The organism is Enterococcus raffinosus (assembly GCF_019175485.1).
In the GTDB taxonomy this organism is placed as follows: Bacteria; Bacillota; Bacilli; order Lactobacillales; family Enterococcaceae; genus Enterococcus_A; species Enterococcus_A raffinosus.
In genome coordinates this window covers 1,557,742-1,615,412 of sequence record NZ_CP072888.1, presented here as the reverse complement: position 1 = coordinate 1,615,412, position 57,671 = coordinate 1,557,742, and the positions used below count along the sequence as shown (strand labels likewise).

Below are 57,671 nucleotides of genomic sequence, written 5' to 3'. Positions count from 1 at the left end.
AGAGCAAACAATGGAAAAAGTAGGGAGTAGTATTTTATTTTCTGCAAGTTTTTCTCCACTGGATTATTATCAAGAAGTTTTAGGTGGAGGAGAGGATAGTTTGAGTTATCGCTTGCCTAGCCCATTTCCAAATGAAAATCGATTAGTCTTAGTTGATGCCAGTATTCAGACCACTTATCAAAAGCGAACCCAAAGTATTCCGAAAATTGCAGCCTCAATTGAACGCTTAGTTAAAACGAAAACGGGAAACTATCTTGTTTTCTTTCCATCCTTTCAATATTTGGATCAAGTGGCAGATTATTTTCATGATGTATATCCTGAGTATGCGATTCAGATTCAAGGATCAAAATTGAACGAAACAGAACGTGAAGAGTTTTTAGCGGCTTTTATCGATCAGCCGAAAGAGTCATTGATCGGCTTTTGCGTACTTGGAGGAATCTTTTCCGAAGGGATTGATTTGGTGGGAGAGCGATTGATCGGAACAGTCGTGGTTGGTGTAGGGTTGCCGCAAATCAATCACGAACAAGAATTAATCAAAGAGTATTATGATGAGAAACGAAACCAGGGCTTCAGCTATGCTTATCAATTACCAGGAATGAACAAAGTGATCCAAGCTGCTGGACGAGTGATCCGTACGATGGAAGATCAAGGCATTATTTTGTTGTTAGATCAACGCTATACGAATCCTCATTATCAAACTCTTTTACCGATTAATTGGGAGGACCGAAAAATCGTCTATGGTTCAGACGAAGTGGAGCATAGATCTCGCTCATTCTGGGAGCATAGAGGGTAATTCTTTAAACATTAAAATATAAATATCGCAAATGAAATTTTTGGCAAATTCCCAAACTATAGATAAATAAAACAGAGATGAAGCGTGCCCAAAAAGTTGATTTCATTAACTTTTGGACGCCATTCCTTTTATACTTCTTTTAATGTAAATGAAAAGCCGACATTTATTGTCGGCTTTTTTCATCGATAATTAATAAATTGCACATCAATAGGTAAATCAATTTCCTTTACTAATGCAATAACTTGCTGTAAATCATCACGGCTTTTTCCTGTGACACGTAGACGATCTTCTTGAATTTGTGCTTTTACTTTTATTTTGCTATTTTTGATAGCTGTCGTGATTTTCTTTGCGCTGTCTCTATCAATCCCATTTACTAGCTCAGCTGCTTGACGAGCATTCCCACCTAACGCATGTTCAGAGGGAGAAAATTGAATGTTCTTCAGTGGAACCCCTCGTTTAATCAATTTGCTAAACAGGACATCCTTAACTTGTTCCACTTTATACTCATCTTCCGCCTTGATTACCAATTGGTTTCCTTCTAGCTTGATGTCAAAAAGACTTCCTTTAAAATCAAAACGATTTTTCAATTCTTTCAAGGCAATTTGAACTCCGTTTTTTACTTCCTCTTTGTTCAATTCTGAAACGATATCAAAGCTTGCATCTTTAGCCATGGACATCCTCCTTATTTCTTTTGAATGTCTCATATATGACTCAACAAAAGGCTAAACCTACCGTTGAATGGACATTCTGAATCTATTCTTCTAGTTTATCAAAAAATGCTAAGAAAGCCATGATTATTCTCCAATAAGTTGTTGAAAACGATTGATTAATTATGAGAGAACCTGTTACTCTATTATAGGTTTCAAATAAAGGAGGAATACTTCGGATGCAGAAGGTTATCAATTACACATCTAAGGATTTAGCTAAAAAAATTCTTATTATATTATTTACTGGTTTGACTGGCGCAGTCGGGTTAAACTATTTTTTGATTCCTGCAAATGTCTTTTCAGCTGGAATGACTGGGATTGCGCAAATCGTTGAACATGTGCTCTCAAATGCAGGACTATCACTTGATACTGGTATCTTGATTTTTCTTCTGAATGTTCCAGTATTCATCTTAGGCTTTATTAAATTAGGTAAATCAGCAATGATCTTAAGTTTTGCGAATGTAATTTCGATGTCCTTTTTCACTACACTTGTGCCTGTTGGACAGGTGACTGATAACGTATTGATGAATGCGATTACTGGTGGGGTTTTACTGGGTATTGGTGCCGGACTGTCATTGAAGTTTGGGTTTACTACCGGTGGGCTGGATATCGTTTCATTATTACTATCAAAAACGACCGGCCGAACGGTTGGCAACTATATGATGCTTCTAAACGGATTGATTGTTGTTGTAGCGGGGTTCTTTTTCACTTGGGAAAGCGCGCTATATACGATCATAACCATCTTCACTATGAGTACGGTAGTTGACTACGTACATACAAGTCATCAGAAAATGACGGCCTTTGTCAACACGAGTAAGAGCAAAGAAATGTGTGCTGCCTTAAGTCGTGAATTACTTCGTGGGTTAACAGTAATACCCGCACGAGGAGGCTTTAGTTCTAGCGAACGTGAGGTAATTATGATTGTTTTTACTCGTTATGAATTATATACACTTAAACAGGTTGTGGCGGATGTTGATCCTCATTCGTTCACTAACATCGTAGCAACAGATTCTGTCGTAGGAACATTCTTAACACAGGATGAACAGAACTTATTAAAAAAATCCAAAGCCAATAACGAATGATTGTTAACTGAGAATAAGCAGGTCTCGATTCTCATTTACAAAAGCTGATAGATAGAGTAAAATACTCTTGAAACTCGAAAGGGAGTGAAGCAGGTGGAAGAGAACACTCAAAAATGGACCGATGCAGAAGTAGCTGAGATTAAAGAAACAATTTTGACCGCTTTAGAGTCAGTCATTGACCCTGAGTTAGGAATCGATATCGTGAACCTTGGTTTAATCTATGAGGTCGATTTTGAACAAACGGGAAATACTGTGATTAAAATGACTTTGACGACAATGGGCTGCCCGTTAGCAGATATCTTAACTGAAAATATCCAATCAGCGTTAGCTGAGATTCCAGAAGTAACCAATGTAGAAGTGAAACTTGTTTGGTATCCCGCATGGACAACTGACAAGATGAGTCGGTATGCACGGATTGCTTTAGGTATTAGATAAGAACTTGCGTTAATGAACTTCTGTTAAGATGAACTTACAGTATACGCATTAAAATAAAAACGCCTTTATCAACTTTTTCAATAATGTTGATAAAGGCGTTTTTGCATTTTTTATAGCTTAAACGTTACGCAAAAAGATAATGTGCAATATTAAACGATATTAGAATAATTAAGCAAACTGATAAGAAGGGATTTCTATAGTTTCTAATAGATTTAAAGGATAGTAAGGTATTCGTTTTTATTTAAAAGGAATTTTACAGGCAAATTGCTTCCTAAATTATCCTTAATGAAGTATAGTTGATCAGTCAACAGTTGATTAGTCAATTAATGGAAGGAGTTTTAAATGAACCTAAGAGAAATTAGTAAGTTATTCTACCAGCTGAAACTTGCGAATCAAGAGACAACCAGTAAATTCGAAAAAGAAACTGGTTTTAGTATTACTCGTTATGAATTAATGATGTTTTTAAAAGAAAATGGTCAGTGTTCTCAAACGGTATTACAAAACGAGTTGAAAATAGATAGTGCTGCGGTCACTAGGCATTTAAAGATTTTAGAAGAGAAAAAATATGTCATTCGCGAAAGAAATAAAGACAATAATCGAGAAGTTTTTGTAAAGATTACCGATGAAGCATCAAAAGCATTGGAAACTTGTGAGCAAGATTATACTCATTCAAAAAAAAGAGTTATATTGCCCCTAGATGAAGGGGAAACTCAAACATTGCTTGAATTATTAAAAAAATTAGTGAATTGAAAGAGGAAGTAACGATGTCTAAAGAACTAGTAAATAATGATTTTTCTGAAATTACATTTGGGAGAAAATCCGTTCGTGTATACGACGAAACGGTTAAAATATCTCACGAAGAGATGCTAGAAATGATTCAAGAAGCAACTACAGCACCCTCTTCAGTGAACATGCAACCTTGGCGTTTTGTGGTAGTTGAAAGTGATGAGCAAAAAGAGAAATTGAAACCATTGATTCGTTTTAATACTAAACAAAATGATACCTCATCAGCCATGATACTGATTTTTGGGGATATGTTGTGTTACGAATTAGGTGAAGAAATTTATGATCAGGCTGTGGAAGAGGGTAAGATGCCTGTGGAAGTAAGAGATCAACAGTTATCGGCGATTATTCCTTATTATAAGAGCTTCACTAAAGAACAAATGAATGATGTAGTAAAAATTGATTCCAGTCTAGCTGCTATGCAGTTTATGCTAATTGCACGTTCACATGGGTATGAAACCAATCCAATCGGCGGCTTTGAAGCTGACCAGTTAGCTGAATCATTTGGGCTCAATAAAGACCGATATACACCAGTCATGATCTTGTCTATCGGTAAGGCGAAAGAAGCTGGATATACGTCTGTTCGATTGCCTGCTGAAAAAATTACAGAATTTAAATAAGTAATGAGGTTAAATAATGAAGATTATCCAAGCAACTTTCTACATTAATGATGATAAAAGAGCTGACTTTTTAGCGGATATTTTCCCTTTAATAACTTCTGCACGGTTAGAAGAAGGCTGCTTAAAATATGATCTATATGAGTCAGTTGAAAAGAAAAACCAATTTGTCATGATTGAGAATTGGCAAAATCAAGAAGCGGTTGAACAGCATAACCAAAATCCGCTATTAATAAAACTATTCGGTAACATGCCTGAGTACGCTGAAAAGAAAACAGAATTAACTGTAACAGAAAAGGAGGACTAACATTGTCCATCATTTCAAAAATATTTATTCTTTTCGTTGCATTAGAATTTTTCTATATTATGTATTTAGAAACCTTTGCTACCACGTCAAATACAACTAGCAGAGTTTTTAATCTGACAAAAGAAAAATTGAAGGAAGAATCCTTAAATACCTTATTTAAGAATCAAGGAATCTACAATGGACTACTTGGACTTGGTTTGCTATATGGCCTGCTTTTTTCTAATGCTCCGATTGAAATTAGTCGAATATTCCTAATCTATATCATATTTGTTGCTTTGTATGGTAGTTTAACAAGTGACAAAAAAATTATCTTAACACAAGGCGGATTAGCTATTATCGCTCTTGTAACAACATTCTTTTAATTATTTGTCAAAAGCATAGGTCTCTATTTCCTGTGCTTTTTGCTTGTTTAGGAAATCATTCTCCATAAGCACAGCACAGTTGAGACACTATATGATAAGTAAAATTTGTAATTATTACTCAATAATGTAAAGTTCATTCAATTTTGAAAGAGCTTTTTTGATATACTTGTTCTAAAGGAGTGGGTCGCATGGAAAACTATCAATTAGAAGATTACCTAGCAGCAAAGAAGTCCTTAGCTTCAACGTTGCACAAAATCGAACAAGCAATTATTTCACTAGAGGAAAAACAATCAGCTGGACGAAATATGAAGGCGCAAATTACTTTATCAAAAGAGCGCGTAAAGGCGCTAAGGCTGTCTCTTGCACTGATTGAAAGAGAAATTACAAGAATGACATAAAACAGAGGTAGAGCATACAAATGTTTTCTCTCTGTTTTTTTCTTTATCTAATAGGACAGCTTGTTGTCACATTACCATTGCTATAGTATGTTCGAAAGGAAGGAAATTTATGCAGATCGAACGGTTGGTAAGGATGATTTTTTACATTGTCAGCCACAAACAGGTGACTGCACGGGAGTTAGCTGATTATTTCGAGGTTTCGACACGAACAATTTATCGGGATATGAATACGTTGACGTTATCGGGAATCCCTGTTATTTCAAAAAAGGGAACGGGCGGAGGCATTTCACTGATGGACGGATATGCCCTAAATAAGTCCTTTTTAACTGTGGAAGAACAGGTTCAAGTGTATCAAGGGCTACAGATTCTTCAAGCATCAAATTATCCAAATGTCAAGGAGGCCCTGAACAAAATCGGAGCATTATTTGACCGGCCGTTATCAGAAGATTGGTTAGAGATTGATCTTAGTTATTGGGGGAGTAGCGACGATGAAAAAATCACGATTTCGGAATTACGACGTGCCATCACTATGAAGTATGTTTTGGCTTTTGAATATTTCAACTCTGAATTGCAACAATCTAAAAGAAGAGTTGAACCATTCCGATTGGTTTTTAAATCTCATGCGTGGTATGTGGTTGGATTTTGTCGTACGAATCAAGCAATTAGAGTTTTTCGCTTGTCTCGTATGAAAAGAATACGAGTTTTGACTGAAACCTTCGACCGAGTAATGCCCGAGACTTATTCATTAGATGAATCTGCCAATAATATGGCATTTACATTATTCAAGTTAAAATTTTCTCCCGAAATGGCGCATCGTCTATTTGATGAGTTTCACGAACATCAGGTTAAGCGGTGTGCAGATGGAAATTTTTTAGTGAACGTCCAGTACCCATTGAATGAATGGACATACCACCGTCTGCTTTCTTATGGCTCTCACATGGAAGTTCTAGACCGAAAGAAGCCCAGCAGGAATTGAAAAAACGTGCAATGAAAATCGCCGAAAAATATGATTAGGAGGAAGAAAATGGAAGAATGGTTATACGTCATGATGATTAAGAAGACGAAGGAATATCGTAAATTAAACAAAGCAGGGGTGGTTGCACATGTTGAGAACATCCGTAAATTAGATACCGAGGGGCATATTGAACTTGCGGGTGCATTTAAAGGGTTTCCTGGTATGGCAGGAATGTTTTTACTTAAAGCAAAAAGCTATGAAGAAGCTGAAGAAATTTGTAAGCAAGAGCCGCTAGTTCTTGCTGGCTATGCTACTTATGAGTTACATCGTTTGCACATTGCGAATAAAGAGAATAACTATTTGTTATAGAAAGGGAGTTAATAATATGAAAGAAGGTAGTATGTTGTTTGTTCGGATCGATTACAAAAACGGGGAAAAGGAGGTTAGCGAGCAGGTCGCCATGGAGTCGGCACAGTATTTGAAGGGATTATCAAAAGAGCGCTACTTAACAGCGGGAGTATTCGGGGATATGTCAACCGAGGAAATTGATGGAGCGATGGTGATTTTTGAAGCAGAAAGTCTAGCAGAAGCCAAATCAATCTCTGACGCTGATCCAGTATTCCAAGGCGATCTTTACCGCTACGAGTTAAAGCAATGGCATGTAGTGGTCACCCACGATAAGTAATAAAAAAGAAACGACATTCTCACAGTCGTTTCTTTTTTATTAGAATGATCGGAAAAGCGTCAGCATTTCTATGGTTCTTTTTTTGGTAGGTTCATTTAAGGTTTCTAATTCTTTGGTAACACGGTTTGAAGGGACACTTTTCAATAGAAGCAGCCGATAAATCAATCGCAAATCTTGACGACGAACTTTAGGAAAATGCTGCATTAATACCTGATTAAAATCTGCATTCATTTGATTAATCCCGATTAGTGGTTCTTTTTGGATAGTATAGTTTGTTAGGAAACGGTCCAAATCTTGCATCGCTGATTCGGATTTTTCAGGGACGAAGCCATTGGCCCAAGCCGCCGTAATTAAGACAAAGCTATCTATTTCAGATAGTCCTTTTTGAAAGGCGACCACTGTTGCGTCTAATACGCTTCCCTCTAGTTTTTCAAAAACTACCGGCTCATTTTGTTTGATTCGTAAGAAATAGTTAGTAAAGCCATCACCGCTTAACAAGTTCAGTTCAATAGCTTTAAACCAATTATAATGATAAGAATTCAAGTAAGAATAGTTTTTCTCTTGTGTTTTTCTTTGGATTTTTTTTAATTCATCATTGGATTTCATTTTTCTCCCGCTTTCTTTACTGTAAGTCATTGCTCATTATACTACTTTTGTCCAAGCCAATCTTTTTGTCTCCCTTTTTGATTAAGTTATACTGAGAACAGGTCATAATTTTGAAAGGATATTTTATGAATGAATTAATTAATACTTTTAGTGAAAGAAAAGACGATCTTTTATCGGCAATCTTTGAACATTTAGCAATTTCCTTGAGTGCTTTATTAATTGCCATAGTGATCGCCATTCCATTAGCAATACTATTGAGTCAACGAAAAAAATTAGCGGAAGTCGTTTTGCAGATAACTAGTATTTTACAGACGATTCCATCTCTCGCTCTGTTGGGGCTACTAATTCCTTTCGTGGGTATCGGGACGGTGCCGGCTTTAATCGCCCTAGTAGTTTACGCCTTGCTTCCCATTTTTCAAAATACTTATATTGGGCTCTCGGAAATTGACCCATCCATTGAAGAAGCAGCAGACGCCTTTGGAATGTCTCGGATGCGTAAATTGGTTCGCGTGGAGTTGCCAATGGCAATGCCTGTAATTATTTCCGGTGTACGCACAGCTCTTGTCTTGATTATTGGTACCGCGACATTAGCTGCGCTGATTGGTGCTGGAGGACTGGGAACTTTTATCCTACTAGGGATTGATCGAAATGATCCGAACCTAACCTTGATCGGTGCGATTAGTTCCGCTTTGCTTGCTATTATCTTCAGCACACTGATTCGCTTTTTACAAAATCGCAGCGGAAAAGTAACTCTGATTGCTTTAGGAGTAATCTGTTTGAGTATCGGGGGGATTTTCTTTGCTCAGAATAATCCTATTGGAACTGAAACAGTAACGATTGCGGGGAAACTAGGCTCAGAACCGGATATTTTGATTAACATGTACAAGGAAGTTATCAAAGATGAAGACTCTTCCATTAATGTGGAATTGAAACCAAACTTCGGGAAAACAAGTTTCTTATTCAGTGCCGTGAAAAGTGATCAAATTGACATTTATCCTGAATTTACTGGGACAGTTTTAGAGAGTCTAGTAGAGGTTCCTAAAAATACTCCAGATAATCTGACACCAGAGAAAACTTATACTGAAGCCAATAAATTATTAGATTCGCAATTTGATATGCGCTTGTTAAAACCAATGGATTATGAAAATACCTATGCTTTGGCAATGAAGAAAAGCGAAGCCGAGAAACGCGGGATCACAAAAATTTCTCAACTTCAGGCACAACAAGATCAATTAAAAGCTGGATTTACTTTAGAATTTATTGATCGTCAAGATGGTTATCGTGGAATTCAAGACAAATATGGAGTAAAGCTAAGCTCTGTCCAGAGCATGGAGCCAGCATTACGATACCAAGCAATTAACACAGGCGACGTTGATGTGATTGATGCCTACTCTACGGATAGTGAGATTAAGCAGTATGATTTGATGACTTTGGAAGACGATCAGCATCTTTTCCCTCCTTATCAAGGGGCACCTTTAATGAAAAAAGAATTTGCGGAGAAGCACCCAAAAGTTGTTAAAGCACTGAATCGTTTAGCTGGTAAGATTACCGAAGACCAAATGATTGAAATGAATTATTTGGTTAATGTTAAAAAAGAGCAACCAGCTAAAGTCGCTCATGACTTCTTAGTGAAAGAGAAAATCATTGGGGAGGAGAAATAGATGGAATCAATTATTGAATTTAAAAATGTAAGTAAGGAATTTGAAGGCAATGTTGTCTTAAAAGATTTAAACCTTTCTGTAAAAAAAGGTGAAATTTTTGTTTTAGTTGGCCCTTCAGGCAGTGGGAAAACAACGTCTTTAAAAATGATCAACGGTTTAATCGAACCAACTGATGGCAACCTTTATTTTAAGGAAAAGCGAATTAAAGATTATAATATTCAGAAATTACGCTGGCAAATCGGCTATGTTTTGCAGCAAATTGCTCTTTTTCCAACAATGAGCGTCAAAGAGAATATCGAAGTAATTCCTGACATGCTTGGTTGGGATAAAGAACGTCGAAACAATCGTGTGGATGAGCTATTAAAAGAGGTCGATATGGACCCCGAGTTATTCAGGGATCGGATGCCAAGTGAATTATCCGGTGGGCAGCAGCAACGAATCGGAATTATTCGTGCTTTAGCCTCTGAGCCAGATATCGTTCTAATGGACGAACCATTCAGCGCTCTTGATCCAATTTCACGTGCGAGTCTACAAGACCTCGTCTTAGCACTGCACCAAAAACTTGGGAATACTGTCATTTTTGTCACACATAACATGAAAGAAGCTATGAAGATCGGCAGTCGTATTGCGGTCATGCACGAAGGAAAGCTGATTCAGTGCGATACACCTGAAGAAATCCAAAAGCATCCGGCCAATCATTTCGTTGAAGAATTTTTTGACGAAACGACGGATGAAGTCTATACGCAAACATTAGAAACATTATATAATGGCGGCTTTTATCAAAAAATGGCAACTAATCCATCTAATCTAACTACCTTGGATCTGGATACAAGCTTAAGTGAGGTTTTTGATTTATTGGCTGAAGAAGAATCCTTTATGCTTAAACATGATAAAAAAATCCTTGGTATCATCGAGCGAAGTGACGTTTTCCGCTTTTTAAGTCAGGAGGGATAATGATGAAAAAATATGATGCAATCGTGATTGGCAGTGGCCCAGCGGGAAATGCTGTGGCGTATGCCTTGAAGGAACAAGGAAAAACAACAGCGATTATTGAATCAGATTTATGGGGCGGCACGTGCCCGAACCGTGGCTGTGACCCTAAGAAGATGCTTATGAGCGGTGTAGAGGCACAAAAACGGATTGAAACGATGATCGGAAATGGTTTTGAACAAACACCGAAAATCGTATGGGAAGATTTGATGGTCTTTAAGAAAAGCTATACGGATACCGTTCCACAAAATACCAAGAATGGGTTGGATGCTGCAGAAATAGATCGTTACCAAGGACAAGCAAGCTTTATAAACAAAACACAAATCGTTGTTGATGATCAAACGTTGACAGCTGAACAATTTTTGATTGCGACAGGACAACGACCAGCGGTGTTACCGATTGAAGGACAGGAATTTTTACAAAGCAGTACCGATTTTCTTTCTTTAGACCACTTACCTGAAAAAATTGTCTTTATTGGTGCTGGATATATCGCCTTTGAATTAGCAGCTATCGCAAATGCCGCAGGTTCTGAGGTTCATATCATCCATCATAATGATCGACCTTTAAAAGAATTTGATGTCGAAATTGTTAACGACTTAGTTGAACATTTAAAACAAGCCGGCATTAACTTTCACTTTAATGTAAATACAAAGGCTATTGAGTTACTGCATCCCAACTATCGAATTACTGGAGAGAACTTTGAGTTAGTCGCAGATATGGTCATTGGTGCGACCGGACGAAATCCAAATGTTGAAGGATTAAATCTGAAGAATGCAGGTGTATCGTACGATAAAAGAGGAATTAAAGTTGATGACCATTTGCGTACGACACAGCAGCATATTTTTGCCTGTGGGGATGTAATCGCAAAAAGCCAACCGAAGCTTACACCTGTGGCTGGTTTCGAAGCAGCTTACGTGGCGAAAGCAATGAATGGAGAGACTGAGGCAATCGACTATCCATTGATCCCAACCATCGTTTTTGGCGATCAGCGATTAGCTCGAATAGGTTTGAGTGAAAGCGAACTTGCGGACCATGCAGAAAACTATCATTCAGAAACAACAGATTTATCAAGCTGGTATACGTATCGTCGAATCAATGACCAAGGTGCAAAAATTAAGTTTGTTTACGATGAGAAAAACAGAATTGTTTCTATAAGTTGCTTGAGCCAACTTGCCGATGAGGTTATTAATTATCTTTTGATCGTGTTAATGAAAAAAATGACACATGAAGAAATTGAAAGGTACATTTTCGCCTATCCCAGTCCTGCCAGTGATCTTTCATATTTTATTTAAAACAGAGGGCAACCTCTGTTTTTTTTTACATAGATATGCTAAAGTTTACGAAAATACGTTCCCATGGTGAGATTATGAAAACGACATTGACACAAGAAATTGAAAAAGCACTATATTACTATTGCATTGAACTCGGCGGGATTGTTGTGGAAGAGGTAACCATGCCAGAAGATCAAGGAATCGTTGATACATTGGCCTGTTTCTTCAAACCGAGTAGTACAGAATGGCGTTGTTACGAGCTTAAAGTAACGAAAGCTGATTTTTACTCAAAGGCAAAGCTTTCCTTTATTGGTCATTACAATTATTTCGTATTAACAGATGACCTTTATAAAAAAGTACAGGAGGATATTCCGAATGACATTGGTGTTTTAGTTTACCGACCTTATTTGGAAACAGAGGATTTACCAGCAGATGGCACTTTTTTTGTAGCGAAGAAGCCGTTAAGAAGAGAACTCCTAGTAGAGGAACTTACTTTAACGCAACGTTTTATGGCTTCGCTGTTTAGAGAGGTCCAGAAAGCGAAACGAATGGCATATGGAACAAGTTTTTTCTCGACGGAACAGCTTTACAAAGAGCTTAAACGAAGACTAGACGATAAGGATAGTCTGCACGAGAAGAATTATTATCAGCGATTTATTGATGACGTGCAGACGGCACGAATTGATAGTTTAGAAGAAGAGCTTCGCGCCCTAGAACAAGATTATGAATTTTTACGTCAGCAGAGACAGGTGCGGCGACGGCCAACTGAGCCACTGGAGTGATTAAATGTATTATCCCTATTTAAGAGGAAAACAGTTTGATTTGTTAGCGGTCACTACTTTAATTAAGGAAGAACGGTGGTCAAAAAGGATTCGACCGATTATCGAGCCGGTTCGTGATTCAGCCACTTTAAAGAAGACCATCGAATTGTTTGATAAAAAAGATATTATTTGTTATTTAATTATGAATCCTCAGGTTGGAACGGCGAGACTATTTGAAGAAAAGCGTTTTGAATGGTCATTGAAGAAAGAAAGCAGTGTTAAAAAAGCTGAAATTGTTACAAAGGACAATTCGTTTGAAGCAACTCTCTATTTATTCAATGAACATTCACCAAGGAAAAACGATCAATTTATGATAAAATCAAAGGATTTAACCGTTATTCCAGATCAGGGAAGGTTTAGAGTTTTAGATGTACCAAATAAAATTTTACTCAGAGAAGCCTTTCAAACGAAAAAAAATGTTGCTAATTATAGCGAAAAAGTAGATGATTTCTATAGCGATGAACACCTTTTTATTGGGTCCGATTCAGTAGGTTTTAGTGACTACACGATCGAAGGTAGTCGTTATTTTGATAAGGGCGGTCCAAGTCGTGCAATTGCACTACACATTACCTATTTTGATGCGTATCTTAATTTAAGAGTGAAGCATTTTGTGTCTGATACTAATGAGAATGCACAAGATCAAAGCGGGAAATTTTTTGAAGCATTAGACAAACTAGCTAGCTGGTATTCGAGAAATCAAGATCAACTATTGTTAACACTTGGTTTAGAAGAGTTGTTACATTACCGGGAGAGCCAAAAATTCCCAGGTTTAGGAACGATAAAAAAATGGTCGTTGGCACATCATCTTGAATTAATTGGTGCTTTTTTAGAACAAGGCGATCATTGGCGGAGAGGATGGAAGAAAAATGGGATATGAAGATGAGGATTTTATTGTCAGACAGGCCAAACAAACGGGGGAGCTTTTAGGCGGTATTCTTGGAAAAAAAGATGCTGATGCGATTCTCTCATTTGGGGATGAGGCCCGAACGACTGAGTTAGAGGAAGTGAAATTTGTTTTTCGTCCAAGTACATTAGCAGATATACCGGCGATAGGCGTTATCATCAATGAGGCGAAGGAATACTTAAAGGAACAAGGCTCACCTCAATGGCAGAATGGTCATGAACCACATGAAGCTGTTATTCGCGAGGATATCCGAAAAAAGGCCAGCTATGTGCTAACTTTAGAAGAGGAGATCGTCGGAACGATTGCTTTGATCGCGGAGACGGATCCTGTTTATGAGGCTATTGAAGGAACGTGGCAAGGAGAAGGCCCATATATTTCATTGCACCATGTGGCGATCAGTCAAAAGCATCGCGGAATCGGTCTAGGGAAAAGCTTATTAAACTTGGCAATTAAACAATCTCAAGTGCTAGGTTATGACGATATCCGCATAGATACATATCCTGCGAATCAGCCAATGCTAAGATTGATTGAAAAAAGTGGTTTTACCTATCGAGGCATGATACATTTCCCCTTTGAGCATGGTGAGCGCAAAGCCTTTCAATTACGCCAACGCTTGACGTAATTGAAAAAGCATTTCATTTAAAGAGGCTTCGCCATCAATCTCAATCAGATTTGGGAACTTTTTTAAACGCTCTAAACTTTTTTGATCCTCTTGGAAAATAGCTAGACGACGTTCTAAATCTTCAGCAGATGCACGTTTTTCAAGACGTGCGATCATAGTTTCCCTTGAGATATTGATCCAGATAGGAACCATCTGATCACCAAAAAGCCGATGTAAGTTGATGAAGCCGGTCGTAGTGATAGGATCATAGCAATCACCCGCTTCTAATGCTTTACGCAACGTGTCTTTCGCAATACCGTAAAAATGTTCGTCATACACATCGTATTCAGCGAATCGATCGTTTACTATCATTTGTTTAAATATTTTTTTTGACACAAAAAAGTAATCTCGTCCCTCTTCTTCGCCGCTACGAGGCATGCGCGTTGTATAAGAGATTACCTTTTGTTCAGGGGCGAAGGCTTTTTCAGCTAAACTAGTTTTTCCGGATCCACTAGGACCGATAAATAAGTAACAATGATTCATAAGTTCACACGTCCTTTTTTATAGTATAAAGAAAGAGTATGAAAGATGCTAGGGAGGAATCTTCTTATGGAAAGAAGTACACGGAATATGAAAAAAAGCAGTAAATTACCGATGATTGCTGTGGGCGTTATCATTTTGCTCATTGCAGGATTTTTTGGAGTGAGAGCCTATCAGGCAAATCAAGAAAAAAAACAAGGAGAGAAAACGGTCCAATCGTTTGTTAAAGATTTACAAAAAGGCAACTATCAAGATATGACAAAGAATTTGAATGCTGATTCTGTAAAAAAAAGCGGCTATTCAACAAAATCAGTTGCTGAGAAGTATCAATCAATTTTTACAGGGATCAATGCATCAAATATAAAAATGTCTGATTTAACAATAGATAAAAAAGGCTCCGGTTATCAATTTTCCTATCAGTTGTCAGTGAACACTGGCTTCGGTCAGCTAAAGAAGCAAAAATATACGGGGACACTAACCGATGATGGTAAAGAAATAAACTGGAAACCTAATTTGATTTTTCCTGGTATGTCAGGAAAAGACAAGATTAACTATTCTGTTGATCCAGCGACTCGTGGTGAGATTTTAGATCGCAATGGTCAAGGACTAGCAACTAACGGAACGGTCTATCAGGTAGGTGTCGTTCCTAAAAATCTAGGTACAGGTGAGGATCGCACGGCCAAAATCGAGGCAATCGCTAATAGTTTAGATATCACTGCGGATGATATTAATGCTGCTTTATCACAAGGTTGGGTCCAAGAGGACTTCTTTGTGCCGTTAAAGACTAGTGCTGATGCTCCTAAAGAAACTCCTGATGGATTGGAAGTAAAGGAAACAACAGGACGGACTTATCCGCTAAAAGAAGCGGCTGCACAATTAATTGGTTATGTCGGAAAAGTAACCGCAGAAGATATGAAAAAGAACGATGAATTAGCAAGCGATAGTTTGATAGGTCGCAGTGGCTTAGAAATGGCATTGGACAAACAGCTACGTGGAAAAGATGGCGGGTCACTTGCTATTATGGATAGCAAAGGAAATGAAAAAAAAGTATTGCAAAGCATTGATAAAAAAGATGGTGAGAACGTTAAATTGACCATTGATAGCAGAGCGCAGCAAATTGCGTATAATGGTTTAAATGGTCAAGCAGGCTCGAGTGTCGTAATGGCTCCAAAGACAGGAGATTTGCTGGTAGCTGCCAGTTCCCCAAGTTTTGATCCTAATAAGATGACAAATGGAATTAGTCAGGAGGATTATGACGCTTACAGTAATGACAAGAATCAACCATTCATGAGTCGTTTTGCTACAGGCTACGCACCAGGCTCAACCTTTAAAACAATTACTGCAGCAATTGGTCTGGATGCCGGAACGTTGAATCCCAACGAAGAATTAGCTATTAACGGTTTGAAATGGCAGAAAGATAGTTCTTGGGGTTCTTATCAAGTTACGCGTGTGTCTGATGTAAGTCCAGTCAATTTGAAAACAGCCCTCGTTTACTCAGATAATATCTATATGGCACAGGAAACGTTGAAAATGGGGGAAAAGACGTTTCGCGCTGGCTTGAACAAATTTGTTTTTGGCAAAGACTTAGATTTACCAATTGCTATGGAGAAGGCTCAAATCTCCAGTAAAGACAGCTTTGACTCTGAAATCCTGTTGGCAGATACTGGATATGGACAAGGGCAGTTATTGCTAAATCCAATTCAACAAATCACTGCTTACTCGGTATTCCCAAACAGAGGCACAATGGTTTATCCTAAATTGATCGCAGACAAAGAAACGAAGGACACCAAAGATGTTATCAAAGCCAGCTCAGCAGAAACGATTACCAATGATATGCAGGCGGTTGTAAGCGATGAGAATGGGACCGCTCATAGTTTAGCAGCATTAAACATTCCACTAGCGGCTAAGACTGGGACCGCTGAGATTAAACAAAAACAAGACGAAAAAGGACAAGAAAACAGCTTCTTATATGCTTTCGATGCAGAAAAACAAAATTATTCCGTTGTGGAATTTTTGGAAAACAAACCGGAAGGAACTTCTGCCACGGATTTATCGAAAGACTTGTTGACGTATTTGAATCAAACCTATCAATAAAATACTTGTCTGAAAAGCGGATGCTTGGTAAGATAACCAAGAAGGACGGTGTCTTATGAACAAGCGACAACGAAAAAAACAAGCTTATAAGCAGTACATTCGGGCAATTTTTGAAGGCTACGAAAAAATGCTGGAAGATTCCAGCATCAAAGAATTACATTTCAACTATTTAAAAGAAACGACTTACTTGGAACGTGATGACCAAGATAAGATTCATTTTACAACAAAAGAAAAATAATTCTTGAAACACATCTCAGTAAATGGAACTGAGATGTGTTTTTATGTTGGAACAGCTATCGTAAACTTTTTATCATTGAATGAGCTTTTTGTAAGTAGGGGAAACATTAAGCAATGATAAGGCATAGAATAATAGGTTTTTCCTCCTACTGGAGACTGAAAAAATAGTTAAGAGATTCTTGACTTAGTAAATAATTGTTTAAAGAGAAGGGTTCTGACTAAGGAAAATGAACAAAATCAGCTAGAATATGAATATCAAGTTACAGGAGGCAGTAAAATGAAACTTCATAAATATATTCTACTAGCAGGTTTAGGTCTATCTTTAGGAGCGGGACTGATTGGTCAGGAAAAGGCTCATGCGGAAGACAGTGCAATCAATGAACGTTGGGGAAAACCAACCTTTGTAGCTGGAGCCGGCTTAAATCAACAGCAATTAAATGAAACAATGGATAAATTGGGCATCAATCAAGAAAGCGTCAAAATGGAAACGGCAACTGGAGCAGATTTAGTGAAATATCTGGGCTATGGCAGCGGTGACGACAGTGTTATGTTAAGTTCTGTCGTTGTTAATCGTGAAGACCCAGGAAAAGGAATCAATGTTGATATATTAACACCACAGAATATTACCCAAATTACTGCAGATCAGTATAAAAACCCACTAGTTACAGCAGGAATCACTGATGCAACGGTGAAGGTTGCTAGTGTCGTGAAGGTGACTGGTGAGAGCGCATTGACAGGGGTTTATAAAGCGTTTGAATCCAATGGCGAGACTGTAAATCCTGAACGTGCGCAGTTAGCACAAACGGAGTTAGATACTACGTCAGATGTTTCGCAATCTGTAGTGAATAAGGCAAATGAACAGAGCCAAAACCAAAACTTATCTGATAGTGAAAAAGAAAAAGCTGATGAAGCTTATAAAGCACAATTGAATCAAACCCTTGTAGACATAAAAAAAGAGTTAGCAGAGCTTAAGGAGAAGCAAGGGGAGTTAGCTACGAAAGAAGATGTTGAGAAAATTGTTAATGATGCATTGGATAAGAATAATCTCTCTCAATATGTGACGAAGGATGACGTCAACAAATTAGTTGCTTTAGCAGAAAAATATCAAATGACAGACGGTGTCCTAGACAAAGAATCCATTGAACAATTAGATAAAATAAGTAATGATTTTAAAGGAACTGTCAATAAAGTTTCTGATCAATTAGGAAAATTTGGAGATTCACTTAAAGGAACATTAGAAGACAACCAAGGATTTTTCTCAAATTTATGGCAACAAATCAAAGATTTCTTTAGTGGATTAACAAAATAGTTAAAAAGATTGTGTCATTTTTTTTAGATTGGCACAATCTTTTTTTCTTTCTCTAAAAGTTTATGCTTATCATTACGGCCTTGCTAGGGTAAAATAGAGAAGTGGGTTCCAATTCTGGCGGGAAAATTTAGAATATTTACACGTTTGACTTGGATCAAGAATAATTATGGTAATATTTATTATATAATTAATCAAAAAAATAAAGGAGGGTCTTAGATGGAGACTCCAGAAAAACAGGAAGAACTTCAAACTGAAACCTCGTTTGATTCAGTGAAAGAATCTGCTTCCGATGTGTTAGGTGGGTTGATGGGGCAGATCAGACGATTAGAAGAGGCAATGAAAGCAGAGCGAATGGGCGATGTTTATCAAATTTACTGGAACGAATTGCCTGCCTCAATCCAACAATCCAGTAACGCAAATCATGAAATTGATAATTTCTTGACTAGTAAGTTAGATCAAGAAATACAGAGGACGTTCCCATTTATGATCATGCGTGATGTGGTTTCCCCAATTTTGATCAATTATCAGATCGGCAGTTACTATCGTGACCGAGCGGTCTTACAGGTTGACGCGACGCAACCGACTATAAAAATATTACCTGAAATCCGCGAGCAATGGGAAAAAGCTGAAAAAGGCGGATATAAAGAGCAGTTATCAGAATTGCAGAATCAACAGGATGATTTTGATGCTAAAACAATTGCTGCACAATCTGAATTACGAGAGCTTAACGGAAAAATTGCTCATCAGGAGAAACTTAAGGCTGAATTGGAAGAGACCAAGAGTTTTATGAACCGTAAGAAAGTCGAAGATGAAATCGAAGTCATCGATGAAAAATTGAGTGAGTTAAAAAAACAACGGAGCCAATGGACACCATTTGTCGGTGATCAATTATCTGGGGAATCTCAAAAAATCGAACTGGCCAATCGGATAAATAATTTGTCGTTAGAGCAAGCCATTGCATTGAAAGAATTACGCTTGATTAAAAAACGCTTCGGCGGTTTGGAAGAAATGGATGCCGCACTTGAGATTTTTATCAAAGATTTCTTAAATAGGGGGGCAGAATAATGACTGAAGAAAAAAACAAATTCAATCAAATCTATGATACTTTAGTCGATTCGGAAGAACCTGGCTTAAATATCCGCGAAAAAGAAATTCTTCATCCGGATGAATCAGCGGAGGATTCAAACGAAGAATTCAAGACTGTTCCTCAATCAAAACCTGTCAGTGGAACTTCTCTAAATTATTACGATAATCGAGAAGAAAATTATCAAGATTTATTAAATTTAATTGCAGACGCAGAAAAAGAAATTGCTGATCTTAAATTTCGAAAAGTATTAATGGAATCTGATTTCCCGACCTTATTGGATTACTTTAAGAAGATTTTTATTACAGCTGAAATGACTGCCTCTGCTATTGCCAAAGGTGCGCTTTTAGAATATTTCACCTTCGAATTAATTAAGCCATTACAAAATCATGATCTGCATCTTTCAACCAACGAGTTTTCGACTTGGGAGAGCAAGCACTTCAATCTTTCTTATCGATTAACTAGTACAAATGAAATCAATTTTAGTTTTATGATGCCAACCTCTGATGGGAAATTCCGCAGTGAAAAAATAAAATTGATGGAAGTTTATCCTGAGACGATGAAAGCCACGATTTTGGACGATGCAGTATTAACCTTACTGAAAGATTGCTACAACAAACACATTTACACGAGCGGACAAAATTCAATGTTTAGTCGGGAAATGAATGATGTGATGGCTCATATGAAAGATTTAGGCTTCGATTTCGATGAAAATCTTTTAGACAACAGTCAACCGTTAGACTTATCCGTGGATCTTCATCATAAAACTCCGGTAGAGGTACTGGACAAAATCTTTATCACGACAATGGATAATGAAAATTATGATTTCAAGAAGTTAGATGAAAATAGCTACGTAGTTGCTTTAGACGGGAAACAAACAGTTACCATTAATCAAAATATTGAAGAACAGACTAGTAGCTTGAAACTAAATACTGATCGTAAAAACAAATCATTGATTGAATTCTTTGGAAGCTATCCATTCTTAGTTCCATTAACAATTACTGACGAATAAGAATGAAACAACGAGTGTTGCACCAAATATTTTTTGGTGCAACACTTTTTACTATTCTATTGATTGGATAACAATTCATAAGGAACAATCTCTTTGGAAAAAATTAATTTTTTTTGCCTTTTTTTATAGGAAATCACGTTCGTTCGTGAAAGTCCTTAAATCCTATGATATACTTTGAAAGTTGATATGAAAGAGTATCAGTTTACCATGTTTGAAAGAGGGTAGAGATTGTGTGTGGAATTGTAGGATTTATTGATCGTTCAAATACAACGCAAAAAGAACAAATTGTTAAAAATATGATGGATACAATTGTTCACCGTGGGCCAAACAGCGCGGGGCAATTCATCGACGAAGGTGCTGCTTTAGGATTTCGTCGATTAAGCATCATTGACCTTGAGGGCGGTACACAGCCTATCAAAAACGAAGATGGAACAAAAATCATTACCTTTAATGGAGAAATTTATAATTATCAAAGTATTCGCGAGGATTTGATTGCTAAGGGGCATATTTTTACAACTCATGCCGATACTGAAGTGTTGTTGCACGGGTATGAAGAATATGGGATTGATCTGCTGCAAAAAATCCGAGGAATGTTTGCTTTTGTTATATGGGATACAAAGAAACAAGAGTTGTTTGGTGCGCGGGATCATTTCGGGATCAAACCACTTTATTACACGATGATGAATGGCACTTTCATGTACGGTTCAGAAATAAAAAGCTTTTTGCAACACCCAAATTTTGTCAAAGAGTTAAATAAAGAAGCCTTAAAACCTTATATGACCTTCCAATATTCAGCATTAGATGAAACGTTCTTTAAAAATGTTTACCGCATCAAAGAAGGGCATTATTTTACTTATAAAGATGGTCAGTTAGACATTCAGCAATATTGGGATGTGAAAGAACAGGAAACGAATATGACATTGGAAGAAACCGTTGATCTAATTGATGATACCGTTGTGAAATCCGTTGAAGCTCACCGGATCGCAGATGTTGAGGTTGGTTCCTTCTTATCTTCTGGTGTTGACTCAAGCTACGTAACGGCTGTATTACGCCCAGAACATTCATATTCTATTGGTTTTGGTGATAAGTCTTACAATGAATCTATTGAAGCGAAGAAATTGGCCGATTTAATCGATCTTAACAATACTTCTCGTGTAGTAACTGGAGACGAGGCCTTCGAATATTTCCCATTAATTCAGTATCATTTGGATGAACCCGATTCTAATCCTTCATGTGTTCCGTTATATTTCTTAACAGAACTTGCTAGTCGTGATGTGCGTGTCGCGTTGAGCGGGGAAGGTGCCGACGAGTTATTTGCTGGTTATCAAGCGTATGGTATGAACACGAAATCAAAAGCAGTGAAAGTTGTTGCTGAAGGCTTGAAAAAACTGCCGAAAAATATGCGCTATTCTATTGCTAAAGGGTTAAAAGGAAAAACATTCAAGGGTGCTTTACACTTGTACACTTCACTTGCGCCAGCTGAAGAATTCTTTATAGGGCAAGCGAAAGTCTTTGAAGAAGACGAGGCAGTGGATTATCTGCAGCCTGAATATAAACAGAGCCCATCCATTAAAGAAATTGTGGATGTTCATTATGAAAAAGTTCAAGACATGTCTGAAATCAAAAAAATGCAATATTTGGATATGCACCAATGGATGCCAAAAGATATTTTATTGAAGGCTGACAAATTGGCGATGGCCAATTCATTAGAAGTTCGTGTACCGCTATTAGATAAAGAAATGATGAAAGTCTCTGAAATTGTACCGACAAAATATCTAATCAATGCAGAAAATACAAAGTTTGCATTTCGACAAGCAGCCGCTCGTCATTTGCCAGAAGAATGGTACAATCGTGAAAAACTAGGCTTCCCAGTTCCGATCAAAGACTGGTTGCGAGAAGAGAAGTTCTATCAGATTGTTCGCGATGTATTTACACAAGATTTTGTCAAAGAATTCTTTGATCAAGAAAAGATCGTAAAATTACTTGACGATAATTTTGCTGGAACAGTGGATGGTCGTCGCAAGATCTGGACCATTTATACTTTCTTAACTTGGTACCAAGTATATTTTATTAATGATGGGGTAAAACCAATACCTGCTGAAATCGCATAAAGTATTTATCGGATTTGACAAATGTTCATTGACACGTTATTCTTTTAATAAGAAAACTTAACAAAATTTATGAGGTGTCTTGGTGAGTGTAGTTATTTAATTTGGAGTAACTTGATAGCGAAAAAGAACTGTTTATGCAGGTTTATTTCGCATGCCAAATTAGATGCCTATCAAAGCTGATGAATTAGAGTTCAAGCTGTGAAGAGGAATCTTCACAGCTTTTTTGTGCGCTGCGTATTTTTTACGACTGTGCAAACAATATAAATCATGAGTAACCATTACTTGTTAAGTTTTCTTCCGGCCTCGATAGGGATCTTTTCAGATTGAAAGGAAGAGACCATGAATAACGAAACATTTGAAAAAACACAATTTAACGAAATTAAAGCACAACTAAGTAGTTATGCTATTAGTAGCTTTGGGAAAAAAAGAATAGAAAATACACAACCTCATTCAAAACTTTCTGTTGTAGAAAAGCGGTTAACTGAGACAACCGAAGCAAAAAAATTGCTTGACAGTAGTCTTCACGTGCCTTTTATGGGGCTTCAGAGCATTGAACATATTACGAATCAGCTTGAAAAAGGATTTGTTCTAACGCCACAAGAACTTTTAGAGTACGCAGATTTTTTACGTAGCTTACGCTTAATTCGCCAATTCTTTGAAAAAAATCAAACGGTGGCACCTTTGTTGAATCGGTATGGACAAGGGCTGAATGGCTTCAATGAAATTGAAGAAGAAATCTACCAAGTTATTCGTAATGGGCGGATTATTGATGACGCTAGCCGTGAGCTTCGCCGTGCACGGCGAGACATCGCGGAAACACAAGACAAGATTCAAGAGCTATTGAAAAAATTTATTCGACAAAACAAGGAAAAATTGCAAGAGGCAATTATTACAAAACGCAACGATGTTTTTACAGTACCCATTAAATCAGCTTATAAGAAGCAAGTAAAAGGAACGATTATCGAGCTTTCAAGCAAAGGGACGACAGCATATATTGAGCCCAGTAATGTAAGTCGATGGAATGAACAATTGGTGTACCATAAGATGATCGAAGAAGCAGAAGTCTATCAAATATTAGCAACATTGACCGGTCTATTAGCAGAGGCCTTACCACTAATTCAACAAAATATTGAAATTATCGCTGAGTTCGATCATATTTTTGCTCGCGGAAAATTTAGTCGAGAATTAAAAGGAATCACACCGGAGATAAATTCAGATGGCTATATTCATCTTGTCTCTGCAACGCATCCATTGATTAACAATGTGGTACCATTAGATTTGACAATTGGTGAAGATTATCGCGGGTTAACGATTACTGGTCCGAATGCCGGTGGTAAGACGGTTGTATTAAAAACAGTCGCCCTGATGAGTCTAATGACTATGATCGGTCTGCAGATTCCAGCAAAAGAGGGAACAGAGATCGCTATTTTTGATCAGATCTTTGTTGACATCGGTGACGCGCAAAGTATCGAAAACGCCCTTAGTACTTTCTCGGGACACATGCAGAATATTTCTGAAATCCTTCGAAAGACGCATAAAAACAGCTTGATTTTATTGGACGAATTAGGCAGTGGGACGGAACCAAATGAAGGCGCAGCCCTAGCTATTGCCATTATGGAGGAGTTCTATCAAAAGGGCAGTATTCTAATCACTACAACACATTACGGTGAAATCAAACGGTTTGCTGAGCAGCATCCGGATTTCATTACAGCGGCAATGGATTTTGATGCTGAGCACTTAACGCCTAAGTATCGCTTGCTGATCGGTCAGACTGGTGAAAGTAACGCACTGTGGATCGCCAAAAAAATGGCGATCTCCGAGCAGATTATTACTAAAGCACAAAACTATTTTAACGATCGAAGTTATGACCTTGAAAAGAAATCTTTCAAAACGAAAACGAAGAAGCAACCAACTGCAGCTGATGAGATGTCCTATTATAAAGGCGATAAGGTCTTCTTATTAGAACAACAAAAAGCCGCATTAGTTTATCAAGAAATTCCATTTACTGAAAATGTAAAGGTCTTTCTAGACAATACATTCATTGAAGTACCAAAGCGTAGAATGAAACTTGAGTTTCGTGCATCAGAGCTTTATCCGGCTGATTATGAGCTAGAAAATTTATTCGAGGATTTTCATACTCGAAAAGAACGACGTGATATTGATCGTGGATCAAAGAAAGCACAACGCAAATTGCGAAAAGAGGCTTTGCAAAGAAGACAAGAGTAAAAAGCTGCTCCAGTTTTAAAACTGGAGCAGCTTTTACTTATTCATATTGCTGAAATGTTTTTGTCTTGTATAGTCCGACAGTTGATTTTTGATTGTTCTCACTATACAGGCTCGAGGATTGCGCCCCTTTTTGTCGTTCAATTTCTTCCAAACGAGCCAATTGATCTCGATAGTCAAATGAGTCTGGATTGATAGAATCTAAGCCGCTATCTTGATAATACCTTAACAGGTCCCCATTAGTGATTTTATCCGAGGTGATCAATTGCTGATCGACCTCTTGATTCAACTCAACAAAGAATTGTTCCTGCTCAGGTGTAGGCTCACTGATAACTTGAGCAGTCTGATTATCGTACATTTTTCCGCCATAAAATGTATATTGGGGTGTTACAAAGTCACCATCTCTAAATGCAACAACTTGCTTGTGATCAGGAGAAAATAGGTCTTGCCCTAACTGTAAATATTTCTTTGAATCAATTCCCAGCAAATGTAGTAGAGTAGGGAGCGCGTCGACCTGACCACCATACGTATGATTGATTCCGCCATTCGTTGCCCCAGGTACATGGATCATAAATGGAACACGCTGTAATTGCGCGTTGTCATAATCTGTCCAAGTGTCCGATTCTTTCCCTAATAATGGAGCTAATTCTTTATTCCGCGTATTGGAAATTCCATAGTGATCACCATATAGTACAAAAATCGAGTTATCATAAAGTCCGCTGGCTTTCATGTAATCAAAAAATTCTTTCAACGCGGTATCTAAATAGTTTGCTGTAGCAAAATAGCCATTAATTGTTTCATCCTTCGTGTTTGCCAATGGGAAACCATCTTCTTCATTTTTAAAACGAGAATAAGGATAATGGTTGGACACGGTAATGAATTTCGCATAAAAAGGTTGTTGTAAATGCTCCAAGTATTGAACCGATTGACTCAAGAAGGGCTTATCATGCATCCCATATTGGAACGAGTTATCGTCGTTAATGTCATAGTAGGAAGAATCAAAGAAATATTCGAAGCCTAAATGCTTATAGGTTTTATCACGATTCCAGAATGAAGCTGAGTGACCATGAAAAACGGCTGAAGTATAATCCGCTTTTTGCTTCAAAATATTCGGTGCTGCTTCAAAGGTATTTTTGTCACCCATTTGTGTAAACAGTGCTCCTTGATTCAAACCAAACAGTGAGTTCTCCATCAGTGTCTCAGCATCAGACGTTTTTCCTGCCTTCACTTGATGGAAAAAGTTATCGAAGCTGTAGGTGCTTTCCCCATGATATAAGCTATTTAAAAAAGGTGTCACTGTATGGTTTACACCGTTCTCATCAGTCAATTGATAATCGATCAAAAACTGTTGAAAGCTTTCTAAATGAATATAGACAACATTTTTTCCTTTAGCGATCCCAAACATCGAATCATTGGGTGCGGCATAATGATCTTTGACGTAGCTCTCGACCTCTTTTAAATCATTCGGACTTGCTTCTGCTCGGATTTGGTTGTTTTGATAGGTTTGATAGCTGTCATATAACGTAAAAGCATTCACACCTAAATATTTCACCAAATACTCGCGAGAAAACTGACGACTCAATAAGCCAGAACGATCAATTTCAGCCAAGAAAATATTTCCGCTACCAATCAGAAGTGAAAGAGCAGAAAGGGCAGCCGCTTGTCGAAAACGAGGAAACGTTTCAGCAATTGGAATCTTTTTCTTAAATAATAGCGCCGGCAACACGAATAGATCTAGCACATAAAAAATATCATACCAGCGAAATAAACGAACAGCACTTTCACCTAAACCCGTAGACACTTGACCAGCACCAAGCATTGTGTTGATGGTAATAAAATCTGTAAACTCACGGTAATAAACAGCGTTTGAAAAAAGCCAGATCGTCAATAAGGCGTAGATGATAAACAATGTACCATAAGCAACTTTTGAACGTTTGATAAATAGGCCAATGCTTAGTAGCAACATCGAAACACTTAAAGGATTAATGATTAAGATAAACAATTGCATCGGATTTTGAATGCCCAAATGAAAATCGACGACATAAGCGAACATGTTTTTCAGCCATAGCAAAACTAGTAACAAGCTGAAGAAACCAATTCTTGTTTTGATAAAATCATTATATTTTTTTAAATGAGACATTTTCATGCTCCTTAGTTTTTATTTTCCATATACCTAAATAGTTTATCGGTTTTTAAGGTAGAGGTCAAACTGAATAATGTCCAAAATACTGATATACCAATATTCCGAATATATTTTAATCGGAATATAAATAATTCTTAATAAACTGAAGAATTGTGAGAATTGATTTGTTTTATACCTTGAGTTCTTGAAGCGGCCGATTTGACTCTAAGATGGTATACTATGCAGAAATAAAAGGGGGATGACGTATGCCATTAATGAAAATCGATTTGATTAAGGGACGAAGTCAGAGTGAGGTCAAGGAAATTTTGGATATTTCTTACCAAGTCATGTTAAAGGCTTTTCCTGCACCACAGGGGGATCGTTATCAGATTGTTACTCAACACGAAGCATTTGAAATGCAGCTTTTAGATACCGGTCTAGGATTTGATCGAACGGATCAGGTGATCGTCTTCAGTTTAATAACAAGACCGCGTACAAGCGAAGAAAAGAAAAATTTCTATTTTCTTCTAGTACAGGAATTAGGAGATAAACTTGGTATTCAATCAAAAGATGTAATGATTAATTTAACTGTGAATACTGATGAAGACTGGAGTTTTGGGTTCGGTCGTGCTCAATTTTTAACGGGAGAATTATAGATAAAGCGGTGAATCGTAATGAAGGGAAGAGATTGATAAAAAAAATTATTGTTCCAATGGTTTTTCTTTTCATTCTAAGCGGCTGTCAAATATTTTCAAATGAAAAAGGAACTGTCATGACATCAAATGACACAGTAGAAAAAGCAGCAAAAATCTCTGAAACTTCAGAAAAAAATAACCAATCTACTAAGTCAGAAACTTCACAGTCGGAGGAGGACAAATCGATGAGTTACGACTCGGGAAGTTTGCTCAAAGCCGTTTCAAGCAATGATTCAGAAAAAGTAGTAGAAATTTTGGAAACAAAAACATATCCCATTGATGAATTAAACGAAAAAGGCGAGACACCGTTGTTGATAGCTGTTCATAATAATCAAATTGAGTTGGCGAAAAAACTAATTGATGCTGGAGCAAATGTGAACATACAGGATAAGATTGCAGACAGTCCATATTTATACGCAGGCGCAGAAGGCAGAACTGAAATTTTAGCGTATATGTTGTCCCATAGCGAGCCTGATCAATCAATAGTGAATCGTTTTGGTGGAAACGCGCTGATACCAGCAGCTGAAAAAGGTCATCTCGAAACTGTAAAATTGCTATTAGCTGATGGACACGTGACTATTAATCATCAAAACAATTATGGGTATACAGCATTAATTGAAGCTGTTGCATTAAGAGACGGTTCAAAAGTTTATCAGGATATTGTGTCAGAATTGTTAAAGTATGGTGCAAATCCCGATATTACTGATAACTATGGAAAATCTGCAAAGGATTATGCTAATGAACTTGGATACGAAACAATTTCTATACTGTTAAAGGAATGACTTTCAGAAGAATCAATAGTAATAGAAGAAAATTTTAAAAGGAAAACCAATGAAAGTTCTCCTTTTAAATTTTTTATTCTAGTTTACATAATATACATTAAACAAAGTTGTGTAATTGAGGCGAATGTTAAGATTAAGCGCAACTATACATTACTTTTATATAAATATAGTTCGTCTTTTGCTCTTTTAAACCCTGTCGGTAAACTTAAATTGATACGATTGTTCGACAAAAACATTTTATAACAAATGAAATAATCTCTTGAAAATATCATGTAATTCTCGCGTATTCTAGTTTAAACTTTTGAGCTGGTGTTTTCCAATTTAGAATTTTTCTTGGTCTAGTATTTAAGTTTTCTACAGCGTCATCGACGATACGTTGCGAGACATTCTTAAAATTAAACGGTTTAGGGAAATATTCTCTAAGTAATCCATTATGATTTTCGTTAGAACCACGTTCATGAGGTGCATACGGATTTGCATAGTAAATTTTGCACCCGAAGGTGTCTTCAATAAGACCGACTTGAAATTGATTTACAAATTCAGTTCCTCGATCACAAGTAATAGATTTTACCCCTTGAGGATACATTTCTATTAGTTTTTTAATCGCTGCCATCATAGCGCGGCCTGTTTTATTAGGGAGTTTAATTGCTACGTATTGTCGTGTCTTTCTTTCGATAAAAGTTGCTAGACAGGTTGATATGCCTCGTTTTGAAACTACTGTATCAGCTTCCCAATGACCAAATTCTGTACGAAGCTGAACAGCTTCTGGGCGCAAATCAATGGTTCTATTTTCAAAGAAAGCTCGATCAATGCGAATCTTCGATCCAGATGACTTTACTTTATATCTTTTTCCATGTCTCCTAAGCTTTTTGATGTTGAAATCAATGGTTTTTGAGTAAATCCAGTTATAGATCGTGGATGTACATACCTTTACGCTTTTAATGGAATGTGCAATTTGTTCTGGAGAATATTTTAGATTCAGATATTTTAAAATAGTTTTGGTATTGTGAATCGTGGCTTTTTTAGTAACTCCACAGTTTTTTTTCCGCAATTTAGCGATATTTTGTGCACTTGAAGCTTGATAAGGCAACCGTGCGATACTGTTGGCTTTTCTAGCTTCAGTCCCCCGTTGAATCTCCCGAGTGATTGTTGAACGATGGCGATCTAATCTACGTGCTATTTCAGCTGGTCGTAATCCTTCGTCAAGATAGGCTTCAATTTTTCCACGCTCTTCAGCGGTTAAATGTTTATATACCATGTATCAAACTAGCTCCCTTGCTCTATTAATTACTACGGCAACGAATGATTTGACAATGAACCTTCACAGATATGAGATCCGCTTCCAACTAGGAGCTAACTTAAGACAAGTCAGCTCAGCCGATACAAGGCTATCATATCTGTGTTCATAATCAAATCGTACTCCCTGCAGTATGCAGGCAAATCGTATCATATTAAATAACGAGCATCAATATAAGTTTGTGGAGGTTTGTTGCGCTTTATTTTACTATTCAGGAGTTGTGTAATTGAATTTAGTTTTAAATTTTGTTGGATTCAGTGATTTTGGACTCTATATATTTGTATTTTATCGCTAGCTTTAAATCTGCTTAATCACTACAGTTTTTCTATAATTACTGAAAAAATTCGAATCTTTGCTTTATTATACATAAAATTATCTAATGGATTGAAAAACATATATCCATCTTTAGCGACAAAATAATCAAAAAGCATTTCATCAAAAAAATCTAAGAAATTTAATCCTGCTTTTATAAATTCAACTTTATTAGGAAATGGAATCATTTTTTTCACCCAATAATTATTGTACAATTCATATTCTGAATTAAACGATCATAAAACAGCAATAAAAGTGATTTTTTTGACAGAATGCTTTTTATCATAGAACCTTTGTGAAAAAATTCTCTTTTGTAATAGTTAGTGGTTTCTTATTACTTTCATATTAAAACTAGAGAAAACTTTAATAACCTCTCCCTACTTTAGATTTTTTATAGATTGAACAATTTCAAAAACTGCAGTCATATCTTCTGCTATATAATCTGCGGCACTTTGATCAATAGCAGCTCGAGTTTCTTTATAAGCAATGGTAGGAATTCCAGCAGCTTTAGCTGCACTGATCCCATAAAATGAATCTTCGATAGCCACTGCCTGATTGGATGCTACATTTAATTTCTTCAGAGTATTCAAATAGATTTCAGGATTTGGCTTACTTTCTTTGACAAACTCGCCGCTATAAATTACATCAAAAGAATCTTGGATCCCACAAGCCGCCAAAACCTCAATAATGTGTTCGTAGGTCGACGAGGATGCAACAGCTGATTGAATGTCATTTTCTTTTGACCAGTTTAAAATAGAAAAGATTTCTTTTCGAAAAAGCTGTTGATAATCAATGGCTCGATAAGCAACCTCATTGTATTCTTCAAAACGTGCTTCTATTTCTTTTAAAGAATCATTGCTGCCAATAAATGTTCTCAATGTTTTATAAAGCATGTCATAAGATTGCCCAATAAGTTTTTCGAAATTCGTGTTTTCTTGGTTAAGTGTTGGATTTTCCTTCATTATGAATGCCTGTTGAATTCGAAAATCTTCAAACTCAGTATCGACAATCACGCCATCCATATCAAAAATAATCGCTTTGAGCATTTCATTCTACCTCCTCTATTGGTTAGTATAGTTCGAATTATTGCAAACCCTTTCGTAAAAAGCAAATTGAACCACAAAAATAGCCAATTACGTCCCTTATCCACGTAGTTGGCTATTTTTTTATTTTATTCCTCAATGCTTTTAACTTATCTATTGAGATAATCTTTGATTGGTTTTCAGGTTGTTTCTCATTTTCTTCTTTGTGCTCTTCAACTAGTTTGATGCCTCGATGCTCTGCACGAAAAATATTTCGCTTAATTTCTTCTACTTGAGCTAATTTATATAAAGCCTCTGGATCGTGACGAAAAAGTTCTCTAGTTTTTCGTTCATGGATTCGTTCGGTTACCTTTTCATCAAAATAACTTGTAACAGCGAAATTGATAATCAGAGCAATTAGAAGAAAATTATCCGTGACGCTTGAACCATTCACATACCCGTTGTTGAACAACCAAATGACAAAGCAAATAAGCGCAATAATGCTGAAGACTTGATAAACTCTCAGCGCCTTCTCTTTTTTGCTTCGCTCAGCAAATACGGGTTTTGCCTCGTAATACAATGCAAGATAAAGTTTACGAGCCTCAGCAAATTCTGGCTGCGTCTTTTGGGCCGTTTCATAGGCTTCTTTCTTTGCAAAGCCCTGTACCTTCATATAGTATTTTGCTATCTTTCTTTTTCGGATCATTTGAACCCCCTCTTCGATTCTAAGATCATGAATATTTTGAAGATTCATAAGGTCTCTCCTTAGGTACGGAATTCTCATTTCAGCAACCTCTATTTTATCATTAAGTTAGCTGAAAGACTAAGAAATTATTTAATATTTTTCCGCTCGACTGAATTTACAAAAGAGAAATCCACTCAGATAAGCTTTTGCACTGAGTGGATCCATCTTTATATTTTTTTCAGGGCTTCTTTAATCGGAGTTTTTCCATCTCCCATTAAAATGACTTTTTTGATAGTGTTCTCTTGTTCGAGTATTTCGGCTAAAACAGCAGCAACATTCTCTATCGCGTTTTCGGATTTTTCAGTGATCTCCGTTGTAATTTTTCCACTGCCTGGAATTTCTTTTAAGCTTCCTGGCTGGAGAATCGTATAGTCTAAAGTGGTCTTATCAATTAGCCAATTATCTGAGAAAAATTTTGAGATGTTGTAATCTGTCAACGAACCACTCCATTTTTCTGGTTGCAAAGCGAATAACGAACTCAGGTGAATGTAACGCTTGATCCCTCTCTTTTCTACCGCCTGCATCAATTTAACTGCTCCGTAAAGATCGGTTTGTAACAAGTCCTTTCCTCTTGAGCCAGCGACAAAATAGACGGCTTCTGCATCTGCTAAGGTATCGGCGATTTCATCAACACTCCCATGTAAATCTAAATGAACAGGCTGAACTGACTTGCTCGTTTTAATTGCATCCACTCGGCGAGCGCCTGCATAGATAAAATGCCCCTTCTTCTCTAAATTTTTAATTAATTCTTCTCCTACACGCCCGGTTGCACCTGCAATAAATAGTTTCATATAGATGATCCCCTTTCACCTCCACATGCTAACGCACTTTTGATACTGAAACAACTATTTTCACTTATAATTGGATGAGCTATAAAACAACCAATTGGCTGTTTAAATTTTTTTATTGAACTTTATAATAAGAATCATTACGGAGGATACTTTATATGAGACATCCTCAATTATGATGTTACAAGGAGTTTTTTTATGACAAAAGCAGTGCTGACTATTGCTGGATCAGACACTTTAGCAGGTGGTGGTCTGCAATCGGATTTGAAAACATTTGAGAATTATCAATTATTCGGTGTCACGGCTATTACTTGTATCGCAGTGGTTAAGAATAGGGAATTTGAAATAAAGGATTTATCCTCAGAGCTTTTAAAGGATCAATTAAACACTATTGATGAAAATTTGAATCTAGCTGGTATAAAGATTGGTTTAGTACATCAATTGGACCCACTAGAAATCATAAAGAACTTTCTCCAGTCTTTTCATGGGCCCATTGTACTAGATCCAGTTATGGCCTTTAAAGAAACGGATCATGTTTACAGCGAGACTTATCGAGAGAAGCTGATTGAATTATTTCCTCTTGCAACGATTGTCACGCCAAACTTAAAGGAAGCGGAGATTTTAAGTCAACAAAAAATTACTAATTTAGAGGAAATGAAACAGGCGGCTAAAAAAATAGTTGCGCTCGGCGCCCCTACTGTAGTGATTAAGGGCGGCGAACGACTTTCTGGTGATTTAGCTTCGGATTTGTTTTTCGATGGGACACAGCTAGAATTCTTTTCCAAACCGAAGTTGACTAGCGGTGCTATAAATGGTGCGGGCTGCTCATTTGCATCAGCGATTACCTCGAACCTAGTCTTAGGTGAACCGTTGATTGATGCGATTCGTCACAGTAAAGAATATGTTTATCAAGGAATCAAAAATGGTATCTTATTGAAAAACGGCGAAGGAAATGTTTGGTTTGGAGATCGTGTGAGAACGGAGGCAAAGGCATGAAAACAAAAGAGATGACAAAGCTTGCTATGATGGTCGCATTGACTGTTACCTTATCAATTCTATTTATCATCCCTATTCCTGCTACCAAGGGATTTGTCACACTTTGTGAAGTAGGAATTTATGCTTCTGCGTTGCTTTTTGGTCCAAGTGGTGGACTTTTGGTTGGTGCATTAAGCGGTGGTTTGATTGACCTGATCTCAGGGTATCCCGAATGGGCAATTTTTTCGATCATTATTCATGGTGTTCAAGGGTTGATCTTAGGACATTTCTATTCCAAGTATCCAAATAAGAAAGGGCTTGTTATAGGGTTCTTTTTTGCGAGCTTGTTCATGATCATCGGTTATGCGTTAGCAACGACCTTCTTATTTGGCTGGCCAGCCGGTTTAGCCTCATTACCAGGGAATTGCATACAAAATATTTTTGGTATCGCGGTGACAGTCCCTCTTTTTCATGCATTGCAGAGGGTATTACGCCATCCTCAATATAAATAGTTAATAGAAGGAAGTCATTCAAATGGAAAAAGAAAAATTACAACAACAATTAACAACGATTACGAAAGATGTTTTAGAAGCAGCAAACCTTAAAGCTGGTGATACTTTCGTCCTTGGTTGCACAACAAGTGAGATCGTTGGCGGCACTATTGGGAAAAACTCTAGTCAAGAGGTCGGACAATGGGTAATCGAAACCTTAAAATCCATTCTTGATCCAAAAAAAATATATTTGGCAGTACAAGGCTGTGAACATATTAATCGCGCAGTCGTTGTGGAGCGTGAGCTTGCTGAGAAAAAAGATTGGGAAATTGTTTCAGTCAAACCCGCTTTACACGCAGGCGGCTCTTGTTCTGTGGCTGCTTTTGAGCAATTCACGGACCCTGTCGAAGTAGAACACATTGTTGCCCAAGCAGGCATTGATATTGGCGATACTTCAATTGGCATGCATGTAAAGTATGTTCAGGTGCCTGTTCGTCCCTCTCTTCATGAATTAGGCGGTGCCCATGTCACTGCTTTGCGTAGCCGCCCTAAATACATTGGAGGTCCTCGTGCGACTTATTAGTAAAAAAATTCCCTGCGTAGAAGTTCGCAGGGAATTTTTTTATACAAATCGAGCAATCAGTTGAAGAAGTTGTTGCGGCAACGTTGAAATATCAGAGATATCAACAAAGTTGTTCTCTCCGTATAAGTTTCTTAATTGTTCTTTATCCTCACCGATAGCGCAAGCAATAAATAAGATGTCTTTTCGTTCGTAGTCATCTAAAACAGATTGAATATCTTGCTTTGCTTTTTCACCAGTATAATCCGGTAAGGCTTTCGGTTGACCATCACTGATTGAAAGTAAAACCTTCGTATCAGCAGCTTGCTGGCTTAATTTTTCGGCTAATAATCGAAGGGGGACACCATCACGGTTGTTTTGCCGTGGTTTCATGGTAGAAATCTTAGCTGCCATGAAATCATAGCCATCTTCAAATTCTTTGTAAGAATAAATGGATGTTTTTTCTCGTTGGCTGACGTCCGCTGAATCGCCGTAAAGCATCAATGGTATATTGGTTTTTTCTGCAAAAAGACTTAAAGCAACTGCTGCTAATTTCGCATTTTGGATGCGATCGTCTCGCAGCATCGAACCCGATTCATCCACTCGGACTGCTAATGCTAATGAAGGCTGTTCACTAGGCGGATTCTTCTTATCAAAATTTCTCAAGTCTCCGTAAGCAACATGGCTCGGATTAAAACGCGCACCATAATATTTTCCACTCGAGAAGTCATTACTAACTTCTTTATTTAATAGATCATTTATTACACGGCTTAAGCTGTCTACCTCGGGCAGTACCTGTTGTGTAAGTTCTTGACCGTCTTTAATGGCGGCTTCATTGATAGTTGGTCGATGAAGAATGGTTCCTTCTTTAGCGTGTATCGTTTCTTTTAAGCTTTCTCGAATTTCACGATTACGTTCTTTTCGAATCGTCTTGTCCAATTCGGTCATTTCATCTAGCGACATAGCTGAACCAACCTTATCTTCCTCATCTACTGAAGCGCTCGTGCTTTCTGCTTCAGATTCTCCTCTTTCTGCCTCATCAGAAATAGTTGCGGCTTCGGCCTTTGTTTTTTCTTTTTCAGCAGCTTCCTCTATTTTTGTTTCTTTATTCTCAGTGGCGTCGTCCGTTTCTATTGCCTCATTTTTCAAGGTCGCTTCTTCTGCTTCTTCAAAGATATTTCGTTGATCCGCTTCAGCCTGGCTGATCCTCCTGCCCTGTCTTAGTTTTTGCAGGTTTCTAACTTGTTGAAGCTCAGTTAACAGCTTGCTTTGTTCTAAAGCCTCCTGCAGAATTTTTAATTCTGTTTCGTCCGTTGTTAATTTGTAAAGGACTTTAGGAAATATACTTTCTAAAGGGTCCTGCCCTTGTTTTAAACTGTTGACCCAGAAGAAATAGGAGCGCATCCCTGCAACGCCCTTAATAGCATTCGCCTTAGCTGTTTCATCCAGTAAACGGATGATTTCTGCCATAATCTCTAGGTAATCCCGATCTGAAAAATTTGTTTTTGCAATCGCACGCTCAATCATGACTTCAATTGAAGGGAGATCCATTTTTTCAGCGTGCTGTACTCGGTCACGCAAAGATTCATTCAGAGGACGATTGCCCTGATAGTTTCGATTTGTGGTAATAATGACCACACAATCTGGATGTCTGCGAATGATTCCAGTTGGAATATTCAGCAGACCATTTGGCTCTAGTGCAGAGTTCAATGCGACTAAAACTGAAGCGTCACGAATTACAGTAGGTTCTTGTATTTCTAATAGGTATCCTTTTTGCATCGCGCGGACAATTTCTGAAGGATAGAACTTATACTCCACATTGGTTGGATAGTCCTCTTGGTCGATTCGCTCGATCAGATTGCTTAATCGTTCTCTAGCCTGTTCCTCAGTAATTTGAAAGTGCTTTTCGATTACTGAAAGTACCTCTTGCAAAGAATCTGTCTGATAAATGGCTTCTAACAATTCTTGGTCTTCATTATAATCGGCTGTGACGACAGGTAATAGCGCGCCAAAGACATCCGTCTTATCCATATCGGCAAAACAAGTAACCTTGGTATAAGGAAGTTGCAGATCATCTGATAAGGCACGTGCTAATTGCGTCTTGCCGGAACCAGCATCACCCTCAAGTAAAACATTCATTATTTTCATTTCTGGATCGAACCAATTATTTTTAATCTCTGACGCGATTCTTACTTCTTCCTCACTGGTTTTGTGACTAGCCGGCTTTCGCCAGATCATTTGCTGTTCAACTTTGGTAAACTTTCGTCCTTCTGTAATGACAAAAGTATTTTCCATTCTCTTCACCTCATCACTTAATTTCTAATAGCCTAATTCGTCTAGTAGGCGTTTTAATGTGCGATAGCGTTGGGCGATCAAGTCACCATCCTTGTTCATCGTGTCATTGAATAAAATGATATCTTCATCAATCTTTGGATTTTCTGTATCGACTTTGACTTCCATTCGTCCTCCTTGAAGACCAATAATATCTACTTTGGGATCTTCTGGATCATAAAATTTTTCATAGCGATAGGCATCTTGTAAATAAATACTTGATTGAGCTACTAAAATGGCTAAATCTAAAATCCGAGTAATTGGTAATTCCTCGGATTGACGGGACCATTTTTCACCAGTGTGTCGCCAAACTTTTCCAGAAATGTCCACTCGTCCACGATCGTTCCATTGAGCCAATCCTAAGGTTAAACCTTTTGCATCACTTTCCCAAGCATGGTGACCATCGATTTTATCGTAATCTTCTACTAAAAATACAGGTTTATGTTTTAAATTCGTTGGTATTTTCATTGCTTCTCCTCCTAATGACATCATTAATATTCTAGTTGAATGGAATCAAACCGGCGATTAATCTGTTTAATAACTCTTTAGTGAATTAGTAAATTACTAAACTACTGATGAAAAAAGGATACGCAATTCCGATGATTTTTGCAACTAACTCCTATTTAAGTAATCATTTTTTGTAACCCATAAAAAATGAGTCTTATGTTCGTTGCGTATACCATTAAACTAAACGCTTTTGTTGCTTGTTTTGTGTGGAGCGTTTGTTTTACCTTTACTTCTTTATAGACTGGGAAAAGTTTAACTGGCAACTAACTCCTATTTTAAGTAATCATTTTTTGTAACCCGCAAAAAATGAGTTTTATGTTCGTTGCGTATACCATTAAACTAAACGCTTTTATTGCTTGTCTTGTGTGGAGCGTTTGTTTTACCTTTTACTTTTTTATAGACTGGGAAAAGTTTAACTGGCAACTAACTCCTATTTAATTAATCATTTTTTGTAACCCGCAAAAATGAGTTTTATGTTCATAGCGTATACCATTAAACTAAACGCTTTTGTTGCTTGTTTTGTTCAAAACGTTCGATTTGGCTAGGTTTCCTTATGAACCGGGAATTGCCTTTTTTATAAAAAGAAAAACTCACTAACATTGTTAGTGAGTTGCATGCTATTTGGCTACGCCGAGGGCGATGGCTTTATCCCCTAAGTGGGTACCGATGACAGGCCCGAATGTTCCAATGTCAATCGTTGCATCTGGATACTTTTCACGTAGCTTTTCATATTCCTGTTGAGCAAGTTCTGGATTATTTCCGTGAATGACATAAATTCTTAACTCAGATTCATTTTCTTGACGGCGTTCCTCGATGATTTCTTCAGTACGCTGCAACGCTTTCTTTAATGAACGGATCTTTTCAGCTAAAACAATCTTTCCATCTTCAAAGGTTAGGATTGGTTTAATTTTCAATAAACCGCCGATGATCGCAGCGCCATTGGTTAAACGACCTCCACGGACCAAATTATCTAAATCATCAACAATGATATACGCATTTGTAGTATCACGAATTTGATCAACTGCTGCCAATACATCGTCTAATGGTTTTCCTTGATCACTCATTTCCAAAGCTTTTTCTACCATATACCCCATTGGGACACTTGTAATCTTTGAGTTATAAGGGATAACCTGCAGTCCTTCAATGTCATCTTTGATCGCTGTCAAAGTACGGACAAAACCCGAGATACCCTCTGATAAATGAATACTAATTACCGTGTCGTATCCTTGTTCCTTAATTGAGCGATACAATTCGTAGACCTCACCTAAAACGGGTTGTGATGTTTTTGGGAAATCCTTGCTATTTTTTAGTTTCTGATAAAATTCCTCATAGCCAATATCTACGCCTTCTTCAAATGGCTCACCATCGATGATGACAGGAATTGGAATGATGAATAAATCTTTATGATTGCGCGTGCGTTCATTCAGATAAGCAGTGCTATCTGTCACGATCGCTAATTTCATAGTCGCTTCCTCGTTTCAATCAAAATTTACAATAATTATAATATAGCATACTCATAGATTGATGGGAATCAAAATCCGATTACTTCCCTAAAAACTCTTGAGCTGCTTGTGCATTTTGGTTTGTATCAACTGCTAAGGCACTGCCGGCATTGGCGGTATCGATATAAGACCATGAACCATCCACTGGTAAGGTCAAGCGATCGATTCCGACCACGGCTTTACCGAAATTGAATAGATGCGTCAAAACGTATGTGTTGGGCATATCGGTTGAAAGATAGCCCCAAATTTTTCCTGCAGCATAAGGACCGCGTAGTAAAACCAAAGGATTGATCAGCTGTCCAAAAACAGATTGCATTACTTGCTGTTGCCTGCGTACACGTCCGAAGTCACCTTCTTCATCCATTCGGAAACGAGCATAGTTCAATAAGGTATGACCGTCCATTCGTTGCGGACCTTTACTAATAGGTGCATCAATGTATGAGCTCATGTCCTTTTCAGCATCAATTTGAACACCGCGAGGGGACAAGGCATCTACCCCTTTTTCAAACGTCTGAAAGTCCACCATGGCATAATAGCGACAATCGATTCCAAAATTCTCTTTTAAGGTTTGACGGACGAGATCCGCTCCCCCATAAGCATAAGCTGCATTCAACTTGTTTTGACCAACACCAGGAATATTGACATACATGTCTCGCATAAATGAGACAAGCTTGGCTTTTCCGAAGCCATCAACTTGCAGCACCATCATTGAATCAGAGCGCCCACTGATGTTATCACGGGTATCACTACCTAAAAGCAAAATATTGCGTTTCCCATTTTCCGATGTCGCGCCATTAAACTCTTGTGTCTCAATTTTTGGCATTGAGGAATCGTGCTTTGCAGCGAAATTCCCGATACCGAAAGAAATGACAGAATACCCTAAAAGAACAACCAAAATCATAATTACCCTTCGGCGCCAACTTCGCTTTTTCTTTGGTTTCTGTTTATAAGGATTTTTGGGCTTTCGTTTAAAAGGATTCTTAAGAGGATTTCTAAATGTCGGGAATTTGACGTTGAATCTTTTTTTCTTTGGCTCTTGATAATGATCCTCATAGTAAAACTCTTCTTCTGGTTCTCTATAGGATTCTTGTGGCTCTTCATAGTGTAACGGTTCTTGGTCTGCTTTTTCGTTCTTCTTCATTTCACGACGAAAGCCAAAAGGTTTTTTCTCCTCCTTCTGACTTTCCTCATGAATCTTCTTATATTTATCCATTCGGCTCATAGTGCACCTCTTCATCTCATTACTATTATTAATAAAATAGCAAATCATCTGCACTTTGTCTTATTTTTCCCAAAAAAAATTAGAAAACCTTAACTACTAAGATTTTCTAACCTTTGGAAGATATGTTGGATAATCGCCGATCAATGTGACTGCGAAGTTTTTCTCTTTTAATTGAAGCAATACTCTGCTGAGTTTTTCTTCTTCAGGCGTTTCCAAGTCAATAATAAAAAAATATTCTCCTAGCTTTGTCTTTTGTGTGCGAGATTCAATTTTGGTTAAATTAATGCTCTCTGCTGCAAAAATAGCTAAGCATTGATACAATGCGCCCGGATGATCCGAAGCCAAATCAAATAGAAGAGTAGCCTTATTTTTCCCTTGAGGTAAATCTCCTGTTAGGGGTTGTTCCCCGAGTACCCAAAAACGTGTTTCATTTTCACTGATGGATTGAATGTTTTCTTGGACAATCGTTAACCCAAACTGTTCCGCTGCGTCACGGGACCCGATTGCTGCATAGCGCTGGTTCGGATGGTCAGCTACCTTTTGAGCTCCTTGTGCTGTAGAACCGATCTGCTCAATGTCTACAGTAGGAAAGTGCTTCATCAGAAATACTTGAGATTGTGCTAAGGCTTGCTGATGGCTACAAATAAGCTCAGTTTTCTCCCAAGTTTCAGCATGCGCAGGATGGACCATTAACTGCTGCTGGATAGGAAGCACGATCTCTGCTTGAATTGTCGGCAGCGTTTGGAAAATTAGGTCAAGAGTCGGTAACACAGAACCTTCAATCGTATTTTCAATGGGAACGACACAATAGTCTAATGCTCCTTTACGTTGCTCTTCCAATAATGCTGTAAGGGATTCATAGGGCAGGAGGACTTCATCATTGAAAAAGTTTCCTGCCGCGCTATAGGTAAATGAGCCCCTAGGTCCCAAATAACCAACTTTCATTATGATGCAACCTCGACCTGCTGAATGATTTCACTAACAATATCCTTTGGCAGTTTTTCTGAAGTATCTACAGTAATTTTGGCAAGTTTTTCGTAAAGCTTTTCTCTTGAAAAGAATAAACGCTTCAAATCTCCATCATCATTTTTAATCGCTAGTGGTCGAACGTTCACCTTGTCTTCCCGAATTCTTTTGACCAGTACATTTGCATCTGCTTTTAGATAAACAACTAATTTATCGGACAAAACTTTTTGATTTTCCTTTTGAAGAATCACGCCGCCGCCTGTAGCAATGACAGATTCTTCATTCAACGCCTCCTTTAAAAGATTTGTTTCATGTTCTCGGAAAGAAGCTTCTCCGTGTTCTTCAAAATATTCGCTGATCGGCTGACCGATCCGTTCAACTAAAACATCATCCATGTCTACCACACGGGCATTTAACGTCGTTGCAAGTTCTTTACTAATCGTAGTTTTTCCAGCTCCCATAAAGCCGATCAAGACAATTGATTCCATTAGGCATTCTCCATTCATTTTGAGTACTTTATAACTAAAAACATCAACCTTCATTTTTACTAAAGCTATATCAATGACGCTAGATCATTAAAAAAGTTTGGATAAGAGATATTAATCGCTTCAGGATTATTGAGTTCTACGGTATCTTCTGTCAATAAAGCGGCGATTTGAAGCATCATACCGATGCGGTGATCCCCATGACTATCAACAGTGCCGCCATGTAATGGTGTTGGACCATGAATAATCAGGCCATCCTCTGTTGTTTCGATGTTTGCTCCTAATTTGTTTAATTCTTGAGCCGTTGCGTCGATCCGATTGGTTTCCTTTACTTTTAATTCTTCCGCGTCTCGGATGACTGTCGTTCCCTCTGCTTGAGTTGCTGCTAATGCGATTACTGGAAGCTCATCAATCAAACGAGGAATAATTTCTCCCTTAATCTCCACAGCCTTTAACGGTGCTGCTTTGATTTGTAAGTCTGCTGCCTGATTTTGCGAATCAACCAAGCCTTCTTGAATATCTGCCCCCATTTCTTGTAGCACATCTAAAATTCCTGTTCGTGTAGGATTGATTCCCACGTGCTTCAATTGAAGGTCGCTATCGGCTAACAAAGTAGCAGCGACTAGATAGAAAGCAGCCGACGAAATGTCTCCTGGAACAGTTACTTTCTGCCCGACAAGCTGTTGTCCGCCTGACACAGTAATTGTTTTATCATCTACCGAAATGTTTCCGCCGAATTGTTTGATCATTTCTTCTGTATGATTGCGTGATTTTTCTTTTTCAATAATAGTAGTCAAACCTTCAGCCTGTAATGCTGCGAAAAGAATCGCAGATTTTACTTGTGCACTCGCGATGGGCATTTCGTAGGTGATCGCTGATAATGGACCTCCTTCAATTTCAATCGGAGGAAACTCACTGCCTTGTTCTCCTTGAAGATTGCCCCCCATCATTCTCAAAGGTCCCATGACACGTTCCATCGGTCGACGATTCAAGGATGCATCGCCAGCGATTTTCGAATGAAAAGTTTGGCCGGCCAATATTCCTAAGACCAAGCGCATTGTCGTGCCGGAGTTTCCAGCGTCTAAAATCTGCTGAGGTGCTTGTAGATGCTTAAAGCCTTTTCCTTCAATGCTTATCACTTCGCCGTCATCGTCGATCGTAACACCTAAGGCTTTAAAGACAGCGACGGTGCTCAGACAATCCTCCGCTCTTAAAAAATTATGAACCGTTGTCTTCCCATGACTGATTGCGCCAAACATAATGCTGCGATGTGAAATAGATTTATCTGCTGGTACAGTCAATGTACCACTTAGCCCTGATTTATTTTTCAATAGTTTCATTTGTTCAACTCCTTCTGCGACAACGAAAATCTGCTTCCTCGATTAATAATTGTCCTTTTTCCAGATCTGCTTGATTTTTGAAAGAAAGTTCTAAAACACCGAAGATATCTTCACGTGTTTCTTGAATTTTCAGATTAATGATGGAAATGTCTGCATTACTAATGATCGTCATGACTTTGGCAATTGCCCCAGCGATATCAGGAATATCGATATAAAGGTCATAGAACGCTGGAATTACACCACGATCTTTTGATGGTAAATGATCCCGCGAATGCTTTGCCTGACTAAAGAAGTCATAAATGGCCGGTTGGTCCTCTTGAACCAAGCTTTCTCTGATTTTGGACATTTCCTCTTGCCAGCCGCTGATTAAATCTAATAGGATCGTGCGATTTGTGAGCAAAATATCTGTCCACATCTGTGGATCAGAGGAAGCGATACGTGTAATATCTCGGAACCCGCCTGCTGCGAGCTGAGTGGCACGAGGATGCCCCTCTGTCAGTTGATCGCTCATTTTTACTAGACCTGACGCGACAATGTGCGGTAGATGGCTCAAAACGCCAACAATTTCATCGTGAGACTCAGGCTCAATCACAACGAACTTCGCTCTGGTCGGTTCTAGTACCGCCATTAGCGGTTCAACGTTTGCCCCTTCAGGCGGTGTCAAAATGTAATAAGCCTCTTCGAAAAGATTTGGGTTGCCAGCCTTCACCCCTGACTTATGAGAACCAGCCATCGGATGTCCTCCGATAAAGTTAAATGGCAGGTTTTTCGCTAACTTCATGACTTCATTTTTTGTACTGCCTGTGTCTGTTACGATCACGTTTTCTTTTAGCGGCAAACGTGCCAGCTCGTGCAAATAATGCAAGGTGGATAAAACGGGTACGGCTAAAATAATAATATCCATCTCAGCTGCTCTTTCAATAGAAGCAATTTCATCAACTAATCCAACTTCATTCGCAATTTGCCGAGTCTCTTCCGAATAATCCCAGCCAAACAGCTCAATTGTTGGTTGTTTGATTGCTCTGCAAAGCGAAGCGCCGATTAGACCAAGTCCTAAGACGAACACTTTTTTTCTCATAGACGTACCCTCTCTCTTAAAAGTTTTTGATTTCCTTTCGGTATTCTGCTACCGCATGTTGTAATTCATCTATGGTATCTGATGAGAATTTTTCTAGAATTTCTTCAGCCAATACAGTTGCGACTACATGCTCCGCAACTACAGAAGCAGCTGGTACCGCAGTGCTATCAGAACGCTCCACACTTGCTTTATAAGGTTCCTTCGTATCAATATCTACACTCATGAGCGGTTTGTATAACGTTGGAATGGGCTTCATGACTCCTCGGACAATAATCTGTTCTCCATTAGTCATTCCGCCTTCAAAGCCGCCAAGATGATTCGTTGTTCGGCTGTAGCCTTCATTCCATACGATTTCATCCATGACCTTTGAGCCTGGTTGATGAGCTGCTTCGAATCCGATACCGAATTCTACGCCCTTGAAAGCATTGATGCTCATCATGATTTGAGCGATCTTTCCATCTAATTTTCGATCCCATTGAACATAGCTGCCTAATCCTGCAGGAACGTTGTCTGTTCGCACTTCAACGACACCACCAATGGTATCTCCTGCCTTTTTCGTTTGGTCAATCAATGCCTTGACCGATTCCTCTACTGATTCATCGACCATATTGACTTCTGAAGCAGCTGTTTTTGCTTTGATCTCGTCAACACTTAATTCTGTAGGAATGGCAGCTTCAATCCCACCTAAAATGGCTACGTGACTGGCGATCTCGATATCTACCGCCGCTAGAATTTGCTTAGCAAGGGCGCCAATCGCTACTCGCATCGTTGTTTCACGAGCGGATGAGCGTTCTAGCACATTTCTTAAATCACTGTGATGGTATTTCATTCCGCCAACAAGATCCGCGTGTCCTGGTCGTGGTTTTGAGACCCGACGTAATTTTTCATCTTTTTCAGCTACTGGCTCAACAGACATAACCTTCTGCCAATTTTTCCAATCACGATTTTCAACGATCATAGTAATTGGAGAACCTAATGTCTTGCCGTGACGGACCCCAGAAGTGATTCGAACTTGGTCTTTTTCGATCTTCATTCGCCCACCGCGTCCATACCCGCCTTGCCTTCTAGCTAATTCTTGGTTTATTGCCTCAACAGAAAGTGTTAGTCCTGCTGGAACACCTTCGATGATCGTAGTTAATTCTGGTCCATGAGATTCTCCAGCTGTTAAGTAACGCATAAACTACTTCCCTTCTATTAGATACTCATTAAATTCTGTTAGTTTTATTTTTTGGATGTACGCTTTTCCTATCTCTTTTAGCAATACGATATTCAAGCTGTCCCCTCGTGCCTTCTTATCATGAGTGATGGCTGTATAGAACTTCTCAGCATCCCAAGGCTGATAGGCAACCGGTAATTGATACTTTCGATTCATAGCAATAATTTGGTCTGTAATACCGGTAGGAGAAAGGTTCTTTTCCTCAGCGGTTTCTGAAATTTTAACCATTCCGATTGCTACCGCTTCGCCATGACTGATTTCTCCATAGCCTGCGGTGTTTTCAATCGCATGACCAATTGTATGACCAAAGTTCAGCAACAATCGAGAGCCATTATCAAATTCGTCTTCTTCTACAACAGTCTTCTTAACGTTCAAGGCTTTAAGAATGATGGCTTCACTATGAATGAGAAGGTCTTGGATTCCTGTTAGTTCTTCAAGATCTTTCCATAATGAAGCATCACTGATCGCCCCGCATTTTATAATTTCTGCTATCCCTTCACGTACGCGAAGCTCAGGCAAAGTGGTCAATGTTTCTGGATCAATCAATACCCCGTCCGGCTGAGCAAAGGTACCGATCATATTTTTTGCTTTGCTTGAGTTAACCGCCGTTTTACCACCAATACTAGAATCTACCTGTGCCAATAACGAAGTAGGTATTTGGACAAAGGCGATTCCTCTCATGTAAGTGGAGGCGACAAAGCTAGCTAAATCACCAACAACACCTCCACCTAGTGCGATCACCGCATCGCTGCGAGTAAACTGTTCATCAGCTAGAAATTCATAAAGTTTGTTTGCCATATCCAACGATTTACTGCTCTCTCCAGCTGGTACAGCATAATGACAGACTTCATAGTTCTTTAACTGCCGAAGGATTTTTTCACCATAAATAGGAAAAACATGCTCGTCACTAATAATAGCGATCTTTTTATTTTTCCAAAGAGAAGCGATCCAGTCTCCGACTGAATCTAATCCATGACGCTTGACGATAATCTCATAACTTTTTTCCGGTAAAACTATCTCCATCAATGGTTCCCCCTATTTAATGAGTGAAGGTTCTTTGGTTAAGTCTTTGATTTTTTGCATTGCTTCTACTAGTATCTCTACTTCGCTCATCATCGTTAAGTAATTCTTCTCATTTAATGATTGTTCACCGTCAGACCAAGCATGTAGTGGGTCTGGATGAATCTCTACGATCATCCCATCTGCCCCACTGGCAACGCCTGCACGAGCCATTGGTGCAACAAGATCCCAAACACCTGTACCATGACTTGGATCAACAATGATCGGGAAATGACTCAATTTTTTAATCAAAGGAACCGCACTTAAATCAAATGTATTCCGTGTTGCTGTTTCGTACGTTCGAATCCCACGTTCGATGAAAATAATTTTTGAGTTTCCTTGAACAGCGATGTATTCCGCAGCGTTCAACCATTCTTGAATGGTTCCTGAAATCCCGCGTTTCAAGCCGATTGGTTTGCCGGTTTTTCCGACTGCCTCTAACAAGCGGAAGTTTTGCATATTGCGAGCACCGATTTGAATGATATCTGCGTATTGGCAAACAACATCAATATGTGCTTCATCCATAACCTCTGTGATGACTTTTAATCCATGAGCATCAGCGGCTTTACGCATAATCTTCAAGCCTTCTTCTCCTAAGCCTTGGAAAGCGTATGGAGAAGTCCGAGGTTTGTAAGCACCGCCCCGCAGGATTTTTGCCCCACCGGCTTTTGCCATGCGAGCTGTTTCCATGATTTGTTCTTCACCTTCAACGGAACAAGGGCCTGCCATTGTTACAAAACTACCGTCACCGATTTTCACTCCATCAACGTCTACTACTGTATCTTGCGGGTGAAATTCTCTTGACGTGAGCTTGTAGGTGTTCGAAATAGCGACGGCCCGTTCAACGACACTGTATGCTTGAAACGGAACATTTTGAATAATCTTTGGATCTCCTAGCAGCCCCAATACTAGGCGGTCTTTTCCGTGATTGATTTGTACACCTAATCCTTCTTCTTTAATACGGGATAAAATAGGAGATAATTCTGCTTCTTGAATACCTTTTTTTATAATTAAGATCATAGTAATAACTTCCTTCACTTTTTATTTTTTGATTGTTTCTTCCAATAACGGTTGGATTTGTTCAACAGGCATTTCCTTGCCTGTCCATAATTTGAAAGCGGCGGCTCCTTGATACAACAGCATTCCTAAGCCGTTCACTGCTTTTGCACCGGTGGCCTTCGCAGCTTTTAATAACTGGGTTTCAGCTGGATGATAAATGACATCAAAAACTGGCAGGTCTTTTCTTAATAATGACGGATCGGGCAACGGCATTTGCTCTGTCTTCGGTGCCATCCCAATATTCGTCGCATTGATCAATAGATTGCTTGCGGCTAATGATTCACTTAATTGTTTTTCATCGGCTAAATCATGCAGTTGGATCTGACAGTGGGTCTCCTCCGCTATCATCGCCAATTTCGGCTCAATTTTTTGATAGAAGTCATCTTTAATGTTAAAAACATCAATGGCCTCTACCCCATCAATCGCGGCTTGTGTGATAATTGCTGTTGCGGCTCCACCAGCTCCGAGAATCGTCATTCTCTTGCCGATGATCTCTATCCCGTTTTGTTTCAAGCTTTCCATGCAGCCGATACCGTCTGTGATATGACCAATTAATTTGCCGTTTTGATTCACAATGGTATTGATCGCTCCAATCAATCGTGCGGCTTGGCTTAACTCATCGACGTACTTGACTGCTTCCATCTTGTGAGGCATCGATAAATTAATTCCCAGCATGTCAAGATCGCGAATGGCTTGAATGCTTTGGCCAAGTCGTTCTGTCTGAACATCAAAGCTCAAATAGACTGCGTCAACCCCCGTTGCTTGGAACGCTGTTGTATGCATCATTGGTGAAAAGCTATGTCTTGCTGGTAATGCATACAAACCGGCTAACCGCGTTCTTCCTGAAATTTCATTTTCCATCTTCCCTCACTCCTATTCCTAAATAATTTTTTTGACGTAAACACGTTACCGATCGTCCTTCGAATACGATTCCTTTACTCTGTTAAAAGAGAAAGTGTTCCTCGTATCCTTCATAATAAAGATTGTTTAACCTTCAATCAGCGATTTTAAAAAACGAAAAAGGCCCACTGTAGAAAATCTACAATGCGCCTAGTCTCCCATAAAAGATACCAAAGAAAAAGCCACTATAGATTTTCATCTATGTGGCGTTAAGTCGAACTTAAAATCCTTAGCCATCATAGATACAAACTTGTTGTCGTTTGCATCCATGAATCATGAATACAAACCTATCTAAAATAGCTAAAGTAATAATTATTCAGTTGTGTGTGCGTACTCTTATTCGTATTCATAAAAATCGCTCCAAACTGATTTAAGATTGAACTTAGTATAGATTTGTTTTTCTAATAAGTCAACCCATTATTTTAATTTTCTGTAAAAAAAGTTTATTTACATTACTTCAGCTACTGTCTCGCTCTCTTCAAATAGCAGGAATAAATCTGCCAACGTCATTCGTTTTTTCTCTTCCCCATGAATATCTTTAATGATCTCTCCCTTTTCCATCACGATCACGCGATCGCCGTAATGTAGAGCATCCTCCATTTTATGGGTGACCATTAAACAGGTGAGGTTTTCTTCTTTGATTCGTTGGTCTGTCAGCAGCATCAATTGTTTGGCTGTTTTAGGATCAAGCGCAGCTGTATGTTCATCTAATAGCAATAAGTCCGGTTTTGTGATCGTCGCCATCAGTAAGCTTAAGGCTTGCCGTTGACCACCAGAAAGAAATCCGGTTGGTGTATCTAAATGGTTTTCTAGTCCATTCCCAACTAATTTACACAATTCGCGATACATCTCTTTCTTTTGATTCAATTGTCGCTGACGTAAGCGTCTTTTTTGTCCGCGTTTTTCAGCTAAACCTAGATTTTCTGCGACTGTTAAGCGTGGTGCCGTCCCCATCTTAGGGTCCTGGAACACGCGAGAAATCGAGGTAGCTCGTTGTTCTTCTGAAAGCTTAGTCAAATCTTTCCCCATAACAGAAACCGTTCCGCTATCTAATTGCAGGCTACCAGAAATACTATTGAAAAGGGTACTTTTCCCAGCGCCATTTCCGCCTAAAACCGTAACAAACTCACCCGGGGCAATCGACAAGTCCACATTGTTTAGAATTTTTCGTTTATCGTTTACACCGTTACTAATTGTTTTGCTGGCTTTTTTTACCTCTAATGCATTCATCCGATCACTCCTCCTTCTCCAAGCCGGTTTTTAAATTCAATGTTTCTTTTAAACGCGGGATCATCAAACACAAAGCCAAAATGATTGAAGAGAAAATCTTCAAGTACGTAGTATCTAATCCAGCTTTGATAATGATCAAGATCAATAGTTGATATATAATACTTCCTAAAACAATAGCCACTAATCGTTCAATAAAGGTTACTTCGCCGTACAGAACTTCCCCGATGATGATCGAAGCTAATCCGATAACGATCACCCCGACACCTTTTCCAATATCCGCATAGCCGTCATTTTGAGCAATAAGCGCTCCTGAAAGTGCAATGACACCATTTGATAGGGTTAAACCGATCACTTTCATGCGATCCGTATTGATACCGATGGAACGAGCCATGTTTTCGTTATCACCGGTGGCGATGTAGGCTTGTCCGAAATCTGTAAAGAAGAAGAACAATAACAAAGCAACGATGATCACAATTGCGATCAAACCTAACAGAACAACATCAAAATGGTCGGGTAAATTTAAATTGGTAAAAAAATCTTGAATCTTCGGCTGTTTTAAAAGAGACAAGTTCGGTGTCTGCATGATAAATAGCATAACTGAGTTCAATCCAGACATCACTAGAATTCCAGCTAAAATGACCGGGATTTTCCCTTTTGTATACAGCATACCGGTAACAAATCCGGCACACATTCCAGCAACGATCCCTAAAAGAGTTGCGAGAATGGGAGACACACCATTCGTGATCGCGGTCACACAAACGGCACCGCCTAATGGAAATGATCCCTCAGTTGTCATATCTGGGAAATTTAAAATTCGGTAGGTCATAAAAATGCCTAAACCTAAAATCCCCCATAAAAATCCTTGTCCTATCGCTGAAATTACCATTTGTCTACTCCCCTTTAACTACTTCTGCTTGTTCTTTGATTTTCTCTGGAATCGTAATTCCTAATTCTTTTGCTTTGTCTTCATTAATGATCATGTCTCCATAATCAATCACATTCACTGGTGTATCGGCTGGTTTTGCTTTGCCGCTTAAAACATCTGCGGCCATTTTTCCAGTTTCCACTCCTAAGTCAAATTGATTTTGTCCTACTGTCGCGATACCGCCTTCTTTTGCCATATTGTCCACCGAAACAAAGACAGGTTTTTTCGCTTTATCGGATTCATTGATCAAAGTCTGGAAGGCACTAGCGATCGTGTTGTCTTGTGGAATATAAAGATAGTCAGTTTCTTGGCAAGCCTGTTGTGTAATCTGTGCAATATCATTGCTTGAGCTGATCGCATATTTTTTTACCGTCAATCCGTCTTTTGTTGCACGTTTTTCCGCCCGCTCAATTTGTGACTTAGAATTTTCTTCAGAAGATGAATAAATCATCCCGACTGTTTTAGCATCGGGGAACATTTCTTTTGCCATATCCAACTGTTGATCTACTGGAGTTAAATTGTTAACCCCTGTCACATTGCCGCCTGGTTTCTTTAAATCGGTGACTAATCCAGCACCAATCGGGTCACTGATTGCTCCCATAATGATCGGTTTATCGCTGGTTGCATTTGCTAGTGCTTTTGCGGCCGGTGTTGCGATACCAACTAGGACGTCAGAATTCTTTTCTAATAGCTGCTGACTCATGCTGTTCAACTTGCTTTGATCGCCTTGACCGTTTAAAAATTCGATTTTGATGTTCTTACCGTCTTCATAGCCTTCTTCCTTTAGTCCTTCAATCACGCCATCCTTGATTTGATCAAGAGATGGATGACTGATAAATTGCAGGATGCCTACTGTCTGCATTTCTTCTTTTTCTTCACTCGCATTCGTCTGGCGCGACCCCATTTGATAAGCGAATACTCCGATTAATACGACAGCTAATGCGATAATTGATCCAATAATTCCTTTATTTTTCATTCTTTATTCCTCCGATTTTTTGTTTTTTGTTCGTAAATGGTAATACTGCGAAGAGCAGAAATGACAAAAAAGACAACTACCCAAAAGTCCACGGTAGTTGTCTTAGAAAAAACAAAAACCGCATAGATGGTCTCTATGCGGGAATAAGCATCAGAAAATATCCAGCATAGATACAAAATTTAGAAGTTGTCTAAACGTTGTATCTATGAGTGAATTCATAAATACAACTTATCTACGCCAGTTTTGCCAGCTATTCAATTGATTAGATAAGTTTGCGTGTCTCATGAATGTCACTCCTTTTTTTATGTTGAGGTTAGTTTATCGGAAATAAAAACAGCTGTCAACTCTTTTTATTAAAAAAAGCTCATTTATTTTATTCGAATTCTCATTTTATTTTTTAAGATCCCACATAGGTAATCGATTCAATTCTGGGATAAACTCATTGTTTAAGTCTTTTAAGCTTTCAACGACAAAGCGATTTTTCTCTTTGCCATTATGGAAAAAAATAAACGTGACTTGACGTGGGTCCAACTGATAGTTCTTGGCAATGGTTTCACTGTCATACACAATTGGGTAATAATAGAATTTGCGATTTAGCATGGTCTGTTGAGTTGGGTCATCAAGAACTGTCATAACATTTTCAAAAGAAGTTCCCTTTGGTTGACTGAACATGATGGAGATCGCTTTGGTATCCTTGATTTTCTGATCAACGGTTTGGTAGTTTAACGGAATCAAGTGATCTGACTTCAAAGAATCAAAGACCAATTCGTCTAATTGATCTTGTCGAATCGTTTTTTGAGCAAAGGCTGCAGAGGCAGAAAAAATGAGCGCAAAAATAACCAAGCTTATGGCGATCATTAAGGAACGACGCTCATTTTCTGAAACAATAATGATAAATTTACGCCAAAAAGTAAGTATTTTATCTTTAGTTTTTGCTAAAAATCGGTCCATGAGTCGCCCTCCTTGCTTATCATTATATTATTTTTCTCTTAAAACCGCTACCATCAAGGACAGATTTTGTTTTTTTCTTTCCTCGATCAGATTTTTCGTGTTCTATATTGGATTGTTAGCGTTTTATTTTAATGCTATTATAATAATGACAACTTAAATTGAGGAGGTTTTTTGATGAGCAGTATTGAACATTTTTCACGTAAAGAGATCACGAAAAGTAATCGTCTATTTTCCAGTATTCGCAGTGTCATCGAGACAGCGTTTTATGGGAATAATGTCACACGTATTCGCCATCTTACAGATGCGTATGCGCTAGCAAAATCAAGCCCAGGAACTATCACTACCGATCTTGATGTCGCTTATACGAGTAGATTGCAGCTGCCGACTGATGCAAAAGTTCTTGTGACAAATGACGGTAAAATTGTTGGACGAACGGCTGCAGCGCGTCGTATTATTGGTCAGCAGGGAATCGATAATGCCTTTTACAGTGAATTGCTGAGAGAAGCCGTCTTCAAAGCACGTTCGAAAAAGTTTTATTCTGGCGAAGTCATTGTGGGGCTGGATGAAGAATTCACTGTTAAATCACATCTAATGGTTCCGGCTGATTATAGTCCAAACCTTTACTCTTATTTACTGAATTTTCAAATTGGTGATGCTAAGCATCTGTTCTATCAACAATCTGATGAGATTCATACAGGAGATATTTTTATCTTTGCTGATCCTGATTGGGAGCATCCTGATTTTCCCGATGGCGTGGTTGTTATTGACCCTCTCCATAATTGCGCTGGAGTGCTAGGGTTACGCTATTTTGGAGAATTGAAAAAAGCGACTTTGACCTTAGCTTGGGCAACCGCTCATCGAAATGGTTTTATCGCCTGTCATGGCGGTATGAAGCAATATTTGCTAGAGGATAAAAAATATACGATGGCGGCATTTGGCTTGTCAGGTTCTGGTAAGTCCACCATCACACTAGCAAAACCTAAAAATAAAGGTGAAGTACATGTTCTTCACGATGATGCTTTTGTCATTTCGAAAAAGAAAGGTTCAACGACTGCTTTGGAGCCAGCCTATTTTGATAAGACTCAAGATTATCCAATGACGAGCGAACAAATAAAATATATAGTAACGGCACAGAATGTTGGCGTTACCTTAGACGAACAAAACAAGAAGGTTCTAGTCACAGAAGATATTCGCAATGGGAATGGCCGCAGTATAAAAAGTCGGTATGCTACACCGAATCGGGTCGATCATATCGCTGAAAAAGTAGATGGCCTTTTCTGGATCATGAAGGATGATAGTCTGCCGCCAGTAATAAAAATCGAAGACCCTTCCCTAGCGGCTGTTTTTGGTGCGACGCTTGCCACGAAACGTTCAACGGCTGAAAATGTTGTTGGTGAAGTTACGGATCAATTAGTGATTGAACCGTTTGCCAACCCTTTCCGCTGCTATCCGTTGCAGGAAGATTATCAAGACTTTAAGGACTTGTTCCAAAAACAAAAAACAGCTTGCTTTATTTTAAATACTGGTGATTTTAAAGGAAGGAAAGTGACACCGGATGAAACCCTCGGCAGTATCGAAAAAATCGTTGATGGAACTGCGGAATTTAAGCCATTCGGCCCTCTGAAAAAAATCAGCTATTTGCCAGTCAAAAAACATGAGCCAGATTTTAACAGCCATCATTACTTGATTCATTTAATGACAAGGCTTGAGACGAGACTCGCCTTTGTTCAATCTCGTAAGACCTATCAGGGTGGCTATGATCGTTTGCCTAATGAAGCAGAACAACTGCTCCTTCAGCTACTTGACGAACTTCATAGTTATAAGGAATCAATAAGCGTTTAAGAGAACAGGGATTACGCCAATGACTTATTTGGTCATTGGCGTTTTTTTGTTTATAATAGATATATTATGAATAGAAATGAGGGATAAAAAATGTCCTTTGATGGAGTTTTTACCCACGCAATGGTCCGAGAGCTGAAAGAACAGCTTGTTTCCGGAAGAATCTCCAAGATTCACCAGCCCTATGAAAATGAAGTTGTCCTAGTGATTCGTGCACGAGGAAAGAATCGACGCTTATTACTTTCAGCCCACCCTAGCTATGCACGTATCCAATTGACAGAGATTGCTTATACGAATCCCGACAATCCACCCAATTTCGTTATGATGCTACGGAAGCATTTGGAAGGAGCAATTTTAGAAGATATTCATCAGGTTGATAACGACCGCGTGGTTCATTTTACTTTTAGTAAGCGAGATGAATTAGGTGACTTGCAAAACATCGTCCTCATTGTAGAATTGATGGGACGTCATTCAACCATCGTCTTACTAAACAAACAAACTGGCAAAATTTTAGATGCGATCAAACATATTGGGCATTCCCAAAATACTTATCGTTCCATTCTGCCTGGCAGTGAATACGTTGAACCGCCTAAACAAGAGCAACTAAATCCTTTCCATGCGTCTAAGGAACAGGTCTTCACCCTTCTGTCTACAGCAGAAACACTGGATAGTCGATATTTACAGCAGAATTTTCAAGGTCTGGGCAGAGATACCGCAGAGGAATTGATCTATCAATTTTCCGAAAGACCTAATGAAAAAATGGCGGTATGGGAGACTTTTTGGCTGAAAATTCAAAAAGAGATTCAGCCGACGTTAGGTGTGAAAAATAACAAAGAATTCTTTGCCCCTCTAGTCTTTGAAACGTTTGATAAAACGGAAACATTCTCTAGTTTGAGTGAGTTGCTCGATGCCTTTTATGGAGAAAAAGCGGAAAAAGATCGGGTTAAACAGCTAGGAAATGATCTGATTCGTAAAGTAGATAATGAAATCAAGCGCAATCAGACCAAACTCGCAAAACGTGAAAAAACGCTGAAGGATTCTGAAAATGCAGAAGAATTTCGTCGTGACGGGGAATTACTGACCACCTTCATGGCACAGGTACCACGAGGTGCTGAAAGTGTTGAGTTAGAAAACTATTATGAAGAGAACACACCCATTACGATTAAGCTGAATCCAGCATTAACACCGAACCAAAATGCGCAGAAATACTTCCAAAAATATCAAAAATTGAAAAACGCAGTCAAACTGATCTACGATCAAATCGCGGAAGCAAAAGATGAGATCGCCTATTTAGAGACTGTCCTATCTCAGTTAGAAATTGCTGGTCCGATGGATATCGAGGTCATCAAGGAGGAACTTGTCGCCAGCGGCTACCTGAAGAAAAAACGCATTAAGAAAAATCGGAAGCAAGCCCCTTCCAAACCTGAACGCTTCGTTGCCAGTGACGGAACAGAAATATTAGTAGGAAAAAATAACCTTCAAAATGATCAACTAACGTTAAAACAAGCACGTAAAACCGATGTTTGGCTTCATGCAAAAAATATTCCAGGCTCTCATGTCATTGTAAAAAGTGAGAATCCTAGTGAAGAAACCCTGCTAGAGGCTGCTGAGTTAGCCGCTTATTTTTCCAAATTCCGGCAATCTGCGCAAGTACCGGTGGATTATGTCGCAGTAAAGTATGTTCATAAGCCGAATGGCGCAAAACCAGGGTTTGTCATCTATGAAAATCAAAAAACATTGTTCGTTACACCAGAGGAAGCGGTCGTTGAGCAATTGCGAAAAAACGGAACAGCCTAGCTTGGCTGCTCCGTTTTCTTTGTTTTCTTCGTTGTAATTTTTACCCCTAAAATCTCTAGGAAAAAATTGAAAATCGGAATACCGACGATCAATCCCCAAACACCTAAGAATTTTTCACTGAACAATAAAATAACGAATGTATAGAATATTGGTAACTTCGTCCGGCTGGACATAAACTTCGGATTCAAAATATACGCTTCAATGCAATGCACTACAACAATTAGGAGCAGTACATAGATGACTGTCTGGAGACCACCTGTTGAATAGGCAATCAACGTTAGCGGAATACAAGAGAAAATTACTCCTGCGACTGGAATCAGACTCAAAAAGAAAATCATAATAGCCAGCGTAGGCAATTGAGTGAAACCAATTAATCCAAGTCCTATGGTCGTAATAACTGTGTTCACTATTGCAATCAATAATTGAACCTCTACGACAACACCAAACGTTTCAACGAATACCTTCGCAAAGTAATACAAGTCTTGGAAAAACCAAGCGTACTCACTACTCAAAAAGTTTCTTGAAAATAGAATTGTTTTCTCCTTTTCTACCATAAAAAAGAAGCTCAAGATGAAGGACATGATAAAGGCAATCGCTAAACGACCAACATTTTGCAATTGTTCAAGTAGAATCCCTGCACCGCTTTCTACCTTATCTTGCCAATTATGATTCTTGAAGTAATTTGAGATAAAGTTGGTTACGACATCTGAATTAAATTCCTTATGCTGATAAAAATGTACGATGGAATTATAGGTTGATACGACTTGATCAATCAGGATTGTCGAGTATTTAGAAACCAATAAATACAATAGCCACAGCTCAATCAAGTAAAGCACTGTAGCCAGTAAGAAAGTTGGTGCCTTGATGTAGCGCTGAATAAATTTGACAATTTTTACAGAGATCAAGGTGAAAATGAATGTCAGTAAAATGGGCGTCATAAAGTCCCTGACTAAAAACAATACTAAGATCACTAACACCAGTACAGTGAACCTGCGCAATCGGGTGTTGTTTAAAAATTTTTCATACATTAGATACCCTCTTATTCTTAATGATATATTTAGTTTCATAAGAAAAAATCGATCTGATATCTTTTCAGAAACTACTGAAAATAATATACCATTAAACTTCATTTTCGGCTTCTAATATACTTAGAGAAGAGGCTTTCGTAAAACAGTGTTCTGTAAGAGGTGTAAAAGTCTACGAATGCACAAGTAACCATCCACCTATTTTCACGGGTGGATGGTTAGTAAATTTGAAACTCCATACAGGATTTGTTTCTTCTGTGTCCAATCATCTGAGTTATCACAAATTCATTCAAAAGTGTTTACTCCATTCACTATCTACTTCTACTCACTTCTGTCTTAACTTGATCTATTTCATTCTGAATCATCTATTCTCTTGAAATCATCTTTTAGCCTAGATTACGAAAAAGGAGCAGCTAAACCTATGAAGACTTGTTTAAATGTCATTCATCAAAAATTTGTCAATATATACCTTCATCTTTTCGTAATCCTTTTGATAAAATAACGTTGCCGGTACTTTAATCATTGGAATATTTTCCTCATTTTCAAATGGCGGACAAGGGTCAGGGACCACTAAATAATCAACAGCCTCTTTGTCCTCAAGGTAGTTAATGGAAACATCATAATCCTCAGAGAAAAACTCTTTCAATTCATTGTAGGTCCGATAGATTGGAAAAGGAAATATCGACATATAATTGACACCCATACTAACAGTTAATACAAAACATAATTTTTTCATGGTGCACCTCCTGTTAAATATAATGATAAATCAATGATTGTTGATTTGTAAACGCTTAGATAGATTGTGAAAGAAAAATTTTATAGATTGAAATTTTAGAATACAGAACCCCTTTCCCTCACTCCCGCGAGTGAAACTGACTGAAAAGATA

At 38.4% G+C, this 57,671-nt stretch carries 58 protein-coding genes (1 of these 58 running past the window's edge); 31 read left to right on the top strand and 27 right to left on the bottom strand.

The features are described 5' to 3' along the window. On the top strand, positions 1 to 793 hold the final stretch of the coding sequence (locus tag J9537_RS07970) for a helicase C-terminal domain-containing protein (RefSeq protein ID WP_218255574.1). 1,550 nt of this gene lie to the left of the window's left edge; only the last 793 of its 2,343 coding nucleotides appear in the window; its start codon lies beyond the left edge, outside the window; it ends in the stop codon at positions 791 to 793. 179 nt (positions 794 to 972) lie between these two features. Here the strand turns inward: J9537_RS07970 and J9537_RS07965 are convergent, their stop codons facing one another. Next, entirely contained in the window at positions 973 to 1,464 is a 492-nt protein-coding gene (locus J9537_RS07965) for a YajQ family cyclic di-GMP-binding protein (protein ID WP_010744893.1), read from the bottom strand. Positions 1,465 to 1,679: 215 nt separating this feature from the next. Here J9537_RS07965 and J9537_RS07960 point away from each other — a divergent pair, with 215 nt between their 5' ends. The 10 genes from J9537_RS07960 (at position 1,680) to J9537_RS07915 (ending at position 7,124) form a co-directional block, all read left to right on the top strand. Next, complete coding sequence (locus J9537_RS07960) at positions 1,680 to 2,582, top strand: YitT family protein (protein WP_218255573.1); 903 nt, start codon at positions 1,680 to 1,682, stop codon at positions 2,580 to 2,582. 93 nt (positions 2,583 to 2,675) lie between these two features. Beyond that, a complete protein-coding gene (locus J9537_RS07955; protein WP_010744891.1) occupies positions 2,676 to 3,017 on the top strand; it encodes a metal-sulfur cluster assembly factor in 342 nt (113 codons plus the stop codon). Between the two features lie 342 nt (positions 3,018 to 3,359). After that, positions 3,360 to 3,767, top strand: coding sequence for a MarR family winged helix-turn-helix transcriptional regulator (locus J9537_RS07950; protein WP_218255571.1), 408 nt, complete (start codon positions 3,360 to 3,362; stop codon positions 3,765 to 3,767). Between the two features lie 14 nt (positions 3,768 to 3,781). After that, a complete protein-coding gene (locus J9537_RS07945; RefSeq protein WP_218255569.1) occupies positions 3,782 to 4,420 on the top strand; it encodes a nitroreductase family protein in 639 nt (212 codons plus the stop codon). A 16-nt stretch (positions 4,421 to 4,436) separates the two neighbouring features. Further along, positions 4,437 to 4,724 carry a putative quinol monooxygenase gene (locus tag J9537_RS07940; RefSeq protein WP_218255568.1) on the top strand — a complete coding sequence of 96 codons (288 nt, stop codon included), beginning with the start codon at positions 4,437 to 4,439 and terminating at the stop codon, positions 4,722 to 4,724. A gap of 2 nt (positions 4,725 to 4,726) precedes the next feature. Continuing rightward, positions 4,727 to 5,086 (top strand): DUF1304 domain-containing protein, encoded by a 360-nt coding sequence (locus J9537_RS07935; protein WP_218255567.1) that lies wholly within the window; start codon positions 4,727 to 4,729, stop codon positions 5,084 to 5,086. Between the two features lie 188 nt (positions 5,087 to 5,274). Beyond that, the gene (locus J9537_RS07930) at positions 5,275 to 5,484 is read left to right on the top strand and encodes a hypothetical protein (protein WP_010744882.1); all 210 of its coding nucleotides are present in this window, start codon (positions 5,275 to 5,277) and stop codon (positions 5,482 to 5,484) included. 109 nt (positions 5,485 to 5,593) lie between these two features. Next, positions 5,594 to 6,460 carry a helix-turn-helix transcriptional regulator gene (locus J9537_RS07925; RefSeq protein ID WP_245001246.1) on the top strand — a complete coding sequence of 289 codons (867 nt, stop codon included), beginning with the start codon at positions 5,594 to 5,596 and terminating at the stop codon, positions 6,458 to 6,460. A 48-nt stretch (positions 6,461 to 6,508) separates the two neighbouring features. Continuing rightward, on the top strand, positions 6,509 to 6,808 hold the full coding sequence (locus J9537_RS07920) for a YciI family protein (RefSeq protein WP_218255565.1): 300 nt from the start codon (positions 6,509 to 6,511) through the stop codon (positions 6,806 to 6,808). A 16-nt stretch (positions 6,809 to 6,824) separates the two neighbouring features. Next, positions 6,825 to 7,124 (top strand): YciI family protein, encoded by a 300-nt coding sequence (locus tag J9537_RS07915; RefSeq protein WP_218255563.1) that lies wholly within the window; start codon positions 6,825 to 6,827, stop codon positions 7,122 to 7,124. A gap of 39 nt (positions 7,125 to 7,163) precedes the next feature. Here J9537_RS07915 and J9537_RS07910 read toward each other — a convergent pair whose 3' ends face one another. Further along, complete coding sequence (locus J9537_RS07910; RefSeq protein ID WP_218255561.1) at positions 7,164 to 7,730, bottom strand: hypothetical protein; 567 nt, start codon at positions 7,728 to 7,730, stop codon at positions 7,164 to 7,166. A 125-nt stretch (positions 7,731 to 7,855) separates the two neighbouring features. On the opposite strand from J9537_RS07910, the gene J9537_RS07905 reads away from it, so the two are divergent. The 6 genes from J9537_RS07905 to J9537_RS07880 all read left to right on the top strand — a co-directional run bounded on the left by J9537_RS07905 (position 7,856) and on the right by J9537_RS07880 (position 13,999). Beyond that, positions 7,856 to 9,391, top strand: coding sequence for an ABC transporter permease/substrate-binding protein (locus J9537_RS07905; RefSeq protein WP_218255560.1), 1,536 nt, complete (start codon positions 7,856 to 7,858; stop codon positions 9,389 to 9,391). After that, positions 9,392 to 10,345 (top strand): ABC transporter ATP-binding protein, encoded by a 954-nt coding sequence (locus tag J9537_RS07900; RefSeq protein ID WP_218255558.1) that lies wholly within the window; start codon positions 9,392 to 9,394, stop codon positions 10,343 to 10,345. Between the two features lie 2 nt (positions 10,346 to 10,347). Beyond that, positions 10,348 to 11,673, top strand: a complete 1,326-nt coding sequence (locus tag J9537_RS07895; protein ID WP_218257348.1) for a dihydrolipoyl dehydrogenase family protein — start codon at positions 10,348 to 10,350, stop codon at positions 11,671 to 11,673. Positions 11,674 to 11,747: 74 nt separating this feature from the next. Further along, positions 11,748 to 12,434, top strand: coding sequence for a hypothetical protein (locus J9537_RS07890; RefSeq protein ID WP_218255556.1), 687 nt, complete (start codon positions 11,748 to 11,750; stop codon positions 12,432 to 12,434). Between the two features lie 4 nt (positions 12,435 to 12,438). Continuing rightward, positions 12,439 to 13,350: a sce7725 family protein gene (locus J9537_RS07885; RefSeq protein ID WP_218255554.1), complete on the top strand. Its 912-nt coding sequence runs from the start codon at positions 12,439 to 12,441 to the stop codon at positions 13,348 to 13,350. After that, a complete protein-coding gene (locus J9537_RS07880) occupies positions 13,340 to 13,999 on the top strand; it encodes a GNAT family N-acetyltransferase (RefSeq protein ID WP_218255552.1) in 660 nt (219 codons plus the stop codon). The genes J9537_RS07885 and J9537_RS07880 overlap by 11 nt, the downstream gene beginning before the upstream one ends. On the opposite strand, the gene J9537_RS07875 is transcribed toward J9537_RS07880, so the two are convergent. Further along, positions 13,979 to 14,521 (bottom strand): guanylate kinase, encoded by a 543-nt coding sequence (locus J9537_RS07875; RefSeq protein ID WP_218255551.1) that lies wholly within the window; start codon positions 14,519 to 14,521, stop codon positions 13,979 to 13,981. The genes J9537_RS07880 and J9537_RS07875 overlap by 21 nt on opposite strands. 66 nt (positions 14,522 to 14,587) lie before the next feature. Between J9537_RS07875 and pbp4 the strand changes: the two genes are divergently transcribed. From pbp4 to J9537_RS07840, 7 genes are all read left to right on the top strand, one after another. Beyond that, positions 14,588 to 16,612, top strand: a complete 2,025-nt coding sequence (gene pbp4 / locus J9537_RS07870; RefSeq protein ID WP_218255549.1) for a penicillin-binding protein PBP4(5) — start codon at positions 14,588 to 14,590, stop codon at positions 16,610 to 16,612. Positions 16,613 to 16,667: 55 nt separating this feature from the next. Then, positions 16,668 to 16,850, top strand: a complete 183-nt coding sequence (locus tag J9537_RS07865) for a hypothetical protein (RefSeq protein ID WP_010744869.1) — start codon at positions 16,668 to 16,670, stop codon at positions 16,848 to 16,850. A gap of 276 nt (positions 16,851 to 17,126) precedes the next feature. Further along, positions 17,127 to 18,158, top strand: coding sequence for a DUF1002 domain-containing protein (locus tag J9537_RS07860; RefSeq protein ID WP_218255547.1), 1,032 nt, complete (start codon positions 17,127 to 17,129; stop codon positions 18,156 to 18,158). A 216-nt stretch (positions 18,159 to 18,374) separates the two neighbouring features. After that, entirely contained in the window at positions 18,375 to 19,223 is an 849-nt protein-coding gene (locus tag J9537_RS07855) for a hypothetical protein (protein ID WP_010744867.1), read from the top strand. Continuing rightward, positions 19,223 to 20,254, top strand: coding sequence for a hypothetical protein (locus J9537_RS07850; RefSeq protein WP_010744866.1), 1,032 nt, complete (start codon positions 19,223 to 19,225; stop codon positions 20,252 to 20,254). Before J9537_RS07855 ends, J9537_RS07850 begins: the two co-directional genes overlap by 1 nt. Positions 20,255 to 20,484: 230 nt before the next feature. After that, on the top strand, positions 20,485 to 22,365 hold the full coding sequence (gene asnB, locus J9537_RS07845) for an asparagine synthase (glutamine-hydrolyzing) (RefSeq protein ID WP_218255545.1): 1,881 nt from the start codon (positions 20,485 to 20,487) through the stop codon (positions 22,363 to 22,365). Between the two features lie 339 nt (positions 22,366 to 22,704). Next, complete coding sequence (locus J9537_RS07840; protein WP_218255543.1) at positions 22,705 to 24,591, top strand: endonuclease MutS2; 1,887 nt, start codon at positions 22,705 to 22,707, stop codon at positions 24,589 to 24,591. A gap of 37 nt (positions 24,592 to 24,628) precedes the next feature. On the opposite strand, the gene J9537_RS07835 is transcribed toward J9537_RS07840, so the two are convergent. After that, on the bottom strand, positions 24,629 to 26,728 hold the full coding sequence (locus tag J9537_RS07835) for an LTA synthase family protein (RefSeq protein WP_218255541.1): 2,100 nt from the start codon (positions 26,726 to 26,728) through the stop codon (positions 24,629 to 24,631). Positions 26,729 to 26,976: 248 nt separating this feature from the next. Here J9537_RS07835 and J9537_RS07830 point away from each other — a divergent pair, with 248 nt between their 5' ends. Both J9537_RS07830 and J9537_RS07825 read left to right on the top strand, forming a co-directional pair. After that, entirely contained in the window at positions 26,977 to 27,366 is a 390-nt protein-coding gene (locus J9537_RS07830) for a tautomerase family protein (RefSeq protein WP_218255539.1), read from the top strand. 35 nt (positions 27,367 to 27,401) lie between these two features. Next, positions 27,402 to 28,187: an ankyrin repeat domain-containing protein gene (locus J9537_RS07825; RefSeq protein ID WP_218257347.1), complete on the top strand. Its 786-nt coding sequence runs from the start codon at positions 27,402 to 27,404 to the stop codon at positions 28,185 to 28,187. A 268-nt stretch (positions 28,188 to 28,455) separates the two neighbouring features. On the opposite strand, the gene J9537_RS07820 is transcribed toward J9537_RS07825, so the two are convergent. The 5 genes from J9537_RS07820 to J9537_RS07800 form a co-directional block, all read right to left on the bottom strand. After that, entirely contained in the window at positions 28,456 to 29,445 is a 990-nt protein-coding gene (locus J9537_RS07820) for an IS30 family transposase (RefSeq protein ID WP_002337512.1), read from the bottom strand. A gap of 353 nt (positions 29,446 to 29,798) precedes the next feature. Beyond that, entirely contained in the window at positions 29,799 to 29,984 is a 186-nt protein-coding gene (locus tag J9537_RS07815) for a hypothetical protein (RefSeq protein WP_218255538.1), read from the bottom strand. A gap of 189 nt (positions 29,985 to 30,173) precedes the next feature. After that, positions 30,174 to 30,842 (bottom strand): HAD family hydrolase, encoded by a 669-nt coding sequence (locus J9537_RS07810; protein ID WP_218255536.1) that lies wholly within the window; start codon positions 30,840 to 30,842, stop codon positions 30,174 to 30,176. A 112-nt stretch (positions 30,843 to 30,954) separates the two neighbouring features. Continuing rightward, positions 30,955 to 31,572: a hypothetical protein gene (locus J9537_RS07805; protein ID WP_218255534.1), complete on the bottom strand. Its 618-nt coding sequence runs from the start codon at positions 31,570 to 31,572 to the stop codon at positions 30,955 to 30,957. A gap of 158 nt (positions 31,573 to 31,730) precedes the next feature. Continuing rightward, positions 31,731 to 32,354 carry an NAD(P)H-binding protein gene (locus tag J9537_RS07800; protein WP_218255532.1) on the bottom strand — a complete coding sequence of 208 codons (624 nt, stop codon included), beginning with the start codon at positions 32,352 to 32,354 and terminating at the stop codon, positions 31,731 to 31,733. A 195-nt stretch (positions 32,355 to 32,549) separates the two neighbouring features. Between J9537_RS07800 and J9537_RS07795 the strand changes: the two genes are divergently transcribed. The 3 genes from J9537_RS07795 to J9537_RS07785 are packed head-to-tail and all read left to right on the top strand — an operon-like array spanning position 32,550 to position 34,400. Beyond that, the gene (locus J9537_RS07795; protein WP_218255530.1) at positions 32,550 to 33,347 is read left to right on the top strand and encodes a bifunctional hydroxymethylpyrimidine kinase/phosphomethylpyrimidine kinase; all 798 of its coding nucleotides are present in this window, start codon (positions 32,550 to 32,552) and stop codon (positions 33,345 to 33,347) included. Then, positions 33,344 to 33,838: an ECF transporter S component gene (locus J9537_RS07790; RefSeq protein WP_218255528.1), complete on the top strand. Its 495-nt coding sequence runs from the start codon at positions 33,344 to 33,346 to the stop codon at positions 33,836 to 33,838. The genes J9537_RS07795 and J9537_RS07790 overlap by 4 nt, the downstream gene beginning before the upstream one ends. A gap of 22 nt (positions 33,839 to 33,860) precedes the next feature. Then, positions 33,861 to 34,400 carry a TIGR01440 family protein gene (locus tag J9537_RS07785; RefSeq protein ID WP_376713123.1) on the top strand — a complete coding sequence of 180 codons (540 nt, stop codon included), beginning with the start codon at positions 33,861 to 33,863 and terminating at the stop codon, positions 34,398 to 34,400. Positions 34,401 to 34,439: 39 nt separating this feature from the next. Here the strand turns inward: J9537_RS07785 and J9537_RS07780 are convergent, their stop codons facing one another. The 16 genes from J9537_RS07780 to J9537_RS07705 all read right to left on the bottom strand — a co-directional run bounded on the left by J9537_RS07780 (position 34,440) and on the right by J9537_RS07705 (position 52,123). Beyond that, complete coding sequence (locus J9537_RS07780) at positions 34,440 to 36,671, bottom strand: AAA family ATPase (RefSeq protein WP_218255527.1); 2,232 nt, start codon at positions 36,669 to 36,671, stop codon at positions 34,440 to 34,442. A 24-nt stretch (positions 36,672 to 36,695) separates the two neighbouring features. Continuing rightward, positions 36,696 to 37,175 (bottom strand): DUF6530 family protein, encoded by a 480-nt coding sequence (locus J9537_RS07775; protein ID WP_010744853.1) that lies wholly within the window; start codon positions 37,173 to 37,175, stop codon positions 36,696 to 36,698. 656 nt (positions 37,176 to 37,831) lie between these two features. Continuing rightward, positions 37,832 to 38,677: a DegV family protein gene (locus tag J9537_RS07770; RefSeq protein WP_218255525.1), complete on the bottom strand. Its 846-nt coding sequence runs from the start codon at positions 38,675 to 38,677 to the stop codon at positions 37,832 to 37,834. 79 nt (positions 38,678 to 38,756) lie between these two features. Then, positions 38,757 to 39,938 carry an LCP family protein gene (locus J9537_RS07765; protein ID WP_218255523.1) on the bottom strand — a complete coding sequence of 394 codons (1,182 nt, stop codon included), beginning with the start codon at positions 39,936 to 39,938 and terminating at the stop codon, positions 38,757 to 38,759. A 96-nt stretch (positions 39,939 to 40,034) separates the two neighbouring features. Beyond that, the gene (pheA, locus tag J9537_RS07760) at positions 40,035 to 40,883 is read right to left on the bottom strand and encodes a prephenate dehydratase (RefSeq protein ID WP_218255521.1); all 849 of its coding nucleotides are present in this window, start codon (positions 40,881 to 40,883) and stop codon (positions 40,035 to 40,037) included. Then, entirely contained in the window at positions 40,883 to 41,392 is a 510-nt protein-coding gene (locus tag J9537_RS07755) for a shikimate kinase (protein WP_010744849.1), read from the bottom strand. The genes pheA and J9537_RS07755 overlap by 1 nt, the downstream gene beginning before the upstream one ends. A gap of 65 nt (positions 41,393 to 41,457) precedes the next feature. Continuing rightward, positions 41,458 to 42,729, bottom strand: a complete 1,272-nt coding sequence (gene aroA, locus J9537_RS07750) for a 3-phosphoshikimate 1-carboxyvinyltransferase (RefSeq protein ID WP_218255519.1) — start codon at positions 42,727 to 42,729, stop codon at positions 41,458 to 41,460. Positions 42,730 to 42,733: 4 nt separating this feature from the next. Next, positions 42,734 to 43,807 carry a prephenate dehydrogenase gene (locus J9537_RS07745; protein WP_218255517.1) on the bottom strand — a complete coding sequence of 358 codons (1,074 nt, stop codon included), beginning with the start codon at positions 43,805 to 43,807 and terminating at the stop codon, positions 42,734 to 42,736. 16 nt (positions 43,808 to 43,823) lie between these two features. Then, positions 43,824 to 44,984, bottom strand: coding sequence for a chorismate synthase (aroC, locus tag J9537_RS07740; RefSeq protein WP_218255516.1), 1,161 nt, complete (start codon positions 44,982 to 44,984; stop codon positions 43,824 to 43,826). 3 nt (positions 44,985 to 44,987) lie between these two features. After that, positions 44,988 to 46,046 (bottom strand): 3-dehydroquinate synthase, encoded by a 1,059-nt coding sequence (gene aroB, locus J9537_RS07735; protein WP_218255514.1) that lies wholly within the window; start codon positions 46,044 to 46,046, stop codon positions 44,988 to 44,990. 12 nt (positions 46,047 to 46,058) lie between these two features. Then, entirely contained in the window at positions 46,059 to 47,102 is a 1,044-nt protein-coding gene (gene aroF, locus J9537_RS07730; RefSeq protein WP_010744844.1) for a 3-deoxy-7-phosphoheptulonate synthase, read from the bottom strand. 21 nt (positions 47,103 to 47,123) lie between these two features. Continuing rightward, positions 47,124 to 48,002 (bottom strand): shikimate dehydrogenase, encoded by an 879-nt coding sequence (locus tag J9537_RS07725; protein WP_218255512.1) that lies wholly within the window; start codon positions 48,000 to 48,002, stop codon positions 47,124 to 47,126. 486 nt (positions 48,003 to 48,488) lie between these two features. After that, on the bottom strand, positions 48,489 to 49,271 hold the full coding sequence (locus J9537_RS07720) for an ABC transporter ATP-binding protein (protein ID WP_218255510.1): 783 nt from the start codon (positions 49,269 to 49,271) through the stop codon (positions 48,489 to 48,491). Between the two features lie 4 nt (positions 49,272 to 49,275). Next, positions 49,276 to 50,157, bottom strand: a complete 882-nt coding sequence (locus J9537_RS07715) for an ABC transporter permease (protein ID WP_218255508.1) — start codon at positions 50,155 to 50,157, stop codon at positions 49,276 to 49,278. A gap of 4 nt (positions 50,158 to 50,161) precedes the next feature. Beyond that, positions 50,162 to 51,172, bottom strand: coding sequence for a tryptophan ABC transporter substrate-binding protein (trpX, locus tag J9537_RS07710; RefSeq protein ID WP_010744840.1), 1,011 nt, complete (start codon positions 51,170 to 51,172; stop codon positions 50,162 to 50,164). A 390-nt stretch (positions 51,173 to 51,562) separates the two neighbouring features. Beyond that, positions 51,563 to 52,123 carry a hypothetical protein gene (locus J9537_RS07705; RefSeq protein WP_218255506.1) on the bottom strand — a complete coding sequence of 187 codons (561 nt, stop codon included), beginning with the start codon at positions 52,121 to 52,123 and terminating at the stop codon, positions 51,563 to 51,565. Positions 52,124 to 52,297: 174 nt separating this feature from the next. On the opposite strand from J9537_RS07705, the gene J9537_RS07700 reads away from it, so the two are divergent. Together J9537_RS07700 and efbA are read left to right on the top strand one after the other, a co-directional pair. Then, positions 52,298 to 53,965: a phosphoenolpyruvate carboxykinase (ATP) gene (locus J9537_RS07700; protein WP_010744838.1), complete on the top strand. Its 1,668-nt coding sequence runs from the start codon at positions 52,298 to 52,300 to the stop codon at positions 53,963 to 53,965. A 90-nt stretch (positions 53,966 to 54,055) separates the two neighbouring features. Next, entirely contained in the window at positions 54,056 to 55,759 is a 1,704-nt protein-coding gene (efbA, locus tag J9537_RS07695) for a fibronectin-binding protein EfbA (protein WP_218255505.1), read from the top strand. Here the strand turns inward: efbA and J9537_RS07690 are convergent. Both J9537_RS07690 and J9537_RS07685 read right to left on the bottom strand, forming a co-directional pair. Further along, positions 55,756 to 56,787 carry an AI-2E family transporter gene (locus tag J9537_RS07690; RefSeq protein WP_218255504.1) on the bottom strand — a complete coding sequence of 344 codons (1,032 nt, stop codon included), beginning with the start codon at positions 56,785 to 56,787 and terminating at the stop codon, positions 55,756 to 55,758. The two genes, efbA and J9537_RS07690, sit on opposite strands and share 4 nt — an antisense overlap. A gap of 430 nt (positions 56,788 to 57,217) precedes the next feature. Continuing rightward, positions 57,218 to 57,520, bottom strand: a complete 303-nt coding sequence (locus tag J9537_RS07685) for a hypothetical protein (protein WP_218255502.1) — start codon at positions 57,518 to 57,520, stop codon at positions 57,218 to 57,220. Between the last annotated feature and the right edge of the window lie 151 nt (positions 57,521 to 57,671).

Excerpts from the sequence above, each read along its gene's own strand:
- J9537_RS07965 (WP_010744893.1), bottom strand. The coding sequence starts at position 1,464 with ATGGCTAAAGATGCAAGCTTTGATATCGTTTCAGAATTGAACAAAGAG.
- J9537_RS07960 (WP_218255573.1), top strand. The coding sequence starts at position 1,680 with ATGCAGAAGGTTATCAATTACACATCTAAGGATTTAGCTAAAAAAATT.
- J9537_RS07950 (WP_218255571.1), top strand. The coding sequence starts at position 3,360 with ATGAACCTAAGAGAAATTAGTAAGTTATTCTACCAGCTGAAACTTGCG.
- J9537_RS07945 (WP_218255569.1), top strand. The coding sequence starts at position 3,782 with ATGTCTAAAGAACTAGTAAATAATGATTTTTCTGAAATTACATTTGGG.
- J9537_RS07940 (WP_218255568.1), top strand. The coding sequence starts at position 4,437 with ATGAAGATTATCCAAGCAACTTTCTACATTAATGATGATAAAAGAGCT.
- J9537_RS07930 (WP_010744882.1), top strand. The coding sequence starts at position 5,275 with ATGGAAAACTATCAATTAGAAGATTACCTAGCAGCAAAGAAGTCCTTA.
- J9537_RS07925 (WP_245001246.1), top strand. The coding sequence starts at position 5,594 with ATGCAGATCGAACGGTTGGTAAGGATGATTTTTTACATTGTCAGCCAC.
- J9537_RS07920 (WP_218255565.1), top strand. The coding sequence starts at position 6,509 with ATGGAAGAATGGTTATACGTCATGATGATTAAGAAGACGAAGGAATAT.
- J9537_RS07915 (WP_218255563.1), top strand. The coding sequence starts at position 6,825 with ATGAAAGAAGGTAGTATGTTGTTTGTTCGGATCGATTACAAAAACGGG.
- J9537_RS07910 (WP_218255561.1), bottom strand. The coding sequence starts at position 7,730 with ATGAAATCCAATGATGAATTAAAAAAAATCCAAAGAAAAACACAAGAG.
- J9537_RS07905 (WP_218255560.1), top strand. The coding sequence starts at position 7,856 with ATGAATGAATTAATTAATACTTTTAGTGAAAGAAAAGACGATCTTTTA.
- J9537_RS07900 (WP_218255558.1), top strand. The coding sequence starts at position 9,392 with ATGGAATCAATTATTGAATTTAAAAATGTAAGTAAGGAATTTGAAGGC.
- J9537_RS07895 (WP_218257348.1), top strand. The coding sequence starts at position 10,348 with ATGAAAAAATATGATGCAATCGTGATTGGCAGTGGCCCAGCGGGAAAT.
- J9537_RS07890 (WP_218255556.1), top strand. The coding sequence starts at position 11,748 with ATGAAAACGACATTGACACAAGAAATTGAAAAAGCACTATATTACTAT.
- J9537_RS07885 (WP_218255554.1), top strand. The coding sequence starts at position 12,439 with ATGTATTATCCCTATTTAAGAGGAAAACAGTTTGATTTGTTAGCGGTC.
- J9537_RS07880 (WP_218255552.1), top strand. The coding sequence starts at position 13,340 with ATGGGATATGAAGATGAGGATTTTATTGTCAGACAGGCCAAACAAACG.
- J9537_RS07875 (WP_218255551.1), bottom strand. The coding sequence starts at position 14,521 with ATGAATCATTGTTACTTATTTATCGGTCCTAGTGGATCCGGAAAAACT.
- pbp4 (WP_218255549.1), top strand. The coding sequence starts at position 14,588 with ATGGAAAGAAGTACACGGAATATGAAAAAAAGCAGTAAATTACCGATG.
- J9537_RS07865 (WP_010744869.1), top strand. The coding sequence starts at position 16,668 with ATGAACAAGCGACAACGAAAAAAACAAGCTTATAAGCAGTACATTCGG.
- J9537_RS07860 (WP_218255547.1), top strand. The coding sequence starts at position 17,127 with ATGAAACTTCATAAATATATTCTACTAGCAGGTTTAGGTCTATCTTTA.
- J9537_RS07855 (WP_010744867.1), top strand. The coding sequence starts at position 18,375 with ATGGAGACTCCAGAAAAACAGGAAGAACTTCAAACTGAAACCTCGTTT.
- J9537_RS07850 (WP_010744866.1), top strand. The coding sequence starts at position 19,223 with ATGACTGAAGAAAAAAACAAATTCAATCAAATCTATGATACTTTAGTC.
- J9537_RS07840 (WP_218255543.1), top strand. The coding sequence starts at position 22,705 with ATGAATAACGAAACATTTGAAAAAACACAATTTAACGAAATTAAAGCA.
- J9537_RS07835 (WP_218255541.1), bottom strand. The coding sequence starts at position 26,728 with ATGTCTCATTTAAAAAAATATAATGATTTTATCAAAACAAGAATTGGT.
- J9537_RS07830 (WP_218255539.1), top strand. The coding sequence starts at position 26,977 with ATGCCATTAATGAAAATCGATTTGATTAAGGGACGAAGTCAGAGTGAG.
- J9537_RS07820 (WP_002337512.1), bottom strand. The coding sequence starts at position 29,445 with ATGGTATATAAACATTTAACCGCTGAAGAGCGTGGAAAAATTGAAGCC.
- J9537_RS07815 (WP_218255538.1), bottom strand. The coding sequence starts at position 29,984 with ATGATTCCATTTCCTAATAAAGTTGAATTTATAAAAGCAGGATTAAAT.
- J9537_RS07810 (WP_218255536.1), bottom strand. The coding sequence starts at position 30,842 with ATGCTCAAAGCGATTATTTTTGATATGGATGGCGTGATTGTCGATACT.
- J9537_RS07805 (WP_218255534.1), bottom strand. The coding sequence starts at position 31,572 with ATGAATCTTCAAAATATTCATGATCTTAGAATCGAAGAGGGGGTTCAA.
- J9537_RS07800 (WP_218255532.1), bottom strand. The coding sequence starts at position 32,354 with ATGAAACTATTTATTGCAGGTGCAACCGGGCGTGTAGGAGAAGAATTA.
- J9537_RS07795 (WP_218255530.1), top strand. The coding sequence starts at position 32,550 with ATGACAAAAGCAGTGCTGACTATTGCTGGATCAGACACTTTAGCAGGT.
- J9537_RS07790 (WP_218255528.1), top strand. The coding sequence starts at position 33,344 with ATGAAAACAAAAGAGATGACAAAGCTTGCTATGATGGTCGCATTGACT.
- J9537_RS07785 (WP_376713123.1), top strand. The coding sequence starts at position 33,861 with ATGGAAAAAGAAAAATTACAACAACAATTAACAACGATTACGAAAGAT.
- J9537_RS07780 (WP_218255527.1), bottom strand. The coding sequence starts at position 36,671 with ATGGAAAATACTTTTGTCATTACAGAAGGACGAAAGTTTACCAAAGTT.
- J9537_RS07775 (WP_010744853.1), bottom strand. The coding sequence starts at position 37,175 with ATGAAAATACCAACGAATTTAAAACATAAACCTGTATTTTTAGTAGAA.
- J9537_RS07770 (WP_218255525.1), bottom strand. The coding sequence starts at position 38,677 with ATGAAATTAGCGATCGTGACAGATAGCACTGCTTATCTGAATGAACGC.
- J9537_RS07765 (WP_218255523.1), bottom strand. The coding sequence starts at position 39,938 with ATGAGCCGAATGGATAAATATAAGAAGATTCATGAGGAAAGTCAGAAG.
- pheA (WP_218255521.1), bottom strand. The coding sequence starts at position 40,883 with ATGAAAGTTGGTTATTTGGGACCTAGGGGCTCATTTACCTATAGCGCG.
- J9537_RS07755 (WP_010744849.1), bottom strand. The coding sequence starts at position 41,392 with ATGGAATCAATTGTCTTGATCGGCTTTATGGGAGCTGGAAAAACTACG.
- aroA (WP_218255519.1), bottom strand. The coding sequence starts at position 42,729 with ATGAAACTATTGAAAAATAAATCAGGGCTAAGTGGTACATTGACTGTA.
- J9537_RS07745 (WP_218255517.1), bottom strand. The coding sequence starts at position 43,807 with ATGAGAAAAAAAGTGTTCGTCTTAGGACTTGGTCTAATCGGCGCTTCG.
- aroC (WP_218255516.1), bottom strand. The coding sequence starts at position 44,984 with ATGCGTTACTTAACAGCTGGAGAATCTCATGGACCAGAATTAACTACG.
- aroB (WP_218255514.1), bottom strand. The coding sequence starts at position 46,046 with ATGGAGATAGTTTTACCGGAAAAAAGTTATGAGATTATCGTCAAGCGT.
- aroF (WP_010744844.1), bottom strand. The coding sequence starts at position 47,102 with ATGATCTTAATTATAAAAAAAGGTATTCAAGAAGCAGAATTATCTCCT.
- J9537_RS07725 (WP_218255512.1), bottom strand. The coding sequence starts at position 48,002 with ATGGAAAATGAAATTTCAGGAAGAACGCGGTTAGCCGGTTTGTATGCA.
- J9537_RS07720 (WP_218255510.1), bottom strand. The coding sequence starts at position 49,271 with ATGAATGCATTAGAGGTAAAAAAAGCCAGCAAAACAATTAGTAACGGT.
- J9537_RS07715 (WP_218255508.1), bottom strand. The coding sequence starts at position 50,157 with ATGGTAATTTCAGCGATAGGACAAGGATTTTTATGGGGGATTTTAGGT.
- trpX (WP_010744840.1), bottom strand. The coding sequence starts at position 51,172 with ATGAAAAATAAAGGAATTATTGGATCAATTATCGCATTAGCTGTCGTA.
- J9537_RS07705 (WP_218255506.1), bottom strand. The coding sequence starts at position 52,123 with ATGGACCGATTTTTAGCAAAAACTAAAGATAAAATACTTACTTTTTGG.
- J9537_RS07700 (WP_010744838.1), top strand. The coding sequence starts at position 52,298 with ATGAGCAGTATTGAACATTTTTCACGTAAAGAGATCACGAAAAGTAAT.
- efbA (WP_218255505.1), top strand. The coding sequence starts at position 54,056 with ATGTCCTTTGATGGAGTTTTTACCCACGCAATGGTCCGAGAGCTGAAA.
- J9537_RS07690 (WP_218255504.1), bottom strand. The coding sequence starts at position 56,787 with ATGTATGAAAAATTTTTAAACAACACCCGATTGCGCAGGTTCACTGTA.
- J9537_RS07685 (WP_218255502.1), bottom strand. The coding sequence starts at position 57,520 with ATGAAAAAATTATGTTTTGTATTAACTGTTAGTATGGGTGTCAATTAT.